The following is a 57671-nucleotide window of genomic DNA, read 5'->3' as shown; positions in this document are numbered from 1 at the left end:
GCCGAGCGGGTGGAGGTGGACGAGCCGGTCGAGGTCGATCCGCCGGTGCCGCCGGCGGCGTTCGCCGTGCCGGCCGCTGAGAAGCCGGCTGCCGGGGAGAAACCGACTGCCGGGGAGTCGGCGGCCGCGAAGGGGACGAGGGCGAAGAAGGCCGCCGTGAAGAGGACGACCGCCGCCAAGACCGGCGCGGCCAAGAAGACCGGCGCGGCGAAGAAGACCGCCGTCGCCAAGAAGGCCACGGTCAAGAAGACCGCCGCCGCGAAGCGGACGCAGGCGGACGCGCAGCCCAAGGCCCCCGCCAAGCGGACGGCGACGAAGAAGACCACCGTCCGCAAGGCCACCAGCACGAAGAAGCCCGATGCCCGAGACGAGTGAACCCGGCTCGGCGGTCGAGCCGCTCGGCGTCGAACTGCTGCCCACCGGACACCCCGGGGTGGACGCCGGGCTGGCCCGGCTGGAGGCCTTGGACGGGGTCCCGGCCGAGGCACACGTCGCGGTGTACGAAGATGTTCACCAGCGGCTCGCCGACACGCTGGCCGCGCTCGACCAGGAATGATCCGCAGGACCCGTAGGAGCTGAAGCACCAGTGGCAGTGGCACGACGCCGACTCGACGCGGAACTGGTCCGCCGCAAGCTGGCCCGATCGCGTGAGCACGCGTCCGAGCTGATCGCCGCCGGCCGGGTGACCGTCGGCGGCACCACCGCGACCAAGCCGGCCACCCAGGTGGAGACCTCGGCGGCGGTCGTGGTGGCCAAGGACGACAACGACCCCGACTACGTCTCGCGCGGCGGCCACAAGCTCGCCGGGGCGTTCGCGGCCTTCGTGCCGCAGGGCCTGGTGGTCGAGGGCCGCCGGGCGCTGGACGCGGGCGCCTCCACCGGGGGCTTCACCGACGTGCTGCTGCGAGCCGGGGCCGCCCGCGTGCTGGCGGTGGACGTCGGTTACGGGCAGCTCGCCTGGTCGCTGCAGAGCGACGAGCGGGTCACCGTGATGGACCGCACCAATGTGCGAGAGCTGACCCTGGAGACGATCGGCGGCACTCCGGTCGACCTGGTGGTCGGCGATCTGTCCTTCATCTCGCTGGGCCTGGTGCTGCCGGCGCTGGCCGCCTGCGCGGCCGAGGACGCGGACCTGGTGCTGATGGTCAAGCCGCAGTTCGAGATCGGCAAGGAGCGGCTGGGCAGCGGCGGGGTGGTGCGCAGCCCGCAGCTGCGCGCCGAGATGGTGCGGCAGGTGGCGGGGCAGGCGTGGGAGCTCGGCCTGGGCGTGCGGGCGGTCACCGCAAGCCCCCTGCCGGGGCCGTCCGGGAACGTCGAGTACTTCCTCTGGATGCGCCGGGACGCCCCGCAGCTGGACCCCGCGGAGGCGGACCGGGCCGTGGCGGAGGGGCCCCGGTAGGGTGCTCTGCGAGCGTCCGGCTCGTCATGCTGTATGGCGCGGCCGCACCGGGCCAAGGGCGACCCGGCAGGCGTAGGGAGAGGGCAGCGGCATGAGCGATGAAGAACGTACGGTCTTCCTGATCGCGCACACCGGCCGGGAGGCGGCGCTGCGCAGCGTCGAGGGCCTGGTGCACGGGCTGCTGAAGGCCGGGCTCCGGATCAGACTGCTGGAGGCCGAGGCGGTGGACCTCGACCTGCCGGACGGGGTCGAGAAGGTGGCCGAGGGGCCCGGGGCGGCGGACGGCTGCGAGCTGATCCTGGTCGCCGGCGGGGACGGGACACTGTTGCGCGGCGCGGAGCTGGCGCGCTCGCACGGGCTGCCGATGCTGGGGATCAACCTCGGCCGGGTCGGTTTCCTGGCCGAGGCCGAGCGGGACGACCTGGCCGTGGTGGTCGAGCGGGTGGTGGACGCCGACTACGAGGTCGAGGAGCGGATGACGATCGACGTGATCGTCCGCACCAACGGCGATGTGGTCCACCAGGACTGGGCGTTGAACGAGGCGTCCATCGAGAAGGCCTCCCGGGAGCGGATGCTGGAGGTGGTGACCGAGGTGGACGGCCGCCCGGTCTCCAACTTCGGGTGCGACGGGGTGGTCTGCGCGACGCCGACCGGCTCGACCGCGTACGCGTTCTCCGGCGGTGGGCCGGTGGTGTGGCCGGAGGTGGAGGCACTGCTGATGGTGCCGATCTCCGCGCACGCGCTGTTCGCCCGGCCGCTGGTGACCTCGCCGGACTCGGTGCTGGCGGTCGAGGTACAGCCCAAGACCCCGCACGGGGTGCTCTGGTGCGACGGCCGGCGCTCGGTCGAACTGCCCGCCGGGGCGCGGGTGGAGGTGCGCCGGGGGCAGACGCCGGTGCGGCTGGCCAGACTGCACCGGGCGCCGTTCACCGACCGGCTGGTGGCCAAGTTCGCGCTCCCGGTGACGGGTTGGCGCGGACGGTCGAACACCAAGCACTGAAGCGGCGGCTGACGGAACGTCAGACCGCCAGCGGCTGGGCATCGTCGGCCGAGCCGAGCCGGCCGCCCGCCGCCGCGCGGGCGGCCATCGCGGCGAGCCGCTCGACGGCGGCGGGCACCGTCGCGGCGGGCACGGTGAGCGGCAGTCGGATGTGGTGTTCGAAGGCGCCGTCAGATCCGAACCGGTTGCCGGAGGCGATCCGGATCCCGGCCCGTTCCCCGGCCTGGGCCAGCGCAGCGCCGGACAGGCCGTCGGTGGACACCCACAGCGCCAGGCCGCCGGGCGGCATCGGGAAACTCCAGCCGGGCAGGTGCTCGGGCAGCGCGGCGGCGAAGGCGTGGGCGGTGGCCCGCAGCCGGGCCAGCTGGTGGGAGCGGACGGCCCGGAGCGGTTCGTCCAACAGCTCGGCGGCGATCAGCTGGTCGAGCACCGGGGTGCCGACGTCGCTGTAGACCCGCTCGGTGGCCAGCCGGCGCACGAGCGCGGGCGCGGCCCGGACCCAGCCGATCCGCAGGCCGCCCCAGAGCAGCTTGCCGGCCGAGCCCACCGTGACCACCTGGGCGGAGCGGTCCAGCGCCGCCATCGGACGCGGCAGCGGCGTGGACTCCGGCACGCCCCAGCCGAGTTCGGCGGTGGTCTCGTCCACCAGCACCACGCTCCCGGCGGCCCGGGCGGCGGCCAGCAGCTCGCGGCGCTGCTCCTCGCCGATCAGCGTGCCGGTCGGATTGTGGAAGTCCGGGATGACGTACGCGACCCTGGGCGCGGCACCGCGCAGCACCCGCTGCCACTCCTCCAGGTCCCACAGTTGCTCGCCCGCTCGCGACTGCGGCAGGGCGTACGGCACCGGCACCAGGCGCGCCCCGGTGAGGCGCAGCGCCTGCAGGGTGTGGGCGTAGCTGGGTGCCTCGACGGCGACCCGGTCGCCGCGGCCGATCAGCACCCGCTGGACCAGGTGCAGGCCGCCCATCGCGCCGGTGGTGATGAGGATCTGGTCGGGAGTGGTGGGCAGGCCGCGCTCGGTGTAGCGGCGGGCAACGGCCTCGCGCAGCACCGGGACGCCGGTGGGGTAGTGGCCGTGCCCGGCGGCGTAGTGCGGCAGCAGCTCGACGGCCCGGGCGGCGGCCTGCCCGAGCCAGGGCTGCGGGGCGGGCAGGGCGGCGACGCCGAGGTCCAGGGTGCTGCCCTGCTCGTCCGGCGGGACGGGGTGCAGCGCGTCGCTGGGCGGCGGGGCGCCCTCGGGCAGGGCGGTCCAGCTGCCGGCTCCGCGCCGACTGAGCAGGTAGCCGTCGCCGCGCAGGGTCTCGTACGCGGTGGCGACGGTGGTGCGGCTGAGTTCCAGGGCGGAGGCGAGTTCGCGTTCGGCGGGCAGCCGGGCGCCGACCGGCAGCCGGCCCTCGGTGACCAGCAGCCGGATCTGCCCGGCCAGGGTGCGGTAGGCGGGGCGGCGGGAGGTGGCCGGTTCGGGGAGCCGGGCTGTGGCGAGCAGCCGGGCCAGTGCGGGCGGGGTGACGGTGGTGTGCCAGTCGGCCATGGCGCTCATGCGCCCACCTCGCTTCGCTCGGCAGGCGCTTCGCGCTTAACCCGCACCTCTTTGATGATGAGCTCGCTTCGCTCGCTCATGCGCCCACCTCGCTTCGCTCGGCAGGCGCTTCGCGCTTAACCCGCACCTCTTTGATGATGAGCTCGCTTCGCTCGCTCATCAGTCCACTTGCTCGGAATTGGCCCTGTCATGGGCTCGTTTGGCCTGTTCATCATGGCAGGGCGGCCGTTGCGCCGCCACCACCGGGGGCCGCCCCGGGGGTGTGGCACCACCCGCAGGAGCAGCATTGGCCACCCCGACCCCGACCCTGACCACGACCACGACCACGACCACGATCCCGTCCCCGCCCGCCTGCGAGCCGACCCGGCCGAGCCTCGCCGTCCGGATCCTCGGCGACACCCATGCGCTGGGCCGCCGGCTCCCGCAGCTCGTCGTCGGCCTGGGCCTGTACGGCGCGAGCATGGCGCTGATGCTCCGCTCCGGGCTCGGCCTGGACCCCTGGGACGTCTTCCACCAGGGTCTGCAGCGGGTGATCGGCCTCACCGTGGGCGCCTGGGTGACCATCTGCGGCGCCCTGGTGCTGCTGCTGTGGATACCGCTGCGCCAGCGCCCGGGCCTGGGCACCGTCGCCAATGTGCTGATGATCGGCGCGGCCATGGACCTCACCCTGAAGCTGGTCTCCGGCCCCGAGGGCCTGTCCGCCCGGATCGCGCTGATGGCCACCGCGATCGCGCTCAACGGCCTGGCCTCCGGCCTCTACATCGGCGCCCGCTTCGGCCCCGGCCCGCGCGACGGCCTGATGACCGGCCTGCACCGCCGCACCGGGCGCTCGCTGCGGCTGGTACGCACCGGCATCGAGGTCGTCGTGCTGGCGGCCGGCGTTCTGCTCGGCGGCACCGCCGGGATCGGCACGGTCGTGTACGCGCTGGCCATCGGCCCGCTGGTACAGCTGTTCCTACCCTGGTGCACCGCGCCGGGCCCTGGGATGAGCCCGTCGCAAACGTCCCGGAAGGGATGAACTTCCGGTCACGGAGTTGCCGCGCGCCGTTGCCGCTCGTCGCGCTCCGGGGGCGGAACCTCGTAAGGTCGTCTCCGTGTTGGACGAGATGCGGATACGGGATCTTGGGGTCATCGACGACGCGGTGGTCGAACTGGCGCCCGGCTTCACCGCCGTGACCGGTGAGACCGGCGCAGGCAAGACCATGGTCGTGACCAGCCTCGGCTTGCTGCTCGGCGGCCGCGCCGACCCGGGCCTGGTGCGCAACGGCTCCGGCCGCGCCGTCGTGGAGGGTCGGCTGGAACTGCCCGCCGACTCCCCGGTGGCGGCCCGTGCGGTCGAGGCCGGGGCGGAACTGGACGACGGCGCCCTGCTGGTCAGCCGGACCGTCTCCGCCGAGGGCCGCTCCCGGGCCTACGTCGGCGGGCGGGCCGTCCCGGTCGGGCTGCTCGCCGAGCTCGGCGAGGACCTGATCGCGGTGCACGGCCAGACCGACCAGCAGCGGCTGCTGCGCCCGGCCCGCCAACGCGGCGCGCTGGACCGCTACGCGGGCGAGGCGGTGGCCGAGCCGCTGGCCCGCTACCGGGAGACCTACCGCGCCCTGCGCGAGGTCTCGGCCACCCTGGAGGAGCTGACCACCCGGGCCCGCGAGCGCGCCCAGGAGGCCGACCTGCTGCGTTTCGGCCTGGACGAGATCGCCGCCGCCGAGCCGGTGGCCGGGGAGGACGTCGAGCTGGCCGCGGAGGCCGAGCGGCTCGGCCACGCCGACGCGCTGTCCTCCGCCGCGACCCTCGCCCACGCCGCCCTGGCCGGCGACCCGGCCGACCCGGAGGCGCTGGACGCGGGCACCCTGCTCGCCCAGTCCCGCCGCGCGCTGGACGCCGTGCGCCACCATGACGAGCGGCTGGCCGCCCTGGCCGACCGCCTGAACGAGGTCGGCTACCTGCTGGCCGATGTGGCCGGGGACCTGGCCGGCTACGCCGACGACCTGGACGCCGACCCGGTGCGCCTGGCCTCCGTCGAGGACCGGAGGGCCGTGCTGGCCCAGCTGCTGCGCAAGTACGGCGGCGAGGAGAACACCCTCGCCGAGGTGATCGCCTGGGCCGAGGTCGGGTCCGTCCGGCTCGCCGAACTCGACGGCGACGACGACCGGATCGACCAGCTCGGCGCCCAGGAGACCGAGCTGCGGGCCGAGCTGGCCGAACTCGCGGCCGAGGTGTCGGCCGCCCGGCGGGCCGCCGCCGGCCGCTTCGCCGAGGCCGTCTCCGCCGAACTCGCCGAGCTGGCCATGCCGCACGCCCGGGTGACCTTCTCGATCACCCAGGTCGACGACCTGGCCGGGATCGAGGTGGACGGCCACACCGTCGCGTACGGGCCGCACGGCGTGGACGAGGTCGAGGTGCTGCTCGCCCCGCACCCGGGCGCCCAGCCGCGCCCGATCGCCAAGGGCGCCTCGGGCGGTGAGCTGTCCCGGGTGATGCTCGCCGTCGAGGTGGTCTTCGCGGGTGCCGACCCCGTCCCCACCTACCTGTTCGACGAGGTGGACGCGGGCGTCGGCGGCAAGGCGGCGGTCGAGATCGGCCGCCGACTGGCCAAACTGGCCGAAAGCGCCCAGGTCGTGGTGGTCACCCACCTCCCGCAGGTCGCCGCCTTCGCGGACCGGCACCTGGTGGTGGAGAAGACCAACGACGGCACCGTGACCCGCTCCGGCGTCAAGGTGCTGAACGACGAGGAGCGGGTGCGCGAACTCTCCCGGATGCTGGCCGGCCTGGAGGACTCGGAGCTGGGCCGCGCCCACGCCGAGGAGCTGCTGGCCACCGCCCGGGCCCCGCGCCAGCGATAGGGCCCGCCGGTGGGTTTTGTCGGAACAGCCCCGGCAAGGACCCGCCGGACAGGCCCTGAGGCCCCTCCGCCGGGTCCGGCGGTCCTCACGGCACGACGACGCGCCCCCGTGGCGCCGACTGTCCAAGAGGGCCGCCGACCTGGCATGGTGGCGGCTGGACACTGGCTTTCCAGTCCCGAGCGCCGCCGGGCGGGCAACCCTCGCGAAGTGGCGCGCGAACCTGATCGAGTCGGATGCGAGACGACGTGGACCATTCCGCCGCCCGGGCCACCGCGGCCGCCCCGGAACCGGGGCAGCTGCACGTGGTACTCGTCCTGGCCGCCAGCACCGGCGGCATCGGTGCGCACGTGCGCTCCCTGGCCCAGGGCCTGGTCGCGCACGGGGTGACCGTCACGGTCTGCGCGCCGGCCGGCACGGACGCGCTGTTCGGCTTCTCCCGCACCGGCGCCCGGTTCCACACCGTCGACATCACCCCCACCGCGGGCGCCCGCAGCGACGCCACCGCGATCGGCGAGCTGCGCCGGGCCTTCACCGGCGCCGACGTGGTGCACGCCCACGGACTGCGCGCCGGGCTGCTCTCCGACCTCGCGCTGCGCACCGCCGGCCGCTTCCCGGGCCTGCGCCCGGAGACCCCGCTGGTGGTCACCTCGCACCACGCGCTGCTGGCCACGGGCATGGAGCGCCGCCTGCAGCGGCTGATGGAGCGCCGGGTGGCGCGCGCGGCCGACCTCGTCCTCGGCGCCTCCTCCGACCTGGTCGCCCGGGCCCGCGAACTGGGCGCCACCGACGCCCGGCTGGGCCCGGTGGCCGCCCCGCCGATGCCCGAGGGCCGGCTCGGCCGCCCCGAGGCGCGCGCCGCGCTGCTCGGCGACGGCCCGGACCGCCCGCTGGTGCTGGCGGTCGGCCGGCTCGTCCCGCAGAAGGCCTTCGGGGTGCTGCTGGACGCCACCCGTGAGCTGTCCGCGCTGGACCCGGAGCCGTTGGTGCTGCTCGCCGGGGACGGCCCGGAGGCGGGCCCGCTGCGCGAGCGGGTGGCGGCCGAGAAGCTGCCGGTGCGCCTGCTCGGCTACCGCACCGACGTGCCCGACCTGTTGGCCGCCGCCGACGTGGTGGTGCTCTCCAGCCGCTGGGAGGCCCGTTCGCTGGTGGTCCAGGAGGCGATGCGGGCCGGTGTGCCGGTGGTCGCCACCGCCGTCGGCGGCATCCCCGAACTGGTCGGCGACGCCGCCGTGCTGGTGCCCCCGGGCGATCCGGCGGCGATCGGACGGGCGGTGCGCGAACTGCTGGCCGACCCCGCCGGCCGCGAGCAGCTGGTGGCGGCCGGCCGGCAGCAGGCCGAGACCTGGCCGGACGAGGCCGCCACCGTCGCCCAGGTGCTCAGCACCTACGACGAGTTGGTGCAGCGGTCCTAGGCGTGTCCTAGACGGTCGCCTGTTCGACCCGGTCGAAGCCCCGGCCGTCCGGCTGGGCCGACAGGTAGGCGGCGCCGCAGGCGGTCAGCCGCAGCGCGGTGTCGATCAGCGGGACGTGGCTGAAGGCTTGCGGGAAGTTGCCGACCTGGCGCTTGAGTCGCGGGTCCCACTCCTCGGCGAGCAGCCCGAGGTCGTTGCGCAGCGACAGCAGCCGGTCGAACAGCTCGCGGGCCTCCTGCACCCGGCCGATCATGGCCAGGTCGTCGGCCAGCCAGAACGAGCAGGCCAGGAAGGCGCCTTCGTGGCCGGACAGGCCGTCCACGTTGTTCCCCGTCTCGTCGTGGGTCGGGTAGCGCAGCACGAAGCCGTCCTCGGTGGACAGTTCGCGCTGGATCGCCTCGATGGTGCCGATCACCCGCTTGTCGTCCGGCGGCAGGAAGCCCACCTGCGGGATGAGCAGCAGCGAGGCGTCGAGTTCCTGGCCGCCGTAGTACTGGGTGAAGGTGTTGCGCTCGGGGTCGTAGCCCTTCTCGCAGACATCCCGGTGGATGGCATCGCGCAGCTCGCGCCAGCGCTCCAGGTGGCCGTCGGAGGGGGCGTCCTCGGGGGTCTGCTCCAGCAGCTTGATGGTGCGGTCGACGGCGACCCAGGCCATCACCTTGGAGTGGACGAAGTGCCGGCGCGGGCCGCGGACCTCCCAGATGCCCTCGTCCGGCTCCTGCCAGTGCTCCTCCAGGTACTCGATCAGGCGCAGCTGGAGGTGGAGGGCGTGGTCGTTGCGGACCAGGCCGGTCATGTGGGCCAGGTGCAGTGCCTCGACGACCTCGCCGTAGACGTCGAGCTGGAGCTGTCCGGCCGCGCCGTTGCCGACCCGGACGGGCTGGGAGCCCTCGTAGCCGGGCAGCCAGTCCAGCGAGGACTCGGTCAGCTCGCGCTCGCCCGCGATGCCGTACATGATCTGCAGGTTCTCCGGGTCGCCGGCGACCGCGCGCAGCAGCCACTCGCGCCAGGCGCGGGCCTCCTCGCGGTAGCCGGTGCGCAGCAGCGAGGAGAGGGTGATCGCGGCGTCGCGCAGCCAGGTGTAGCGGTAGTCCCAGTTCCGCTCGCCGCCGATGTCCTCCGGCAGGGAGGTGGTGGGGGCGGCGACGATGCCGCCGGTGGGGGCGTAGGTGAGGCCCTTGAGGGTGATCAGCGAGCGGATCACGGCCTCGCGGTAGGGGCCCTGGTAGGTGCACTGGTCGGCCCACTCGTGCCAGAAGTCGGTGGTGGCGTCGAGCATCGCCTCGGCGTCCGGGACGGCGGGCGGGTCCAGGTGGGAGGCCTGCCAGGTGAGGGCGAAGGCGATCCGCTCGCCGGCGTTGACGGTGAAGTCGGCGTAGGTGGTGAGGTTGCGCCCGTAGGTCTCGGCCTCGCCGTCCAGCCAGACCGAGTCGGGCCCGGCGACGGCGACGGTGCGGTGGCCGCCGTCGGCCTGCTCGACCCGGTGCACCCACGGGACGATCCGGCCGTAGGAGAAGCGCATCCGCAGCGCCGAGCGCATCCGTACGGTGCCGGCCACGCCCTCGACGATCCGGATCACCTGGGGGACGGCGTCGCGGCCGGCCAGCGGGCGGGGCGGCATGAAGTCGATCACCCGGACGGTCCCGCCCTGGGCGTCCCACTCCTGCTCCAGGACCAGCGAGTCGCCCCGGTAGCGGCGCCGGTCGGCGGGCACGGCGGGGGCGGACGCGCTGGGCGGGGGGACGCGCAGGTCGGCGGTGTCGGTGAAGCGGGCCTGGTCCGCGGCCGTGGCGGGTGCGTCGTTGGGGGCCGGGGCGGGAACGGGGACCTCGGTCACGACGGCTTCGGCCGGGCCGATCCGCCAGAAGCCGTGTTCATCGGTGCCGAGCAGGCCGGCGAACACGGCCGGCGAGTCGAAGCGGGGAAGACAGAGCCAGTCCACCGCCCCGTCCCTGCTGACCAGGGCGGCGGTCTGCATGTCCCCGATGAGTGCGTAGTCCTCGATACGGCCGGCCACGTGGATCTCCAGTTCGCAATGTGGTCAGGGCATCGGCGAACGAGGGAGCGAGCGGTCTGCGGGGCCGGGGGTCCACCCCGGGACGTCCGGTCCGCCGGGGGTGGTGGCGGGCCTTGCTGGAGTGTCCGCGCGGGGCTCGGTCGAGCCCCTGAGGTGGGTGGGGAGGAGCTGGAATACGGGGAGGTCCGGTCGCGCATCGGGGACCGGGAGTGTCCTGACCTCCCACGCCCTCCGCGTGCTCGTGCTGTCGGCGATGCGTCCGTGCAGCTTACGACGGACGAAAGGGGCGAAGCACGCGGACGCAGCCTCGTGTGGCGCCGCAATTCGGCGGAAATGCCGTGCATCGCGTGGGCCCGGCGCAGGATGGTCCGGAAGGATCACCTCCGGGTGGTCGTAACGGAGGGGCCGGCATGGCCCGGGCGGAGACCGCGGGCTGGCCCGGTCCGGCCGGTGGTGCCACCGGTGCGACTCGTGCGGCGTATGGTGCGCCGGTGGTGCGCCCGGCGCACGCCCCCGGAACGCCGCGCGCGGGCCGAAGGGCGTCCCGGTCAGGTCACTGATACCCTGGTATCCCGTGGACCGGCGGGATCAAACGCCCCGGACCAGCCGAACCGACGACCCTTCGAGCGCCGAGCACCTGCCGGCCTCCCGTCGCCCGGCGGGCCGAGAGCCTCCCGCCCACGTCACCTTCGACACGCGACCCACGGGAGCCCCCTCTTGGCACAGCCCCATTCCGGCAAGGCAGCGAACGGCCGCGCCGTGACGACCAAGCACCTCTTCGTCACCGGGGGTGTCGCCTCTTCGCTCGGCAAGGGGCTCACCGCCTCCAGCCTCGGCGCGCTGCTCAAGGCCCGCGGCCTGCGCGTGACGATGCAGAAGCTCGACCCGTACCTCAACGTGGACCCGGGTACCATGAACCCGTTCCAGCACGGTGAGGTCTTCGTCACCGACGACGGCGCCGAGACGGACCTGGACATCGGCCACTACGAGCGGTTCCTGGACACCAACCTGCACGGCTCGGCGAACGTCACCACCGGCCAGGTGTACTCGACCGTCATCGCCAAGGAGCGCCGCGGCGAGTACCTGGGCGACACCGTCCAGGTCATCCCGCACATCACCAACGAGATCAAGTCCCGGATCCGCCGGATGGCGACCGAGGACGTCGACGTGGTGATCACCGAGGTCGGCGGAACCGTCGGCGACATCGAGTCGCTGCCGTTCCTGGAGGCCGTCCGCCAGGTCCGCCACGAGGTCGGCCGGGACAACGTGTTCTTCGTACACGTCTCCCTGCTGCCGTACATCGGCCCCTCGGGCGAGCTCAAGACCAAGCCCACCCAGCACTCCGTCGCCGCCCTGCGCAACATCGGCATCCAGCCGGACGCCATCGTGCTGCGCGCCGACCGCGAGGTCCCGCAGGCGATCAAGCGCAAGATCTCGATGATGTGCGACGTGGACGAGGAGGCCGTGGTCGCGGCCATCGACGCCAAGTCGATCTACGACATCCCCAAGGTGCTGCACGGCGAGGGCCTGGACGCCTACGTGGTGCGCCGCCTCGACCTGCCGTTCCGCGACGTGGACTGGAGCACCTGGGACGACCTGCTGCGCCGCGTCCACGAGCCGCAGCACATCGTCAAGGTCGCCCTGGTCGGCAAGTACATCGACCTGCCGGACGCCTACCTGTCGGTGACCGAGGCGCTGCGCGCCGGCGGCTTCGCCAACAACGCCCGGGTCGAGATCAAGTGGGTCACCTCGGACGACTGCGAGACCCCCGAGGGCGCCCAGGCGCAGCTCGGCGACGTGGACGCGATCTGCATCCCCGGCGGCTTCGGCGACCGCGGCGTCAACGGCAAGGTCGGCGCGATCACCTACGCCCGCGAGAACAAGATCCCGCTGCTGGGCCTGTGCCTGGGCCTGCAGTGCGTGGTCATCGAGGCAGCCCGCAACCTGGCCGGCCTGCCCGAGGCCAACTCCACCGAGTTCGACGCCGCCGCCAAGCACCCGGTCATCTCCACCATGGCCGAGCAGCTGGCCATCGTCGACGGCAAGGGCGACCTGGGCGGCACCATGCGCCTGGGCCTGTACCCGGCCAAGCTCGCCGAGGGCTCGATCGTCCGCGAGGTCTACGGCGGCGAGCAGTACGTCGAGGAGCGCCACCGCCACCGCTACGAGGTCAACAACGCCTACCGCGCGGACCTGGAGAAGACCGGCCTGCAGTTCTCCGGCCTCTCGCCCAAGGGCGACCTGGTCGAGTACGTCGAGTACCCGCGCGAGGTGCACCCCTACCTGGTGGCCACCCAGGCCCATCCGGAGCTGAAGTCCCGCCCGACCCGCCCGCACCCGCTGTTCGCGGGCCTGGTCAAGGCCGCCATCGACATCAAGACCGCGGCCTCCGAGTAATCCCCGGTCGTTCACCGGACGGCGGCCCCGCGATTCCCGCGGGGCCGCCGTCCGGCGTTAGATTGTGTCGTACTGACGAAAAGGGGAGAGCGATGGACGAGCAGAGCGACCAGGGGATCGCCGACGTGGCCGAGGAGTGGGAGGTCCGGGGCGGCGAGACGCCGTTCCAGGGCAAGGTCACCGGTGTGCGCAGCGAGGAGGTCCGGATGCCCGACGGCAGCTGGGCCCGCCGCGACTACCAGACCCACCCCGGCTCGGTCTCGGTGCTCGCCCTGGACGACAAGCAGCGGGTGCTGGTCCTGCGCCAGTACCGCCACCCGGTCCGCCAGCGGCTGTGGGAGCTGCCGGCCGGCCTGCTCGACGTGCCCGGCGAGAACCCGTGGCACGCCGCGCAGCGCGAGCTGTACGAGGAGGCGCACTGCAAGGCCGACACCTGGCGGATCCTCGCCGACTACTACACCTCCCCGGGCGGCACCGACGAGGCGCTGCGGATGTTCCTGGCCACCGACCTGTCGGCCGCCGAGGGCGAGCGGTACGAGGCCGAGGGCGAGGAGCAGGAGATCGAGGTCGCCTGGGTGCCGGTGCCCGAGCTGATCCGGCTGATCCACGCCGGGCAGTTGCACAACCCGACCCTGATCACCGGCACCCTCGCCGTGCACGCCGCGCTCACCGGCCCGGACGGCCTGGACGGGCTGCGCCGGCCGGACTCGCCGTGGCCGGCCCGACCCTTCGAGGCGTGAACGCGCCTCGTGAGGCGGGCGCCCTTCCGGACGTGGACGGACGACCCGGTTTGATGCCTTGGGGTGATTTGCCGGTTCGTACGACCGGATGTCACCTCGGCTGAGCCGGACGGTCGAACTACGCTTCGCAGACAGGGCGCCCGTGCCGGGCCGCCTCCGCCGAGCGCCGGACGCTGACCAGCCGGATGCCGGACGCGGGATGATGTCGGGAGTGGCACGGGTGGCGAGGAAGACGGCGACGATGGACCCCGGCCCTGACACGCCCGCGAGTGCCGTCCCCGGTCTGGAACGGCTGCCGGCCGGGCCCGCGCTGTTCGCCGGGCGGCGCGCCGAACTGGCCGCGCTGCGGGCGGCCGCCACCCGCCGGGTGAGCGGCCGCTGCCCGGTGCTGGTGCTGGCCGGGCGCCCCGGCTCCGGCCGGACCGCGCTCGCCGCCCGCTTCGCCCGGACCGTCGCCGCCGACTACCCGGACGGCGTGCTGTTCGTCCGGCTGTCCGCCCCCGACGGTGGGCGGGTGCCGCCCGGCCGGGCCGCCCGGCTGCTGCTGGAACAGCTCGACCCGCAGGCCGCCGTGCCGCTGTCGGGCACGGTCGAGGACGGGCGGGACGAGCCGGGCTGTGTCGCACTGCGGGAGGCGCTGGCGGGGCTGAGGGTCCTGCTGGTGCTGGACGACGTGCGGGACGCCGGGCAGGTGTGGCCGCTGCTGGCCGACGAGCCCGGCTGTCTGGTGCTCGCCGCCACGGCCGGGCCGCTCACCGGGATCGAGGACATCGACCCGGTGATCCTCGGCGGGCTGGACCGGGAGGCCTCCGGCGAACTGCTGGCCGACCTGGTCGGCGGCACCCGGATCTCCTGCGACCCGGTCGGCGGGGCCGACCTGGCCGAGGCCTGCGCCGCCCGGCCGGCCGCGCTGCGGCTGATGGCGGGGTGGCTGCGGGGCAACCCGAAGACCGCGGTCACGGACGCGGCGCGGGAGCTCAACCTGGTGGTGGGGGAGGAGTCGGCGGCCGCGGGTGCCAAGGGCGGCAGGACCGGCAAGACCGGGAAGGCGGCCAGGGTCGCCGCCGAGGCGGTGAAGAAGAAGGAGAGCCCGCAGCAGTCGGCGCAGGACAAGGCCGCGGAGCCGGCCGCCGTGCCGGAGCCCGCCGGCGACCCGTCGACCTGGGTCAAGCCGGAGCCGGAGCCGGCCGAGCCGGTGCCCGTCCCCGACAACGACCCGCTGATCGGGGCGTTCACCCTGATCTACCGCACCCTGTCGCCTGCCCAGGCGCGGATGCTGCGCACCCTCACCCTGGCCCCGGCGCAGACCGCCGACCCGCGCACCGCCTCCGCGCTGGTCGGCTGCCCGGCGCCGGAGGCCGCCGCGACGCTGGCCGCGCTGGCCGAACGGGAGCTGCTCGGCGAGGAGGCGCCGGCCGCCGACGGCACCCCGCGCTACCGGGTACCCGGGCGGCTCTATCCGCGGCTGGTCAAGCTGCGCGAGCAGGAGGACCGGTCCGCCGAGACCGAGCTCGCCCGGGCCCGGCTGCTGGAGCGGCTGGTCCGGCTCACCGAGTCGGCCCGCGCCCTGCTCGACCCGGCGGGCGGCCCCGGCCCCGAGCCGCTGCCCGTCGCGCTGCGGCTGCGCTCGGCCGAGCACGCCCGGGACTGGCTGCTCGGCGAGCGGGAGCTGCTGCTCGGCGCGGTGGCCGACGCGATCGGCCAGGGGGACCTGGACGGCTCGGCCGGGCGGCTGGTCACCGCGCTGCTGCGGTCGCTGCCGCTGACCGGCGTCGCCGCCCCCGCCGACCTCTACCGGCTGCACGAGCTGGTGCTCACCGTCGCCGAGCGCAACGGCCGCCCCCGCCGGGCCTCGGCCGCGCTGCTCAACCTGGGGGACCTGCAGGTCGCGGCGGGCCGCTGGGAACAGGCCGCGGCCCACTACCGGGCCGCCCTGGAGCACGCCCGTTCGGCTGCGGACGAACCGCTCTGCGCCCGGGCCCTGGAGAGTGCGGCCGGCTGCCACCGGGCGCTCGGCGACGCGGTGCGCGCCGCCGACTGGTACGGGCGGGCGCTCGGCCTGCGGCAGTCGCTGGGGGACCACGCGGCGGAGGCCCGGCTGCTGGCCCGGGTGGCCGAGGCGCACACCGCGCAGCGCCGCTTCGAGGAGGCCGACCGGGAGTACCGGGCGGCGCTCGCGGTGCTGCGCAGGATCGGCGACGAACGGGGCCGGGAGGCCGTCGGGGCGGCCCTCGCCGACCTGCGGGAACGCGTCGAGGCCGGGTGGTGAGGGTGGTTTCAGAGGTATTGTCGAAGGTGCCCGATTGCGACGCCTTTGACAGGTAAGTTCCGACGGAAGCCTACGAACCTGCCAATGTGTTCGGCGAAATTATTCGATTTGGAAGGCTGACAGGCTGCCTGGGCTTCATTACACTCGAACTCAGTCGCGCAGCGATCCCCTGCCCCGGCCTGCCCGGAGGCTTCCCCACGTGCGCGTCGCCCACCGGTCTTCTCCGGTCGGGACCCCCATGGCAAGAGGACGTGTTTAGCCGTGAAGGTCGGCATCCCCCGCGAGGTCAAGAACCACGAGTACCGCGTGGCCATCACGCCCGCCGGCGTGCATGAGCTGGTCCGCAACGGACACGAGGTCTACATCGAGGACAACGCCGGTCTCGGCTCCTCGATCCCCAACGAGGAGTACGTGGCCGCCGGCGCCACCATCCTCCCCACCGCCGACGAGGTGTGGGCCACCGCCGACCTGCTGCTGAAGGTCAAGGAGCCCATCGCCTCGGAGTACCACCGGCTGCGTAAGGGCCAGACCCTCTTCACGTACCTGCACCTGGCGGCCGACCGGGCCGGCACCGATGCGCTGATCGCCTCGGGCACCACTGCCATCGCGTACGAGACCGTGCAGATGGGCAACGGCGCGCTGCCGCTGCTCGCCCCGATGTCCGAGGTCGCGGGCCGCCTGGCCCCGCAGGTCGGCTCGTACCACCTGATGCGTCCGGCCGGCGGCCGCGGCGTGCTGCCCGGCGGCGTGCCCGGCACCCACCCGGCCAAGGCCGTCGTCATCGGCGGCGGCGTCTCCGGCTGGCACGCGGCCACCATCGCCATCGGCATGGGCTACGACGTGACCCTGCTCGACCGCGACATCAACAAGCTGCGCGAGGCCGACCGGATCTTCGGCACCAAGATCAAGGCCATCATGTCCAACTCCTTCGAGCTGGAGAAGGCCGTCCTGGACGCCGACCTGGTCATCGGCGCCGTGCTGATCCCGGGCGCCAAGGCCCCGAAGCTGGTCACCAACGAGCTGGTCTCCCGCATGAAGCCGGGCTCCGTGCTGGTCGACATCGCCATCGACCAGGGCGGCTGCTTCGAGGACTCGCACCCGACCACGCACGACGACCCGACCTTCCAGGTCCACAACTCGGTCTTCTACTGCGTGGCCAACATGCCGGGCGCCGTCCCGAACACCTCCACCTACGCGCTGACCAACGCCACCCTGCCGTACGTCATCGAGCTGGCGAACCGCGGGTGGAAGGAGGCGCTGCGTCGCGACGGGGCGCTCGCCAAGGGCCTCAACGTGCACGAGGGTCAGATCACCTTCCCGGCCGTGGCCGAGGCCTTCGGCCTGGAGTCGGTCTCGCTGGAGAGCGTGCTCGCCTGAACTCCTTGACCGCGCGGCGGTCGTTCGCCCTCGACCCGATCCGTTCGGGTCGGGGGCTTCGCCGTGCCCGTGAACACTCGGTGGACCCGGTGGGTCGCTCTGTCGTCAATTTCCGTGGGTCGTGTCACCCGCCCGCAGAAACGTTAGGGTCATAGGCCTACTCATCCCTTGACAGCAGCCCGCCCGATAGTCGACACATCATGCCTACTACCGTGGATTGTGTTGCTGCGAACGCCTTGAACGGCCTAGAGTCGCAAACCGTCGGCATGCTGCCACGCTGACGAATCGACATAGAGTCCTGGATGCCCAAGGAGGTAAGACGACTTGTGAATGAGTCGACAATTGCTCCCGGGGGTGGTCAGCCAGGACTGGCGGAGCTCACCGCCGGCCAGCCGAGTGAGGAGTCCGGGGCCCGGCAGCCCACCGTGGGCTCGGCCGAGGTCGGCTCGGTCGCACTCCGTACCTTCGAAGCACGTCAGAACACAGCACAGGTGACCACGGTGACCGATCAAGACGCCGACCTGGCGGCCTACGGCCTGGCCTACGGCGAGTTCGCCTACGGTGCCTACGACGACCCGGACGCCGAATACGAGCCGGACCCGGAGTACGCCGCCACGCTGGCCCCCGACGCCGCGCGCCAGCGCCGTGAGCGGGTCGGTCCCACCGGCCGTCCGCTGCCGTACTTCCCGATCCCCGCGCCGGTCGCCGAGCACGGCCCCGCCCAGATCATCGCCATGTGCAACCAGAAGGGCGGCGTCGGCAAGACCACGTCGACCATCAACCTGGGCGCGGCGCTGGCCGAGTACGGCCGCCGGGTGCTGCTCGTCGACTTCGACCCGCAGGGCGCGCTCTCGGTCGGACTGGGCGTCAACCCGATGGAACTCGACGTCACCGTCTACAACCTGCTCATGGAGCGGGGCCTGACGGCCGATGAGGTGCTGCTGAAGACGGCCGTGCCGGGCATGGACCTGCTGCCGTCCAACATCGACCTCTCCGCCGCCGAGGTGCAGCTGGTCAGCGAGGTGGCCCGGGAGTCCGCGCTGGCGCGCGCCCTGAAGCCGCTGCTGCCCGACTACGACTACGTCATCATCGACTGCCAGCCCTCGCTGGGCCTGCTGACGGTCAATGCGCTGACGGCCGCTCACAGCGTGATCGTCCCGCTGGAGTGCGAGTTCTTCGCGCTGCGCGGTGTCGCGCTGCTGACCGAGACCATCGAGAAGGTGTGCGAGCGGCTCAACCCGGAGCTGCGCCTGGACGGCATCCTCGCGACCATGTACGACTCGCGCACCGTGCACAGCCGTGAGGTGCTGGCGCGGGTCGTCGAGGCGTTCGGCGAGCACGTCTTCCACACCGTCATCGGGCGGACCGTGCGCTTCCCGGAGACCACCGTCGCCGGCGAGCCCATCACCACGTACGCGACCAACTCGGTCGGTGCCGCCGCCTACCGCCAGCTCGCCAGGGAGGTGCTCGACCGGTGCCGCCCCGCCGAGTGAGTCTCCCGGGTGCCGACGAGCTGTTCCGGACCACCGGCGGGATGGCGCTGTCGCCGTCCCTCGCGCCGCGTCCGGCCGCCGAGGCATCCAGACCGGAGACCGCGCGGACCGTCAACGGCACGGGCGGCGCCGAGGGTGCCCAGGACGACCGGCAGGTGTCGCAGGAGCAGCAGTCGGCCGCCGCGGTGCCGTCGCCCGCGCAGCGGCCCACCGGGGACCAGGGTGCCGCGACGGCCGGGCAGACCGTGTCCGGCGGCCGAGGCGCCGCAGCCGCCCCGGCGGCCCGTACGCACGCGGGTGCCGCCGAGGAGCAGGCCGGTGCCGCCGGGCGCGCCCGGCCGCGGGGGCGCGCGCCGCGCCGCCCGAGCGGGCGTGAGCGGCACGACGAGAAGATCACCGTGTACGTGTCCGCCGAGGAGCTCATGGACCTCGAGCACACCCGGCTGGTGCTGCGCGGCGAGCACGGCCTGGCCGTGGACCGCGGGCGGATCGTCCGGGAGGCCATCGCGGTCGTCCTGGCGGACCTGGAGCAGCGCGGTGAGGCCTCCATCCTGGTCCGGCGGCTGCGCGGCCGCTAGGGGCGGCCGCTAGGGGCCGTCCGGACGGGTGCCGAGGGCTGGTCCGACGGGCGCTGGGCGCCGTCGGCCGTCGGCCGGGGTCCCGGGCCCCGTCGGGCGGCGTGTCGGTGGCCCCGGGGCGGGGCGGCGGGCGGCGGCGGGTGAAGATGGACCCTCATGCCGAGCACCGTCGAAACACCAGCCAGCGCCGCGAACCCCGACGGGGATGAGTCCCGGGGCGGCTTCCAGGTGCGGCTGGACAACTTCGAGGGGCCCTTCGACCTGCTGCTCAGCCTGATCGCCAAGCACAAGCTGGACATCACCGAGGTGGCGCTGGCCACGGTGACCGACGAGTTCATGGCGCACATCCGGGCGATGGGGCCGGACTGGGACCTGGACGCGGCGACCGAGTTCCTGGTGGTGGCCGCCACCCTGCTGGACCTCAAGGCCGCCCGGCTGCTGCCGGTGGCCGAGGTCGAGGACGCGGAGGACCTCGCGCTGCTGGAGGCGCGGGACCTGCTGTTCGCGCGGCTGCTGCAGTACCGGGCGTACAAGCGGGCGGCGGCGCTGTTCGGTGAGCGCTGGGCGGCCGAGCTGTTGCGGCGGCCGCGGACCGTCGGGCTGGAGCCCCGGCACGCCGAGCTGCTGCCCGAGGTGGTGATCACCATCGGGCCGGAGCGGTTCGCGCAGCTGGCCGCCAAGGCGATGGAGCCCAAGCCGAAGCCGGTGGTCTACGTGGACCACATCCACACCCCGCCGGTCAGCGTGCGCGAGCAGGCCGGCCTGGTGGTCGACCTGCTCACCGGGCTGGGCGAGGCCTCCTTCCAGCAGCTGGTCGCGGACGCGCCGGACACCCTGGTGGTGGTCGCCCGCTTCCTCGCGTTGCTGGAGCTGTACCGGGAGCGGGTGCTCGCCTTCGAGCAGCCGGAGGCGCTCGGCGAGCTGCGGGTGCGCTGGGTGGCCGAGGAGGGCCGGGGCGCGGTCGAGGTCACGGACGAGTTCGACCGCCCCGCGGGCGAGGCCGCGGAAGAGGCGAAGGAGGACGGGCGGCGATGAGTGCCGGGAACGACGGCGGGCGGCCGGTGCGGCGTCCGCTCGGGCTGCCGGGGCGGGCGCGGGCCGAGGAGTGGCTGGAGCCGGCCTTCGAGCTGCTGCCCGAGCCGGTGGCGGCCCCCGTGGACACCGAGCCGTGGGTGGGGCACCGGATAGCGGACCCGTCGACGTCCGAGGTGCCGGAGGAGCCTGCCGGGCCCGGGCTGCGGGCCGAGCTGGAGGCGATCCTGATGGTCGTCGACGAGCCGGTCACCGAGGAGCGGCTGGCCGGAGTGCTGGAGCGGCCGCGGGCCGAGGTGGCCGCGGCGCTGCGCGAGCTCTCCGTCGAGTACGAGGCCGCGGGCCGCGGGTTCGACCTGCGGCTGGTGGCCGGCGGCTGGCGGTTCTACAGCCGGGACAGCTGCGCGCGGGCCGTCGACCGCTTCCTGCTGGACGGCCAGCAGGCCCGGCTGACCCAGGCCGCGTTGGAGACCCTGGCCGTGGTCGCCTACCGGCAACCGGTGTCCAGATCGCGGGTTTCCGCCGTCCGCGGTGTGAACTGTGACGGCGTGATGCGTACCCTGGTACAGCGAGGACTGGTGGAAGAGGCCGGATCCGAGCCCGAAACAGGTGCGATCCTGTATCGGACGACGAACTACTTCCTGGAACGGATGGGGCTCCGCGGCTTGGACGAGCTGCCGGAGCTCGCTCCCTTCCTGCCCGAGGTCGACGACGTGGAAGCGGAGTCCCTGGAGGGCACGATGATCGCGGAGGCGGTCGCCGCCGCTGCCGCACAGGCCGTGGACGGCAGTGGCGAGGCCGACCGGGCAGCGCCCGATCGGTAGGGGGAGGTGAGGTCGGCCGAGACGACCGCACATCCCAGACGAAACGACGTACGGACATTTTGATGCGTAGCAGTGGCAACGGCAGGAACGGCAGCGGCGGCGGCGGCGGCAGCGGTCGCGGCGGACAGGGCGGGGGCCGGGGCGGCTCCTACGGCGGGGGCAGCGGCGGCGGCCGCGGCGGACAGGGCGGGGGCCGGGGCGGCTCCTACGGCGGGGGCAGCGGCGGCGGCCGCGGCGGCTCGGGCTCGCGTGGCGGCTCGTACGGCTCCGGTTCGCGCGGCGGGTCGGGCGCGGGTTCGCGCGGCGGCTCGTACGGGCGGGACGACCGGCGCGACGACCGCCGTGACGACCGCCGCTACCCGGACCGCCCGCTGCGGCCCGAGGAGCGCAAGTACGACCGCCCCGAGTACGGCGGCGGCCCGAACGCCACCCCGGCCCGCGGCGGCTTCGCCGGCCGGCGCCCCGGCCCGGCCCCGCGTCCGCGCCGTGAGGGCCAGGGCGCCCCGGGCGACCCGCGCCGCCAGCCGCAGCGCTCGCGTGAGCTGCAGGCCAAGATCGAGGACGCCGTCCTCGCCCGGCACGACAAGCCGGCCGTCAAGCTGCCCAAGACCTTCGGCGAGCCCGAGGGCGAGCGCCTGCAGAAGGTGCTGGCCCGGGCCGGCATCGGCAGCCGCCGCGCCTGCGAGGAGCTGATCGAGCAGGGCCGGGTCGAGGTCAACGGCAAGCAGGTCACCGAGCAGGGCAAGCGGGTCGACCCGGCCAACGACGAGATCAAGGTCGACGGCCTGACCGTCGCCACCCAGTCCTACCTGTTCTTCGCGCTCAACAAGCCGGCCGGCGTGGTCTCCACCATGGAGGACCCGGAGGGCCGCCAGTGCCTCGGCGACTACGTGACCAACCGGGAGACCCGGCTGTTCCACGTGGGCCGCCTGGACACCGAGACCGAGGGCATCATCCTGCTCACCAACCACGGCGAGCTGGCCCACCGCCTCACCCACCCCAAGTACGGCGTGACCAAGACCTACCTGGCCGCCATCCAGGGCCCGATCCCGCGCGACCTGGGCAAGCAGCTGGCCCAGGGCGTCGAGCTGGAGGACGGCTACGCCCGTGCGGACAGCTTCAAGGTGATCTCCAACGTCGGCAAGAACTACCTGGTCGAGGTGACCCTGCACGAGGGCCGCAAGCACATCGTCCGCCGGATGCTGGCCGAGGTCGGCTTCCCGGTCGAGAAGCTGGTGCGCACCCACTTCGGCCCGATCGCGCTCGGCGACCAGAAGTCGGGCTGGCTGCGCCGCCTGACCAACCCGGAGGTCGGCCAGCTGATGCGCGAGGTCGGCCTGTAGGCCACCGGTTTTTCACCGGTTGTTCGTCGGAGGGTCCCCCGCCCGTGGTGGCGGGGGGCCCTCCTGCGTGTATGTGAGCCAGGACGCAACCGCTGGTCACGGCCTTGTCAGCGTCATGATCCGTGGCAGAGGATGGCCACCGGACCACCGCCCCGCCGTGTGGCGGGACTGCGCCAGGACGGGCGCCGGTGGGGGTGTTCGGGCGAACAGGGGGAGACGGCGTCGTGTCCGATGCAGTACTGGGACGATCAGCCGGACAGGCGCTCGGGCCGCTGGGGCTGGCCGAGCCGGACGGGCAGGTCTACGCGGCGCTGGTGGCCAGCCCGCAGTCCACCGCGGAGGAGCTGGCCGAGAGCTGCGGTCTGACGTTCCAGCAGAGCGTGCGCGCGCTGGACCGGCTGGCGCAGCAGGGCATGGCCACCCGCGCGCCGGTGGACCGGGAGCGCTACCTGCCGGTCGCCCCGGACGTGGCGATCGGCACCTTGATCGGCCACCGGGAGTCCGAACTGCGGCACGCCCGGGCCGAGATGCACCGGTTGATGGACGCCTTCCGGGAGGCCTCGCGCTACACCGACCCGGCGCACTCGGTGGAGGTGCTGACCGGCGGCGAGGCGATCGCCCAGCGGCTGGAGCACATCACCGGGACCAGCCAGTACCAGGTCCGCGGCTTCGACCGCCCGCCGTACATCCAGGACCCGGTGGCGCCGATACCGCTGCAGCGGCGGCGGCTGCGGGAGGGGCTGAAGTTCCGGACCATCTACGACCGGGAGGCGGTGGCCTGGCCCGGCCGGCTGGAGCGGAACATCCTGGTCGGCGTCACGGACGGCGAGGAGGCCCGGGTGCGGCCGACCCTGCCGATGAAGATGATCATCTCGGACGACCGGATGGCGATCATCCCGATCAGCGTCGGCGACAGCGTCCTGGACGCCGCGTACGTGATCCACCCCTCGGCGCTGCTGCAGGCGCTGGACACGCTGTTCGAGGCGGAGTGGGAGCGGGCCGTGCAGCTGCAGGCCGCGATCGGCACCGGGGAGGCGTCGCTGGAGCCGGAGGCCGACCACCGCAAGCTGCTGGGCCTGCTGGCGGCCGGGCTGACCGACGAGTCGATCGCCCGTTCGCTCGGCTGGAGCGCCCGGACCACCCAGCGGCGGTTGCAGAGCCTGATGCGCTCGTTGGGGGCCACCACCCGCTTCCAGGCCGGGATGGCGGCCCGGGAGCGGGGGTGGCTGTGAGCTGTCCTTGCGTGGGGCCCTTCTCGTGTGGGCTCAGCTCCAGGGGGTGAGGGCCGCCCAGCGGCCGTCCGGGCCGCGCTCGACCTTCTCCAGGCCGACCACGGCGGAGCGGTTCAGCCGGCCGTAGATGTGCGGGAACAGGATGTCGGGGGTGGCCCCGGGCGGCGGGGCGCCGTGCGGGGCCTCCCACTTGACCATCGGTTCCACCAGCGACTCCTCGATCAGCAGCACCATCAGCGGGTCGGGGGTGTCGGCGAAGAAGGCGTTGGCCACCGCGAGCGCCGTCTGCTCGTCCGCCGAGCAGTGGATGAACCCGTCGGTGAGCAGCGACGCGGCGGCGTACGGGCGGCCGGGGTCGGTCAGCCAGTCGTCCAGGGGAGCGAGGTGGAGGATCATGTTCCTTTTCTACCCGTTTCAGTCCTGAGCGGTCGTCACGATGGCCCGGGCGTCACAGCCCGGCCACCTTGGCGGACGCCGAGACCTCGTACACCAGGGTGAGGGTGCGGCGGGCGCCGGGGCCGAGCGGCACGTCCCAGCGGACGATGCCCCCGGCGTCGAAGGAGTCCGGCGGCGGGGAGCACTCCTCCTTGCGCAGCCGGACCTCGACCGCCGTCACCTCGGAGACCGGCACCCGTTCACGCACCGTGACCAGCTGCTCGCCCCGCTCCTCCGGAGCGGAGAAGCGGGACAGGTGCAGCCGGACGGTGCGCGTGGTGGTCTGGCGGCCGGTCAGGGCGGCGGTGGCCTGGCGCTCCTCGGCCTCGCGGACCACCCGGTAGCCGTCCGAGCTGCCGAAGGACAGCTCGGCGTCGGCCCCGGCGGCGGTGAAGCGCAGCTCGCCGCGGCCGGTGAAGCCGCTGCCCCGGACCAGCTCGACCGGGCCGGCCAGCAGCGGGTGCCCGGCCGTGTTGCGGAACCGGACCACCTGGGTGACCAGCGGGGACAGCTCCGGGGCGCAGGCGTACTCGCGGCCCGCCGGGCCGGTGAAGGCGCCCAGCGGGACCTTGTGGGCCCGGCCGTCGGAGGGGACGGTGGCCGGGGCGGGGGCGGGCAGCACCCGCACCTCGCCGCCGTCGTCCAGGCCCGGGACGGCCGTGGTCGGGCCGAGGGTGCTGATCGCCTCCTCGCGCAGCTCGACCTCGACCGTGCGGCGCTCCTCGTCGGTGCGCTCGCGCAGCATCAGCATGTCCTCGGTGAGCGCGGGCGGGTCGGTGGCGAGGGCGGAGCGGGCGGTGGAGAAGGTGAGCCGGGCGCCCGTCCAGTCCTCGCCGGTGCGCTGCCAGACCACCGCCTCCGACTCCAGGCGCAGGCTGCCGCCGTCCAGGGTGGCGCGGTAGGAGGGGCGCCAGAGCGCGCAGGGCACCAGGTGGCTGACGGTCAGCCCGGCCGGGCCGGACCGCGCGGCCTCGACGGTGAGCTCCAGGTGGGCCACCAGTTCGGCGGGCTCCTCCTCGGCCTCGTCCAGAGCGATCAGGGCCTGGGAGCGCTCCTGGTCCAGGCGGCGCAGCCGGGAGTGGGTGGCGCGCAGCTCCTCGCCGTAGCGCTCGCGTTCGGCGTGCACCCGGTCCAGCTCGCGGGCCCAGCGGGTGCGCTCGATCTCGCCGACGCCGGCGCCCTCGCCGACCTCGCGCAGCAGGTCGGCGGTCAGCTGGGCGAGCAGCGCCAGGCGGGCCTCCAGCCGGGCCCGGGTCTGGTCCGCGAGACGGGACTCGGCCTCCAGCCCGTGCAGCCGGTGGCGCAGCGCGGAGTCCTGCGGCCCGGGCGGCAGCGGGGCGCGCGGCGTCCAGGTGCGGACCAGCCGGGCCTCCAGCACCCGGGTGCCGGGAGTGGCGGTCTCGGCGCGCAGGGTGCGGTCCACGGCCAGGGCGGTGAGCGGGCCCAGGCGCAGCCGCTGGACGCCCTCGGCGAGCTCGACGGACACCGTGCGCTCGATCTGGGCGCGGTCCTCCAGGCAGGTGACGGCGGTGACGGGGAGGGGGGTGTCCTGAGGAGGCGTGTTGGCTCCGGTCATCTGTCAGTTCCTCCGGTTTCCGCCGACGATGGCCTTTCCGGCCGGGATCTTGATCTGGTAGCCGCCGTCCAGCTCGGCGTGGCCGCCCGGCGGCAGGTCGACCCGCCAGAGCCGGGTGCTGGGCGGGCACTCCGGCGTCGGGACGGTCGGGGCGTGCCAGTCGGCGCGCTCCTCGATCCGGATCTCGGCGTCGGAGGTGACCGGCACGCGCTCGCGGACCTCCACGGTGACGGCGCGGCCGAGCCGGTTCGCCAGCTGGACGTGCACCCGGTGGTCGAGCACGGTGCTGTTGCCCTTCAGCATGCCCGTGGCGGACTCGCGCAGCTCGGTGCGGCGCGCCACCTCGATGCTCTCGGTGACGCCGATGCCCAGGCGCCGCATGCCGCCGGGGGCGAGGGTGGGCAGGGCGGCGGTGAGCAGGAACTCCTCGTCCACGGTGACCTCGACCGGGCCGGCGAGCACCGCGCGGTCGGTGCGGTTGGCGAGCACCAGGGTCGCGTACACCTTCTCCTCGACGGCCGGGACGGTGACGTACTCCGGGCGGACGGAGAGCGGGATCTCGTCCACCGTGACGGTGTGCCAGGTGCCGTCGGACGGGATGTCGGCGGGGGCGACCGCGTCGAAGCGGTGGTCGAAGGAGCCGGCCGACTTGCGGGGCGGGACGGCGTGGCGGGGGAGGGCGAGGTCGCGGACGCGGCTGCCCTGGCGGCCGCCGGGGAGGAACCGCTGCAGTTCCTCGCGCTCGACCCGCGCGGGGTTCGGGCGCAGGGTGCCGCGCCGGTCGGCGGGGGCGTCGGGGCCGGCCAGGACGAGGTCGGGGTAGTCGAGCAGGGTGGTGTCGGGGGTGAAGCCGGTGCTCGGCGGCGGGGTGGCGCGTCGGCGAAGGTGGTTTCGGCGGGCCTCCTCCGGCGGGGCGCCGCCCGGGGCCTGCGGCATCGGTGCGGCGGTGGGGGCCGGCGCGGGGGCGGAGAGCGCGGGCGGGGCGCCGTAGCCGGCGAAGCCGGGCGGTGGGGGCGCGGGCATCGACCGGACGGGCTCCTGGGCCGGCTCCTGGACGCTCAGCGAGCCGCCGCCGTACGGGCCGGCGGGCGGTGCTTCGTCCGCGAGGAACTCGGGGCGGGGGCCGGTGGGAGGGGCGCCGCCGGGGCGGCTGAGGCGGCCGGGGTGGCCGGGGCGGCCGGCCATCCGCGCGGCCTTGGCCGGCACGGGGGCCGACACCGGGAGCGGGACGTCGCGCTCGGCGGTGGGGCGGGTGGCGTCGGCCGCGTCGTAGCCGGTGAAGAGGTCGGACAGGCCGGCCGGGGGCTCGCGCCAGCCGGAGGGCGGCGGGGCGGGCTGGCTGCGGCCGATCCGCAGCGAGCTGAGCTTGGGCAGGTCGGTGCGGCGGTCGAGGTCGGCGGTGGACAGGGCGAGCCGGACGCCGCTCCAGTCCTCGCCGGTGTACTGGGCGACGGCGGCGCGCAGGACCAGGCGGCCGGCGTCGGAGCCGGTGCGGTAGGAGAGGCGGTAGGCGGGCACCCAGCGGGCGGTGGGGACGCCGTACTCCAGCTCCAGCTCCAGCTCCAGCTCCAGGTCCAGGTCCGGGTCGGGCTGTCGGGCGTCGGTTCGGTCCTCGGTGTGCTCGGGCGGGTGCCCGGTGTGCAGGGTGAGCAGGACGGTGGCGGTGGTCCCGACCGGCTCGGTCCGGTCGGCGGTGGACGTCCGCTCCAGTCGGTCGGCGGCCAACCGGCGCTCGTGGTCGGCGAGTTCGATCTCCCGGGTGAGCTGCTCGGCGCGCTCCTGGAGTCGGGCCAGCCGCTCGTCGACGAAGTCGGCGAGCTCCAGCCACGCCTCGGCGGGGGTGCGGCGCAGTGGCTCGTCGGGGCGGCGCTGCGGCGGGACGGCGCGCAGCGCGGCGGTCTCGGCGATCGCGGCCTGGACCAGTCGGTGGCGCTCGTTCAGCGCGCTCTGGCGCTCCATGGTCTCGTCCAACTCGCGCCGCAGGGCGGGGAGTTCGTCCGACTCGCGGAGCTCGGCGAGCTGTTCGAGGCGAGCCTCGGTGACCACCGCGCCGGCCGGTCCGGAGAGCACCCGGGCACGCAGCGAGTTGCCGTCCAGGGAGTCGGGCAGTCCGGTCAGCCGCAGCCGTCCGTCGGGCGGGACCGGGACGGTGGCCCGGCGGCGGCACACCGCACCCTCGGCGTACACCACGACGGAGTCCAGTACCGACGGGTGGGCCGGTACGGCGGGCGGTTTCGACGGCCTGGTGTGACTGTTGTGCTGATCGTCCATGCGTAACCCCTTCGTTCGCGTCCGGTGTGCCGCATCGCCTCGCGCCGACTTGCCGCGTCGTCCCCCGGGCGGCCAGTCTGCCCCGGTTCGGGGTGGGCGTCGCCGGATTTCCCGGGGCGCGGCGTGTGCACTGTGGGGGACGGGGGCGGGGGCGGTGCGGTTGCCGTCGTTGGTGCTGGTGCTGGTGCTGGTGCTGGTGCTGGTGCTGGTGCTGGTGCTGGTGGCGGTGTCGGTGTCGGGTGCCGTCGCCGGTGAGGCGGGGTCGGGGCGGTTGTCGGGGGCCGGCGGGTGGGAGGATGGGCGCGGGTGCTCCCGGCCGGTCCCGGCACCTGGCGAGAATCGTCGGAGCATCGTCGAACCGTCGAGTCGAGAACCGTGATCGAGGAGAGCCACCCGTCATGCGCACTGCCGTCGTCGTCGGCACCGGACTCATCGGCACCTCCGCCGCCCTGGCCCTGGCCGCGCGCGGGCTGACCGTCCATCTGGAGGACGCCGACCCGGACGCCGCCCGCACCGCCGAGTCGCTCGGCGCGGGCACCACCGAACCGGCCGAGGGCCCGGTGGACCTGGCGATCATCGCCGTTCCGCCCGCGCTGGTCGGCAAGGTGCTGGCCGACTGTCAGCGCCGCAACCTGGCGCACTGGTACACCGACGTGGCCAGCGTGAAGGCCGGTCCGGGCAGTGAGGTGGCGGCGCTCGGTTGCGACACGGTCCACTACATCGGCAGTCACCCGATGGCCGGCCGCGAGCGCTCCGGCCCGCTGGCCGCCCGCGCCGACCTGTTCGAGGGCCGTCCCTGGGTGCTGACCCCGACCGCCGACACCGACACCGACACGCTCAACGCCGCGCTGGAGCTGGTCGCGCTCTGCGGTGCGATGCCGATCGTGATGGACGCGGCCCAGCACGACCGGGCCGTCGCTCTGGTCTCGCACGCCCCACAGCTGGTGTCCTCGCTGGTCGCGGCCCGGCTGGAGCACGCCGACGAGACGGCGATAAGGCTCTCCGGCCAGGGCGTGCGCGACGTGACCCGGATCGCCGCCTCCAACCCCGGGATGTGGGTCGACATCCTGTCGGCCAACGCCGACGCGGTCGCGGACGTGCTGGAGCTGGTCGCCTCGGACCTTGGCGAGACCGTCACCGCGCTGCGCGCCCTGGCGGCGGTCGAGGAGGGCGAGCGCCGGGCCGGCGCCCAGGGCATCGAGGCGGTCATGCGGCGAGGCAACTCCGGGCAGGCCCGCATTCCCGGCAAGCACGGCGCGCCGCCCACCCGGTACGAGACGGTCGCGGTGGTGCTCGGCGACCAGCCGGGCGAGCTGGGCCGGCTGTTCGGGGAGGTCGGCGAGGCCGGGGTCAACATCGAGGACGTCGCCATCGAGCACTCGGACGGAAAGCAGGTCGGTTTCGTCCAGCTGTCGGTGGCGCCGTCGGCGGTCAAGCGGCTCGCGGCGGCGCTGCGGGCGGGCGGGTGGAGCGTTCGCGACTGACGGTCGGCGGGGGATCGAAGCCGGCCCGGGGGTCGGCGGGCGAACAAGTACGGGGGTTGGTGTGATCATCGATATTCCGCTCGGGGACGGGCAGGAGCCGGGCGACGCGGCGGGGTTGGAGGTCGTGGGGAACGACGGCTTCCTGGCGGCGGTGGTCGGCGGGGAGTTCGCCGTCCTCCACCGCAGCACGGGGACGCTGCTGGCGGCCGAGGGAGCGCCGGAGCTGCCGGAGGGCGCGCCCGAGCCGACCTGGAGCCTGCTGCTGCGCGCCGCCCACCAGGCGTTCTGCGGACACCTGCCGCTGAGCCTGTCGCCGGACGTGCTCTGGTACGCGGTGGTGCACGAGGTCGCGGTGCATGTACGGCTGAACGCCGGGGCGTACGAGGGACTGTTCACCTCGACCCCGGGGGAGAAGCGGACCATCGTGGTCCGGGACGACAGCCTGCTGGACGCCGATCCGGACTGGGCGCGGTCGATCCGGCTGGTGCGGGAGCCGCTGGCGGCGGCGATCGGGCCGGAGCTGGTGGAGCTGTTCCAGCCGACCTTCTCCACCACGACGCCGGACGACGTCTCGGCGGCGCTGGTGGCCCTGATGGACGTGGTCAGTCCGTACTACGAGTTCCTCTGGATCTCGCTGTGCGGCATCCCGAGGATCCGGCTGGAGGGCACCGCCGAGGACTGGGCGCTGCTGGCACGGCGGGTCGGGGAGCTGGCGCAGTGGTTCGAGCCGCTCGGGCCGTGGCTCGCGGAACTGCGGCCGGTCGTGGCGGAGATCGCGGCGACGGCGGCGGGCGGGCCGGTGGACCAGGAGTTCTGGGGCTCGTTCTACAAATGGCGCTCGGAGTCCGGGGGCCCCTATGTGTCCGGGTGGCTCACCGCCTTCTTCGCGCACACCCAGACCATGTCCGGGCCGGAGGCGCGGACGGACTTCCGCTGGCGGGGCGGGCGGACGCGGTTCACCGAGAACGCCTTCCCGTCGCACGTGTCGAAGGTGCCCTTCGACTGGCAGACGCCGGCCGGGACCTCGACGATGGCCTTCGTCGGCGGGGTGCTCGGCATCGAGCGCGACGGGGAGTACGTACGGCCCAGGCTCGGGAACGCGGTGCTGCGGATCCTGCGGGCGGCGCCGGACCCGGCGGCCGAGCAGGCCCGGCTGGCCGCGGAGCAGCTGCCAGAGGGGTGGACGGTCGAGCGGGTGCGGGAGGTGACCGGGGTCGACTGCGCCCGGCTGCTGGAGACGGACCTGGAGGTGGAGCGGCGGCCCGGGGACGGCGGCCGGGCCACACTGCGGGCGGTGATCGAGCTCCATCCGCCGCTCTCCCTGATCAGGCTGGACGAGGAGTGGTGGACGGCACTGCTGATCCGCCGCCGCGGTGAGGTCTGCCCGGAGTTGCGGCAGGGCCCCGATCTGGAGGCCGCGCTTCGGAGGCTGCACCGCTGGTGAGCGGGGTGGGGGCGCGGTGCTGGTCGGGGTGGGACGGGGCTGGGACCGGGGTGGTGATCGCGGGGGATCGGGGTGTGGCGGCGGTCCATTAACCTTGAGGGAGACAAATCCCCGGCCGTCCGCCCGCGCAGGCGTCGGCTTCCATGCTCAGAGAGAGGTTCGCCCCCCGTGGATACTGCCGACCGAGCGCACGCCCCGGTCGTCGTCGCCATCGACGGACCCTCCGGCTCCGGTAAGTCGACCGTCTCGCGGGCGGTCGCCGCCCGGTTGGGCCTGAGCTTCCTGGACACCGGCGCCATGTACCGGGCGATGACCTGGTGGATGCTGGCCAACGACGTCGACGTCGACGACGCGGAGGCGGTGGCCGTCGCGTGCGGCAAGCCGGTGATCGTGTCGGGGACCGACGCCGACGGCCCCACCATCACGGTGGACGGCCGGGACGTCTCCGGCCCGATCCGGGGCCCCGAGGTGACGGCGCAGGTCAGCGCCGTGGCCGCGGTGCCGGCGGTGCGGGCCCGGCTGGTGGAGCTGCAGCGCGGCTGCGCCGAGGTCGCCGAGCGCGGCATCGTCGCCGAGGGCCGGGACATGGGGACCGTGGTGTTCCCGGACGCCACCGTCAAGGTCTTCCTGACCGCCTCCGAGCGGGCCCGGGCCGAGCGCCGGGCGGCCGAGCTGCGCGCCAAGGGCGTGGACGAGGCGACCATCACCGCGATGGCCGCCGACCTCGCCCGCCGCGACGCCGCCGACTCCTCGCGCGAGACGGCTCCACTGACCCAGGCCGCCGACGCGGTGCTGGTGGACACCAGCGAGCTCACCCTGGAGCAGGTGATCGACCGGATCACCGCGCTGGTGGAGGAGCGGGCCGGGCTGTCGTCGGTCTGACCGGTGGTCGAGCCGACCACCGGCTGACCACCGAATGGCGATCCGACCACTGTGACGATCTGACCACTGAATGAACCGCGGGCCGTCGAGGTGCCGCGGAGGAAACCATCGCGCTGCCCCGAGCGGGGCAGGTACGCACGGCACGCCCCTGGGAAGGGCCGGGCCGGGAAACGGAACAGACGAACATGACCGCAGAGCACTCCGCCACCGGGCACGGTGAGCTGGACGCCGCCGAGTACGCCGAGTTCATGGCCCTCGCCGCCGAGGAAGGCTTCGACCTCGACGGCTTCGACGGCGTGGACGGCGCCGAGCACGTCCGGCTGCCGGTGCTGGCCGTCGTGGGCCGCCCGAATGTCGGCAAGTCGACCCTGGTGAACCGCATCATCGGCCGCCGTGAGGCCGTCGTCGAGGACAAGCCGGGCGTCACCCGCGACCGGGTCACCTACGAGGCCAGCTGGAACGGCCGCCGCTTCAAGGTGGTCGACACCGGCGGCTGGGAGATCGACGTCCTCGGCATCGACGCCATGGTGGCCGCGCAGGCCGAGCTGGGCATCGAGCAGGCCGACGCGGTGCTGTTCGTCGTGGACGCCACCGTCGGCGCCACCGACACCGACGAGGCCCTGATCAAGATCATCCGCCGGGCGGGCAAGCCGACCGTCCTGTGCGCCAACAAGGTCGACGGCCCGTCCACCGAGGCCGAGGCCGCCTACCTGTGGTCGCTGGGCCTCGGCGAGCCCTACCCCGTGTCGGCCCTCCACGGCCGCGGATCCGGCGACCTGCTGGACGCCGTCATGAGCGCGCTGCCCGAGGCCCCGCCGCAGTCCTTCGGCGACGCCGCCCCCGGCGGCCCGCGCCGGATCGCGCTGATCGGCCGGCCCAACGTCGGCAAGTCCAGCCTGCTGAACAAGGTCGCCGGCGAGGAGCGCGTCGTCGTCAACGAGCTGGCCGGCACCACCCGTGACCCGGTCGACGAGATGATCGAACTCGGCGGCAAGACCTGGAAGTTCGTGGACACCGCCGGTATCCGCCGCCGGGTCCACCTGACCGCCGGCGCCGACTTCTACGCCTCGCTGCGCACCGCCGCCGCGCTGGAGAAGGCCGAGGTCGCGGTCGTCCTGATCGACGCCAGCGAGACCCTCGCCGAGCAGGACACCCGGATCATCTCGATGGCCGTCGAGGCCGGGCGCGCCGTCGTCATCGCCTACAACAAGTGGGACCAGCTCGACGAGGAGCGCCGCTACTACCTGGAGCGCGAGATCGAGCGCGACCTCGTCCAGGTGCAGTGGGCCCCGCGCGTCAACGTCTCGGCCAAGACCGGCCGGCACATGGAGAAGCTCGTCCCGGCGATCGAGACCGCGCTGGAGGGCTGGGAGACCCGTATCCCGACCGCGCGCCTGAACGCCTTCCTCGGCGAGCTGGTGGCCGCCCACCCGCACCCGATCCGGGGCGGCAAGCAGCCGCGCATCCTGTTCGGCACCCAGGCGGGCATCCGTCCGCCGCGGTTCGTGCTGTTCGCCTCGGGCTTCCTGGAGGCGGGCTACCGGCGCTTCATCGAGCGCCGGCTGCGCGAGGAGTTCGGCTTCGTGGGGACGCCGATCTCGATCTCGGTGCGGGTGCGGGAGAAGCGCAAGAAGAAGTAGTGGCGCGACGTAGGACGTAGGACGTCGTTGCCGTAGGGCCGTGGGGCTCCGTCACCGTGGTGGCGGGGCCCTTTCGGTTTTCCGGGTGTCAGTGGTGTTCGCCGGCTCTTCCGCTGTCAGTGGTGTTCCCCGGCGCGGCCAGGGGGGAGGGAGAGCATCTGGCGGTGGCGGCCGCCGGTGGACGACGGGGTGGCGACGAGGCCGGCGGCCGTACCGAGCGTCGGGGACGGGGCCGGGGGCGGCGCGGGCACGGCGTGCGCGACCGCTCCGAGGTAGCCGGCCGCTACCCAGCCCTGGCCGTCGGTGAACTGGACGCCGGGCGGCGCGGCCGGGGCCGCCTGGCCGAGACCGTCGCCGGTGGGGGCGATGGGCTCCTGGCTGTTCCCCGGGTGGGGGTGCTGCTGCTGGGACGGCACGAAATGGGGGAGGCCGGGCGGCTGGCCCGCGTAGGTGTGGAAGGACTGCTGCTGGGGCGGGTACGCGCGCTGCTCGCCGAGCTGCGGGTAGCGGTCGCGGACCGCGAAGCCGGTGAACTTCAGATCCTCCTCGCCCGTGCGGTCGCCCGGCAGGGCACGGAACAGCCGTCGGTACTCGGAGTACAGCTCGTCGTAGATCGGGGTTGTCGAGTGCGGGTGCTCCGCGTCGTACGACGGGCGCATGCCCGGGATCGAGCGGGGGGCGGTGGTAGACCGGCCGGCGGGTGCGGAGACGTCGTAGCTGTACACGTAGGGGCCAACGAGTGAGAGGCGGTGGGGATGCGGGGGCGTTCGGTGGAGGGGGAGGCCGGTGGGGGCGGGCGCGTGGGGGTCCGCCGTACCGGGGGCGTCAGGTACGGGCCGGGCCCCGGACGGTGGCCGCTGCCGACCTTTGGCAGTAGCCACCGTCCGGCGCGCCGGAGCGGCCGATCAGGTGCCGGCGAGCGGGAGGGAGGCGGCGACCACCTGGCCCAGCGCCACCGCCCGCTCCAGGGCCTGGCGCAACAGGTCCTCGCGGGGCTGGCGACCGACCATGCCGGCCGGGACGGCGTACATGGTCACCTCGGACAGCTGGCTGGCCGCCATCCGCCAGGCGTCGGTCACCTGGAGCGGCTGGTGGGCCTGCCACCAGCCGGTGCTGCCGCCGGCCGCGGCGGGCTGCAGGATCGCGTGCAGCTTGCCCATGGCGACCAGGACCGACCAGCCGGGCAGCTGGTCCGGGGTCTCGTCGAGGTCGCTGACCCGCTGGAAGCCGGCGTCCTGGAGGAGGTCGAGGAACTCGTCCTCGCCGGAGGCGCTGCCGGGGCGGCCCACCGGGCCGGTCGGCTCGACCACCAGCGAGGCGTGGCCCACCTTGCCGTGCAGGACGAGCCCGCAGGTGATGCCGAGGATGGCGGCCTGGCCGGGGGCGGTCGGCTGGGTCGGGGAATCGGCCGGTCCGACCAGAGCGGCCGGGGCAGCCGGGGCGGGCACGGTGAGGTTCGGGGCGGCGGCGGGCTGGGTCTGGCTGATGCTGCGGACGGCGCCGGCCAGCTGCTCCTCGGAGACCGGGACCACCTGGGAGGGGACGCAGCGGGCGTGGGCGAAGGCGAGGACGGCCGTCTCGTCGCCGACGAACAGCACCGTGCTGGTGGGCTCCGCGTGGGTGTCGCCGGGGGTGCGGCAGGAGGTGCATTCGTAGCTGTCCGGGGCGCGGTCGCCGCCGAGCAGGCGGTCGGCCTCGTCGTCGCCGATCTCGGACCGGACCTCGTCGCTGACGTCGAGCATGCGCGGCACAGGGTCTCCTCGGATGGGTGCGGATGGGGTTCGGGGGTGGACACGGGGAGGTCGCCATGCCCAACGGGCCCTTGTGTCAGGCGTCACGGGTGCCTGACGAGGCTGACGGGAATTGCCCCGGATCCGACCGCGCCGCGTGTTCTCCTGGTCGCAATCTGTCGATGTCGATGTCAGGGCTGCCGGAATGAAGCCGTGAGGTGAGTCACGCCGCCGCACGGTTTGGTCTAGGAATCAATGGCCAAATCGGACATTTCGGGCAAGAATGCGTGGCTATTACTGCCGGTAACCCTTCGCTGAGCTGGGCAGACCGGTCGAGTTTTGGTTTCCCCGCCGAGCGGCTCGTAGCTTCTTGGGCGGCGCAACGAGCGCCACCCGGGTTCACCCCCGACGCATAGCCCCCGGTTCCCGCCGGGCAGGCAGGTGCCCGCCGACGCGATCGCTCGAACAGGTCGCCGGTGAGCGGGTGGGTGGCCAGGGCGGCAGCGGCACGTCCGACACGTGCACGGCCGTCCGACGGACGCGGCAAGCAATCGCGGCCCTCTCCAGGGCCTGGTTCCGCATGCCCGCCCGGGGCTGTCGAGAGGAACCCCATGACTTTCCGTAACGAGAATGCCGCTGCCACCACCTCCACCGCCACCAAGCGCAACCGCGTTCGGATGGCTGTCGTGGCGGGCGCCGCTGTCGCGGCCCTGCCGGTGGCCGGCCTCGTCACGGCCACCTCGGCCTCCGCCGCCCCGGTCTCCACCTGGGACGCTGTCGCCCAGTGCGAGAGCGGCGGCAACTGGGCCATCAACACCGGCAACGGTTACTACGGCGGTCTGCAGTTCACCTCCAGCACCTGGGCCGCCTACGGCGGCACCGCCTACGCCGCGCAGGCCAACCAGGCCACCAAGGCGCAGCAGATCGCCGTCGCCGAGAAGGTCCTCGCCTCGCAGGGCCCCGGCGCCTGGCCGGTGTGCTCCGTCAAGGCGGGTCTGACCAAGGGCGGCGCCCCGGCCGCCGTCGACACCTCGGCGGGTTCCGGTGCCGCTGCCGCCAAGCCGGCGCAGACCCCGGCGCCGAAGGCCGCTGCTCCCAAGGCCGCTGCTCCCAAGGCCGCTGCTCCCAAGGCCGAGGCCGCGCCGAAGGCCGCCGCCCCCAAGGCTGACGCTGCGCCGCAGAAGGATGCCGCCAAGTCCTGGACCGGCTTCAACGACGCCAAGCCGGCCAAGGGCAGCTACACCGTCAAGTCCGGTGACACCCTGAGCGCCATCGCCGCCGCGCAGGGCCTGGACTGGCACGACCTGTACAAGAACAACGCCAAGGTCATCGGTGGCAACCCCGACCTGATCCTCCCGGGCCAGACCCTGAGCATCTGAGGTTCTCAGCCTCTCGGGCTTCTCGGCGACTGGGCCGCTTGAGCTCCGCCGCCCGGGCTGTGACGGCCGCTCCTCCGCTGTGCGGGGGAGCGGCCGTCGGCGTTCTCGGCGCGTCGGAGCCGGTGGGGGTGGGGGCTGTCGAGGGTCGGCTGTCATGCCGGATCCGGGTGACGATCGCATTGGCCGTGTCGGGGTCGGGGTCGGGTCGCGGGTGAGGTCCGGGTGGCGGGGCCGGGTGGCGGGGCCGGGTGGTGCGGGAGGATGGTGGGGTGATCCAGGGCGAGCTGTTCGGTGACCTACCTGCGGGCTCCACCGCCCGGGAGCGTTCGGAGCCCGCGCCCGGGGCCGTCCTGCTGCCCGGCTGGCTGGGCCTCGACGAGCAGCTGCGCCTGATCGCCGCCTGCCGGGAGTGGGCACGTCCGCCGGCCGGGCTGCACACCGTGCGGATGCCGACGGGCGGGGTGATGTCGGTGCGGATGGTCAGCCTCGGCTGGCACTGGTATCCGTACGGGTACGCGCGGGTCGCCGAGGACGGCGCGCCGGTCAAGGCGTTCCCGCCGTTGCTCGTGGACCTGGCCCGGCGGGCGGTGGCGGACGCGTACGGGGAGCGGGTCGCGGAGATCGCGGGCGCGGCGGCCTACGAGCCGGACATCGCGATCGTCAACCACTACCCGTACGGTGCGAAGATGGGCCTCCACCAGGACCGCGACGAGCGGACGGACGCGCCGGTGGTCTCGCTGTCGCTCGGTGACAGCTGCGTGTTCCGGCTCGGGAACACCGAGACCAGGACCCGGCCGTGGACGGACCTGGAGCTGCGCAGCGGGGACCTGCTCGTGTTCGGCGGCCCGAGCCGGTTCGCGTACCACGGGGTGGTGCGGACGGTGCCGGGGTCGGCGGATCCGGCGCTGGGACTGGTGGGGCGGCTCAACATCACCGTGCGGGAGTCGGGATTGGCGGGGTAGGCGGCGCGTGGGCGGGGCCGGTGGTTCGGCGGCTCCGGTGCGGTTGCGGCTCCGTGGTGGCTCCGTTGTGGCTTCGTTGCGGCTCCGGGGACGCGCCAGCCGTGCGCTTGATCGATTGCTCGTTCGAGTGAATTGGTGGCTCGAGCCCGGTGAGCGGGAATGACCCGGGTCGCCGGAGAATTCGAGTGAGCTGAAGAATCAATCGAAGCCCTGAGAGGGAGCGTGCGCGTGGGTACCCCCGTCGACGACCTTGTCGATCTGCTCGACCTGGAGCAGATCGAGCTGAACATCTTCCGTGGGCGCAGCCCCGAGGAGGCGCTGCAGCGCACCTTCGGCGGCCAGGTCGCCGGCCAGGCGCTGGTCGCGGCGGGGCGGACGGTGGAGGGTGAGCGCCCCGTCCACTCGCTGCACGCGTACTTCCTGCGCCCCGGGGTGCCCGGCGTGCCGATCGTCTACCAGGTCGACCGGATCCGCGACGGCCGATCCTTCACCACCCGCCGGGTACTCGCGATCCAGGGCGGCCGGTCGATCTTCGCGCTCACCGCCGACTTCCACAGACCCGAGGAGGGCGGCATCGAGCACCAGTACCCGATGCCGGAGGTCCCCGCCCCCGAGGAACTGCCCAGCGCCCTGGAGGAGGTCGGCTCCCGGCTCGGCGAACTGCCCCCCTTCATCAGCCGCCGCCAGCCCTTCGACATCCGCTACGTCGACCGGCTGCGCTGGAGCAAGGACGAGCTGGAGGGCGTCGAGGCGCGCAGCGGCGTGTGGCTGCGCACCAACGGCCCGCTGCCGGACGACCCGCTGATCCACGTCTGCGCCCTCACCTACGCCAGCGACATGACGTTGCTGGACGCCGTCCGCGCCCCCGTCGAGCCGCTGTGGGGCACCCGGCACTTCGACATGGCCTCGCTCGACCACGCGATGTGGTTCCACCAGCCGTTCCGGGCCGACGAGTGGCTGCTCTACCAGCAGGAGTCCCCGATAGCCCACGGCGCCCGTGGCCTCGCGCGCGGGCAGATATACGACCGGAACGGGCAGCTGGTGGTATCGGTGGTGCAAGAGGGCCTGTTCCGGCCGCTGAAGGGCTGAGCTGCTCGTGTGTTGCCGCCGTACCGCCGTCGCATCGCCGTCCCTTTCGACGTCCTTGCAGTCTCCTTGCGGTACCGGCGGCTGCCCCGGAACGGGGAATGATCCGTCCGGGCGGGCAGTGTTGTGGAGGATGACCGAAACGGACGGCCCGAACGGCGGGCCGTCCACGGACCGGACCGGGAGGGTTGACCGATGACTGCGACGGCGGCGGAGGACTGGAAGCACTGGAGCGACAGGCGGGCGGCATCGGTGAGCGCGCTCCACGGCCAGCTCGCACTCACCGGCACGCACTGGCTGGAGCCCGAGCCGACCGAGGTCCCGGGCCTGCCCGGACGCTGGTGGGCCGACACCGGGGGAGTCCGGGTACGGGCCGCAGCGGCCGACGGCATCACCGTCGCGGGCGCCGACGGGCCGGTGGACGGCGAGGTGCTGCTGCGCCCGGACACCGACCCGGTCGCCGACACCGCCGTCCTCGGTGACCTGCTGCTGGTCCCGATCGAGCGCGAGGGCGAACTCGCCCTGCGGGTCTTCGACCCGGCCGCGCCCGGCCGGGCCGCCTTCATGGGCATCTCCGCCTACCCCTACGCGCCCGAATGGGCCGTACCCGCCGTCTACACCCCCTTCGACGACGCGGCGCAGTCGGTCGTGGTCCCGAACGCGGACGGCAAAGACCGCCCGTTGGCCGTCACCGGGAAGATCGAGTTCACGGTGGCCGGGGAGCACCGCACGCTGACCGTCAGCCTCGCCGGCGAGCGCCTCAGCGGCGTCATCGCGGACGCCACCAGCGGCGTCGACACCTACCGCTTCCGCTTCATCACCCTGCCGGCGCCGGACGACCAGGGCCGTACCGTCCTGGACTTCAACCGGGCCTACTTGCCGCCCTGCGCCTTCGCGGACCACTTCATCTGCCCGTTCCCCCCGCCGGGCAACCGGCTGGACTTCGCGGTGGAGGCCGGGGAGAAGCAGGTGCTGACGGGGTAGTCCGGCAGGGCGGCGGGGCCGGTCGTGGTGTCGGCCCCGGTGCGGAGCGCGTGAGGGGCGGGGCGGAGCATGGAGGCTGTGTCGACCAATCATCCTGCCAATTCAGCCGCCGATCCCGCCCCGCCGTCAGCCCCGGTGCAGGCCGATGAGCCGTCCGCCCCAGGACTGACGGCGGAGCCCCGTCCCTGGTACCGGCGGGCCTTCGCCGATGTCAGTCCACTGCGCGAGCACCCCGACTACCGCCGGGTCTGGTTCGGGCAGGTGGTCTCTTCCATAGGCCAGCAGATGACGGCCGTGGCCGTCTCCGTCCAGGTCTACGACCTGACCGGCTCCGCCTTCGCGACCGGCCTGGTAGGCCTGTTCTCGTTCGTCCCGCTGGTCGCCTTCGGCCTCTACGGCGGCGCGATCGCCGACACCGTCGACCGGCGCAAGCTGGGCCTGATCGGTTCGGCCGGCCTCGCCGCCGTCTCCGCCGCCCTCGCGGCACAGGCCATCGCCGGGCTCGGCCTGGTCGCCGTCCTCTACGCAGCCGTCGCCGTCCAGGCCGGGTTCTTCGCGCTCAGCTCACCCGCCCGGTCCGCGATGATCCCCCGGCTGGTCCCCAGTCACCAGCTCCCGGCCGCGAACGCCCTGGCCACCGTCAGCATGAACCTCGGCCTCACCGTCGGCCCGATGCTCGGCGGCGTCCTGATCGGCGCCTACGGAGCCCAGGCCGCCTACCTGATCGACACCGTCGCCTTCACCGGCACCCTCTACGCGATGTGGCGCCTGCCCGCCATGCGGCCGCTCGGCGAACGCAAGGGCCGCGCCTCCGTCCTCGACGGGCTGCGCTTCCTGCGCGAGCAGCCCAACCTGCGCACCAGCTTCCTCGCCGACCTGGCCGCGATGATCTTCGGCCTGCCGCGCGCCCTCTTCCCGGCGATCGCCGTCACCTTCTACGGCGGCGACGCCCGCACCGTCGGCCTGCTGGTGGCCGCCCCCGCCGTCGGCGCCCTCATCGGCGCGCTGTTCTCCGGCTGGATCAGCCGGGTCCACCGCCAGGGCGCCGCCGTCCTCGCCGCCGTCTCTGCCTGGGGTCTCGCCATCGCCGCCTTCGGCGCGCTCCACAACCTCTGGCTCGGCCTCCTGCTGCTCGCGGTGGCCGGCTGCGCGGACACCGTCAGCATGATCTTCCGCAACACGATGATGCAGGTCGCCGCGCCCGACGAGATGCGCGGCCGCCTCCAGGGCATCTTCACCGTCGTCGTCGCCGGCGGCCCCCGCCTCGGCGACTTCGAGTCCGGCGCCGTCGCCGCCCTCACCAGCCCCGCCACCTCCGTGATCACCGGCGGCCTCGCCTGCGTTGCCGCCGCCCTCCTCCTCGCCGCCCGCCGCCCCGCCTTCCTCACCTACGACGCCCGCCACCCGACCCCCTGACCACCCCACCCCCGAACCTGGCAGCGAGCACCCCCCGACGTGCTGTATTGTTTTCCACGTCGCCGGGACAACCGGAGACAAGGTCGAAAAGCCAACCGGCAGAGCCCCCCAGGCCCAGCCGCACGGCACGAGACCACGGGACGTGGCGCAGCTTGGTAGCGCACTTGACTGGGGGTCAAGGGGTCGCAGGTTCAAATCCTGTCGTCCCGACTTGCAAAACTGCAGGTCGTAGGCCGTTTCCGCCTGATGGCGGGAGCGGCCTTGACGCGTTTTCGGGGCCTTGTGAGTGCATTGTGATATCGGTGATCTGAGATGGATCTTCTCGACCTCCGGGCGTGAGCGTCAACTTGCCTTCTGGTTTGGATTCTTGGCCGTGGTGAGTTGTCTGGGGCTTCGGCGTGCCTGAGTGTCCGGTGTTCTCGGGTGGGGGAGCTGGATAGGGGCGGGAACCGGTTGGTCGGCGGTGGTGAGGGCGTGGTCGATGGTGTCGACGGCGTCACGGGCGGCCTGGGTGGTCAGATGGCCGTAGATGTTCGCGGTGATGGACAGGGTGGCGTGCCGCAGGGTCTTGGAGACGACGGTGAGGGGCACCCCGGCGGTGATCGAGATGGTCGCCGCGAGGTGGCGTAGGTCGTGGATGGTGGTCCGGGGGACGCCGAACTCACGGCAGAGGTAGTGGAAGTGGTTGAGGACGTATTCGGGGTGGAGAGGGCGTCCGTCGGGGCGGTGGAAGACGAAGCCGCCGCGGATCGATCGGGCGGGTGAGGGGCTCTTTGCCTCGGCCCGGTGACGCAGGGCGACGGCGACGCGCTGGGAGATGGCGACCCAGGCCTTGCTGCTGCGGGTCTTCGGCGAGGTGATGATCAGGTGGTTGTTGTCGACGGCGGAGAGCGTGTAGCGGACGTAGAGGACACGCTCGGGCAGGTGCACGTCGTTCCAGTGCAGTCCGAGAGCTTCGCCCTTGCGAATGCCGGTGCCGATGAGGACCTCGATGAGGTCGGCGAAGGCGGGATCGGCGGCGCGGCAACAGTGCAGGAAGTGGATGGCGTCCTCGACGGTCCAGATCTGGCGTTCGGCTGCGGCGGGCCGCGGGATGACGGTCGGGCGTGCCGGGTTGTAGGGGAGCCGGTGGTGTCGGACGGCGTCGCCGAGGGCGCTGGAGAGCGTGGCGAGGCAGCGGTGGACGGTCACTTCGCCGCGTCCGGCGTCGAGTTGGGTGTGAACGAAGGCGGCGATGTGTGAGTGGCCGAGATCGTCGAGCCTGACCTGACCGAAGGCGGGGATCAGGTCGTTGGTGACGTAATCGCGGTAGCGGACGTAGGTAGTGGGCTTGAGGGTGAGCTTCTTGTCCTTGAGCCAGGAGGTGAGGTAGTCGGTGATGGTCTGGTTGGGGTCGGCGTTGAAGCCGCCGGCCCGCCCTTCGATCATCCGGCGCAGGGCGGTTCGGGCGGCTTCGGCGGTGGGGTAGCCGCCGCGGCGGACGATGTTGCGGTGCCGGCCGGGGGAGGGGAGGTCGAGAGAGAAGGTCCAGGTGCCGTGATCGGGCTCGGTGGCGAGCTTGGGGCAGCTGGCCCCGAGCTGCCTGCCGTTGTGGTCGCGGCAGCCGCACCGGCGGAAGACGTGCCCGGTGTGGGCTGCGGAGCGCATGGTGATCGCCCCCAAAGGAGGTTCGTGTGAAATTGCCACGCTCATGCTCCCGCGCTGCGGATCGAAGGTCGAGCAACGCCGCACTCACCCCGCTCTCACAGGGGCACCAAAACCTGCTCTGACCTGGGACGATCCCTTGTCGTGGCGACAAGTGCGCAAAGCGCAGGTCGTGATTCCGCGGGTGAGTTTGCGCTTGCCGTGACCGTGCACCGGCAAGTCGCGGTGTCGGCTCGTTTTCCGTGATCACTGTGCAGCCCCGCCCTGGATCCCCAGGGCCCGGGGGTGCCCTTGGAACGCGAGGGCCTCGTCCACGTTGGCCACTGCGGTGTCCGCGCCCTTGTGCTCCCAGACCAGCAGGGGGAGCCACCCCAGTTGGACGAGGTGCACGTCGGTGTCCTCGTTCGACGGACGTTGTTCTGGAGCTTGTCCCACCACTGAGGCGGCCGCACAGCGCGCTGGTCCTGCTGGTCGTCAGAGGCGGGAGCCGAGCCCCGGGCGGGCCGTCGCGTTTGGTATCCCTACAAGGCGGGCAGGCGGCGGCAAGGGCGGCTGTCGCATCGAGTTACCGATGCGACAGCCGCCCTTCGCCGTTAGTCAGGCCGCGCCGAACGCCTGCTGGATCAGCGGCCCCCATCGGGTGTCCCACGCGAGGCGCGATACGTCCCCGGGGCTGGGCGTTCGCAGGAGCGGCCGGGACCGGCGACGGCTCCTGGCCGGACGCTCGGGCACGCCCAACCGTACGTCGTCCGCCGACTCTTGCTGGCAGACGACGTACGGTGGGCGTGTCCCGCCTACTTCTTCGTGCCGTCCTGGGCACGCAGCCAGTCGATTCACGGTTGCACCTTGTCGCCGCGTTTTGAGACCGAGTATCGCTGTGAGTACTACGAGCGGTTCATCGGCCAACCCTCGTGCGGAGCATGCCTATCAGGCCGTCGACTTCCCTGACCTTCATCGTCCGTGCGAGGGCGAGGTAGGTACCCAGGAGCGCGAGGTCGCCCAGGGCCAGGGCGGAGAAGGAACCCAGAACACCGTTGCCGAGGCTCTTGAGGAGGATGAACGCGAGTGCGCCACTGATGGCTGCCGCTGGAGCGGCGGCGCCGACGAGCCGGGTGTAGGTGCGCATGACCCGTGCGCCGTCCAGGTCCCCGCCCAGACGTCGGCGCAGGCGTCGCCAGGCGATTCCAACGCCGACCGCGTAGGCCAGGCCGTATGCCGCGGCCATGCCCGCGACGGCCCAGCGCGCCGGCAGGACGGCGAAGGCGATTCCGGATCCGACGGCGTTCACCAGGGCCACGACGACGGTGTTGTAGAAGGGCGTGCGGGTGTCCTCGTAGGCGTAGAAGCCGCGCAGGACCACGTACTGCACCGAGTAGGGGATGAGGCCGAGGCCGAAGGCCATGAGGATGTAGCCGATGTTCTGTGCACCGGGACCTGCGCCCGCATACAGGAAGGTCGCCGTCGGCACGCCGAGGGCCAGGAAGGCGAAGGCACACGGCACGATGGCGACAGCCGACGTCCGGAGGCCGTGGGAGATGTCGTCGCGCACGGCGCCTACGTCCCCGTCGTTGGCCGAGCGGGCGATCCGCGGCAGGATCGCCGTCATGACCGACACGGTGACGATGGCCTGGGGCATCTGCCACAGCTGCAGCGCGAAGTTGTAGGCGGTGATGCCGGTTCCGGGATGGCCCTGCTTCTCGGCGACCGGTCCAGCCCAGGTGGCCAGCTGGGTGACAACGAGGAGACCGGCATGGTTGGCGAGGACGAACAGGACGGTCCACTTCGCCAGGCCGATGGCCTTGCCGAGGCCGTGTCCTCGCCAGTCGAAGCGCGGGCGGAGCCTGAAGCCGGTCGCGCGGAGGTACGGCGCCATGGCGAGGGCCTGCACGACCAGGCCTAGCAGGGTACCTGCGCCCAGCAGCCGGACGCCTTCGGGAGTGATGGTGTCGGCGGTGACGCCGGAGTGCGAGAAGCCGCCGAAGGCCCAGACGAAACCGCCGAAGGCCGCGGTGATCACGATGTTGTTCAGGACCGGGGTCCACATCATCGCGCCGAAGCGGCCCCGGGCGTTGAGGACCTGTCCGAGCAGTACGTGTGCGCCCATGAAGAACATGGTCGGCAGGCAGTAGCGGGCGAAGGTCGTGGCGACCGCCAGCCGCTGTGGGTCGTCGCCGATGGACGGTGACATCATCTGGACGAGGTACGGGGCCGCCAGCACGGAGCCGACGGTGATGCAGCCCAGGAGCACCAGGACCAGGGTCACGAGGCGGTTGGCGTAGGCCTCTCCGCCGTCCTCGTCCTCCTTCATCGCGCGGACCAACTGGGGGATAAAGACGGAGTTCAGCGCGCCTCCGGCGACCAGAATGTAGATCATCGTCGGGAGGACGTTGGCGACCTGGTACGTGTCGTTCAGCGTACCGACCCCGATGGCCGCCGCCATCGCGAGCGTGCGGAGGAAGCCGGTCAACCGGGACACGATGGTGCCGGCCGCCATCAGAGCGCTGGATTTCAGGAGGCCGGAGCTGCGTTTCGCGGCCTGGTCGGAGCCCGTGTCCTCGGCGGGAGCGTGACCACTCCCAGCTTCGCGGGAGCTCGGCGCGGCATGTCGGCCCGCCGGCCGGTCCGGCCTCGGGATGGCGAGATCGATCGTGGGGGACGGGTCGTAGCTCTCCCCCACGTAGGACTGCAGGTGCCCGTCCGGCGGACCGGCTGCGTACCAGGTCGGCGCCGTCTCGTCAGTGCGCTGTTCGTAGTCGTCGTTGTACGGCATGTTCATGGATACCCACCCTTGTGCATCCCGTGGCACCTCGGCCCGCTTGCGTCTGGCACCTCACGCCCGCCGGGGATCATCCGCAACGGCCCATGACATGGACGGTGAGCGACAGGGTCGGGAGCCAACGCGTCTGACGACCCGGCCGCTGCTCCGCACGAGGCTCAGACGGTGTTCAACGCCAGGGGACGGTGAGCGCAGCCTTTCCTCAGCAATGATGATCTGTCGAGCCTACCTGCAACGCGCCCTGCTCATGCCGGGTTTGAGCCGCCGTGGTCTCAGCAACCCTAGTCGATCTCCCGGGGCCTCCCCGGCTCTCGCTGCACGCGGTGCGCGGTCGGGCCGTCAGGCGGTCGGGACCTGACGGAGCCTTCGATGGACAGCTCTGGTGAGCCGGAGCTCTGCCTCCGGGTCCACTCCGAACAGGCGGTTGCAGTGCATGTGGACGAGGCTCTCGTTGATCCTCGCCAGGCGCGTCGGGCTAGGCTCCTGCGACTCCCGGAGGTCGCACCGAGCAAAGGGGCCCGAAGCACACCCACAGCGCACGACACGGTGCTCACCCCAATCCGACTCGGAGCCAGGTTTGACCCAGCGGCGCTTGGTGCGCGCTCTGCCAATCTCGTGGGCGTAGCCGCGAGAGGGGACGCATCTGGGCACGTCGGGGTCGGGGGCAGCTGCCGCTCGGGCTCGTTGGCGCCCTCTCCGGCTGACGTGGTGCTCGCGCGGACCGGGTGGGCGACGGACTTCGGGCCGGGGATCTCGTGACGGGGGTCGCGGGGGCATGCAGCCCGGCGTGGCCACCGAACGCCTACCGCCGCAGGACCGCCTACACGGTGTCACCGAATGGCGGGGGGCAGCTGGGCTGGCCGTAGTGGAGTGCGCGGCGCCAGGGTGAGGTGTGTTGTCGTGCCGACGACGGAGCAACGGTGTGTGGATGCCGACTGGCCCTCGTTTGGAAGGTGCGGGGGAATATGGACACGGGTGGGCGCGACCGGTCGACGGTCGGGCAGATGGTCAGACGAGCCGGTCGTGGTGGACGGTGGCGGTTTCGCGGACGAGCTGGGCGAAATGGCTTCGGCTGTGGTCCTGGTGCGCTTCGGCGTGCTCGTCGTCCCAGCCCTCCTCGTCGTCGAGTTCGTCGTATTCCTCGTGGAGGAGCCAGCAGCCGTGGATGCCGGCGAGGAGGTCTTCGAGGAGGTCGCGGGCGGGGCGTTTGGGGTCGAGCGGGGTCAGGCGCAGGCGGTGTCCTCGGGGTCGGCGTCCGGGCCGACGTGATCGGCGAGTTCGTCGTCGAGGCCTTCGAGTTGTTCGCGCAGCCCGGCGAGGTCGGGGAGGAGGCCGTTGGCGATGTGGAGGGCGTGGCGTACCAGGCCGGTAATCGCGTCGTAGGGGGAGGTGCCGGCTTCGAGGAGCCCGAGGACGAGGGCGGGGGTTTCGTGGGGGAGGGCTTCGATGTTGTCGGCTTCGAGGAGCACGGTGGTGGGGGACTGGCCGGAGGCTTCGGCGGTGACCTGGGCGGCCGCTGCAAGCCAGTGTGCCTCGGCGACGGCCGCGGCGGTGGGGTCGATCTCGGAGAACAGCGCCGCAGGGCCGAAGGGGTTTTGTTCGAGCAGGTGGTCGGCGGCGGCGATCTGGACGGGGGAAGCGCTTTCCCGGCTGAGGAGGACGGCCTGGCGGGCGCGGTCGGTGAGATCGCCGAGTTCGGCGCTTTCCACGGCGGCGAGTTCGGTGATGGCTTCCGCGAGGACAGCCGCAGTGAGGTTCGAATTGTCGAGGGCGTGCAGGGCGCGGCCGGTGCGGTGGGCGGATTCGACCAGGGGGCTGTAGGAGACGTCGAGCATGCCGCCCTGCGGGAGGTTCGGCTGGGTAATGGCCTCGGCGACCTCGTCGAAGCTCTTGCGTTCCTGCTCGCGGCGCCAGCCCTCGGTGTTCGGCGCCAGGGAACCGGCGGCGCTGGCGGGGTGGGTGTAGGTGCGCCACGCGGCTTCTGACAGGTGGGTGAGCGCGCGGGTCAGGCCCAGAAGCGTCGAGGTATCTGCGTCGGCGGGGAGAGCCGTGATCCTGGTGGCGAGATCACCCTCGCCCGCTCCCCAGGTCGCGATCAGCTCGTGTCGTTCACGGTCGATGCTGTAACGGGTCATTGAAGGCATACCTCCAGAGTCTGCTGATAGCAGTGATGGCGCTATTCTGACGCTGCGCCAGCGTATTGGGACGCGGCAGAAGAGGTACTGGAGCTGGTCGAAGACCTGGGGCACGATGACGACCGGGGTGAGGCGGGCGACTGCGAACTCCACCACGGCGCCGGGCGTATCGTGGCCTTTCGCAGGTGTTCGTCGAGGCCGATCGGCGCAGTCGCGGTCTTGTCGTACAGGTCGCGGGCGAGGACGCCCAACGTCCGGTCCAGGAGATCGCGACGTTCAGCAGGCAGTGCCGTCGTCGGCAGCCGAGATCCGGGCTGATCCTCCGGCCGGAGCAGTTAGGGGCTCTGCCCCCTCCCCCGCGACCGTCGCCCTTGGGACGCGGCGTCAGGTCGCCTCGGCCCGGCCAACGCGAGGAGATCGGTGCGGAGGCAGGCGCGGTACCGAGGAGGTCATCCATGCTGTCGCCCCAGGTGGCCGAGAGGCTGAGCAGGTGGCCATCTACCAGGTGGACGCAGCACGTGGAGATCACCTTGCAGTGCGACTTGACTCGACTGATGCTCACCGTCATTGTTCGAACAGCGCGTGATATCCGTCAATTTGTCGGTGTGGCACCGTAGTTGCGTAAGCTATGCGACATGCGATCCATCAAGGTCACGCACTCATACATGTGGCTGGAGCACAGTCGCAGCTGGGTCCTTGTCACTAACCCCGGAATCTGGAGCGAATCACGGGGCTTGGCTGGAGCCAGCGGCGTCATGGCTACGTACGTGCCCTGGTCGAAGAGTGTGGAGGCGATCGACTTTGCCCGGGTGGCGGCTCCGGAGTGCGCCTTCCGTCTCCACGGCGTGCAGATCACTGAGCGCGGTCTGATCGGCAACAATGGCGAGCCCGGGGAGGAGTCGAGAGACGCGTATCACCGACCGGCTCCCGACACCGAAGCCTGATGGACCGGGACGCCGCGGCAGCCGAGCTGACCGGCTGGCTGGCCCAAAATGCTCTGCCGTTGAACAGCCTTGTCGCAGGAGCCCCCACAGCTGACCTTCAGCCGCTGAAGGAGGTTCTCGCTGGCGTACGGATCGTGGGATTGGGGGAAGCCACGCACGGCACGCGTGAATTCTTCCAGCTCAAGCATCGCCTGCTGGAGTTCCTGGTGACGGAGCTGGGCTTCCGAACCCTGGCCATGGAAGCGAGCGCGTCGGCGGGTCCGGCAGTTGACGCCTATGTGCGCCATGGTGCCGGGGAGGCTGGCAAGGTGCTTGCCGGGTTGGGGTTCTGGACTTGGCGGACTCATGAGGTGCTCGCGGTGATCGAGTGGATGCGCGCCTACAACCGCGGCCGACCCGAGGATGAGAAGGTGCGCTTCGCAGGCATCGATCCGCAGCGGTGCGGGGGCTCGCTCGCAGTACTGGACTCATTTCTTCGCGAAGTGGCACCGGAGCGCTTGACCACCCTCCACTCTGCCCTCGGCGTGCTCTCTATGGCGAATCCGGGATCGTTCCCGGGTGCCCGGCGACTGGTGCGTGATGCGCACGAACTCCTCCACGCTCTCGATGAGTTCGGCCCTGAAGCGGCCGATGCGATCGAACATGCCCGAATCCTGGTGCGAGCCGCCGACGTGGCGACACACGCTCGTCGGCACACGGATCCGTTGCAGACCGCCTTCGCCGCACGCGATCGCCACATGGCCGATGCCATGGGGGAACTGCTTGAGGACCCGTCCGCCAAGGTCGTGTTGTGGGCCCACAACTGCCATGTCATGAAGGGCCGCCAGGGTGGCGCGGTTCCGGTGCTGGGTTGGCACTTGAACGCACGGATCGGTGCGGCCTACTACGCGCTCGGTTTGCTGTTCGGCAGTGGCGCCTTTCGCGCGCGGCGGGTGTGGCCCGGACATCGGCGATGGACGGGCGTCCCGCCCGCCGTCGGCAACCGGATCGGCCCACCCCGCCCCGCTGCCGTGGAGTCGCGACTCGCCGCCGCCTGCCCTGGGGACCATCTGGTGGATCTACGGGCCAGCGCCGATGCTCCGGCGGGCGCACAGCACTGGCTCCATGAAAGCCAGGTCATGCGAAGCTTCGGTGCGTTGGTGCCGCGTTGGACCTACCGGTTGAGCCTGACGCCGACCGTGCCGGCCGAGGAGTACGACGGGCTGGCCTATGTCGCGGTGTCGTCCTGCTCCCGCCTTCTGCCGTAAACCACCTCGTGCGGCACGATTGGCAAGGGGCCGCAGGACGGTTCGGAGAGCCGATCCGTCCTGCGGCCCCACCCTCCTGCCCGGGAGGGAGTGCCTTTAGGACATCCCGTTCGGGTAGGGGATGCTCATGAACTCCTGATCCAACTGCTGCTGATCCATCCTCAGCCACTTGTGGGCCAGTCGGTGCACCACATCGTGCGGGAGTCCGGGGTTGGGCGTGGCCACCGACGGTTTCGCGGCGGTCTGGAGCGCCCAGGCGAATCCGACGAGCGGGTTGATCTGGTTCCATCGGTCGGCATCGATCCCCGTTTCGGCCATGGCGCGAATGAAGGCGTGCCAGATGTGGTATCCGAGTGGTGCCGAGCCGTTCGGGCCGTAGTTCATGGTGTGGACCTGGTTTCCCTGTTCTTCTCGCGGATCGAAGAGAGTTCCCTGTCCGAATGTCGAGAAGGCACGGGTGAGGCCCTTGAAGTCTTCGCCAAAAAATCTGTCGAAGACTGCGAGCTCGGTTTGCGAGATGGCTGAGAGCTGATCCTTGAAATCTTTCATCCGGGCCGCGAAGCTCTGCGGGTAAGTGCCTGCGCGCATGTGGTAGCGCCAGGATGTGAGAAACGCCCCCTCTACTTGATCGCCGAGTTTCTGGTGGAGTTCATCCATCGCCTTGGCGAAAGCGGGGACCGGGCGGTGGTAGGTGTCCTGGTCGAACGCGTGCCACAGCTCCATGGCGCGGGCGTCGTCGCGGGCGTTGGGCCCTCGCGACCGGCCTGCTGCTTGGGCGTTGGCCGGGATCGATGCGATAACTGCTCCTGCGGCGAGGCCGAGCGAAACCCGCGCCACTCCTCGCCGGCTGAGCCGGTCATTCATGGTGCCCCCTGCTTGGTCGGAAGTTGGCCCGCAGCGACCCTAGCAAGGGTGTCTATATTGCATCTATATTTCCCGCAGCAGCGTTCGTGATGCCTCGATAAATGCTCTCACGGGCTCTTTGGTAGGTGCCCTAGGGGAGGAGTGTGAGGGCTCGAAAATATAGACGACGCGGCATCGTTCGGGCGTTGACGGTGCGGTGTCCGTGTGTTTCTGTGGATGGGCCTGAGCGGATATCGATGCTCGGGTGCCAGTGTGTAGATCTAGGTCACACCGAAAGGAGAAAGATATGCCGCAGGCCCTTGCTGAAATGGTCGGAGAGCTCGACCTGTCGATCGACCAGGAGGTGTTCTCTGCCCCCGGAGGCGGCGACCTCGGTGCCAGCATGGCGGTCGAGGGTGACTGGACCACGTCCACCACCTGCTGGAGCTGCAAGTGGACGTGCGACTGCCCTCCGGGTTCCACCTGCACCTGCTGACAACGGCGTGACGGGTAGTCGCCCCCCGGGTGCGATCCCGCTGCCGTGATTGCTGCCGGCCATGCGAGGCGCACCGCGCCGGTCGTCCTCGCATGGCCGGTCCGGGTTGGGGAAAGGGATGAGGGAGTTGGCGTGAAACAGGACAGTCGCCGGCAGGCGCCGCAATCACGGACACTGGTCCAGAACATCGCAGGCTCTCTGCGGCTCAGCTACCAGGCGGACCGCCGGCTCTTCGTACTCGCCGTGGGCCTGCCGGCCGTGGCGGCGCTGTTCGGCGTCGGCCAGCTGTTCGTCATCCGCGGAGCCGCCCAGGCGTTCGTCGGGCGCGGCCCCGCGCCCGACGCCAAGGTTGCCGTCGAAGCGATGCTCCCCTGGCTCGGTGCCGCGGTGGGCTTGACCATCGTCAGTGCCTCGATCGACAACATCCGCGAGGTCATCCGCGAGTTGCTGTCCGAGCACGTGAAGCGGCTGACCGCCACCCGCATGCACCGGGCGATCGCCGCACTCGACCTGATCGATTTCGACCGGCCCGAGATCCACGACCGGATGACCAGGGCCGAGGCGACGGCGGACTACCGGCCCACCCAGGTGGTGCGCAGTTCCACCTCGTTGCTCGCAGCGGCCCTGCGGGCCACCGCCCTGGTCGGCTGGCTCTTCCTCCTGGAGCCCCTGCTGGTGCCCGCCGTGCTGCTGACCGTGGTCCCCATCTTCTTCGTGTCGACCAGGCTGGCCGGCCAGCGCTTCCAGTTCATCGGCCGGGTGACCCCGCTGGAACGCCGGCGCCGGTATCTGGGCCAACTGATGTCCACCCGCCAACCCGCCCCTGAAGTACGCTCGTTCGGCCTGATGGCACACCTGTCCGAGCGGTACGATCGGCTGTCGCGCGAGCGGCTGGACGAACTCAGGGCACTGCTAGGGAAGCAGCGGCGGAGCCTCCTGGGCGGGCAGCTCGCCCTCGGGCTGCTGCTGACCTCCAGCATCGCCGTCCTCGGCTGGTTCTACTACTCGGGACGGCTCGGCACGCCGGAAGTGATCGCGGCGGCGATGGCACTGTCGCAACTCGGGGCCCAGCTCGGAAGTCTCGGCTGGCCCTTGAGTGAACTCGCGGAAGCTGGTTTGTTCCTGAGTGACCAGCAGGAGTTCTATCGGTACGCGCAGGGGACGAGTGGCGCGGACCGTGCGGGCCCGCAGCCCGAGCCGCTCGACGAGCTCCGCGTCGAGAACCTCAGCTTCCGTTACCCCGCAGCCGACCGCGACGCCCTGAAGGACGTCACGATGACCATCCGGGCCGGCGAACTGGTGGCCTTCGTCGGCCCCAACGGCTCCGGAAAGACGACCCTGGCCAAGATCCTGGCCTTCCTCTACGAGCCGACCTCAGGGGAAGTGCGCTGGAACGGCCTGGATTCGGCGGCCTATGACCAGGAGGCCCTGCGGGACCAGGTCACCACGGTCTTCCAGGACCACGTCACCTACCAGTTCACGGTCGCCGAGAACGTGTCCATCGGTGATGTCCGGCGCGCACCGGATCGCGCCGGGATCGACCGCGCGATCGACGACGCGGGAGCGGGGGACATCATCGGACGCCTTCCCAACGGTGTCGACACCCAGCTCGGCCCGGAGTTCGCGGATGGGACCTCGCTGTCGGGCGGAGAGGCCCAGCGGATCGCGATCGCCCGCTCCTTCTACCGCTCCCGCGAACTCGTCATCCTCGACGAGCCGACCTCGGCGCTCGACGCGCAGTCCGACCACGCTCTGCTGAACGACATCAAGGCCCACCTGAACGGCAGGACCGCGATCGTCGTCTCCCACCGGTTCTCCAACGTCCGCAACGCCGACCGGATCTTCGTCCTCGACAAGGGCGAGGTGGTGGAGAGCGGAACGCACGAGAGCCTCATGGCCCTTCAGGGCCTCTACTCCGAGATGTACACCCTGCAAGCGAGCGTCTTCACGGAGGTCCGGTGATCCCCGACAGGACGGACGGCCCCACCCGGCAGGCCGGCGAGCACCCACTGCCGCCGCGACTCGGACTCATCGAGTACTTCGACTTCGCGCCGGACCGGTCACGTCAGGAGAAACAGCAGTACGCGACGGAGGCCGCGCTGCTGGCCGACGAGGTCGGATACTCCCGGATCTGGCTCCCGGAACACCACGGACCGGCCAGCGCGTGTGCCAACCCGCTACTGCTCGCCGCGATGCTCGGCACCCACGTCCGCCGCGCCCGCGTGGCCTCGGCGGTCACCCTGCTGCGCGTACGCGACCCCTACCTCACCGCCGTCGAGGTGGGGGACGCGGTCGGACTCAGCCCCAACGGCTTCGACCTGGGCATCGGGCGCGGTGACTTCGGCGGTCCGGGCTCCGAGATCCTCGACCACCTCCGCAAGAGCGACCGGCAGTTCACGGCCGCACTGGACCAACTGCTGGAACTGCTCGACACCGGGTCGCCGGCCATCGCGCCACTGGACCTGCCCCACGAGCGCTGGATGCACGGCGCGGGCGGCGGATCCGCTGAGGTAGCCGGGAAGCTCGGGCTGAACTACTCCCACGGCCTCTTCCTCAACCCGAATCTGGACGCCTGCCTGCAGCAGTTCGAGACGTACCGCTCGTTGCGCCCGGACTCGGGCACGACCGCGGTGGCGATGACGGTGCTGACCAGCGACCGGTCCGCCGCCACGATCACCGATGCGCACCGCCGGCCCGTGGTCGTCAACTGCGCCGGCAGCGTCGAGGAATGCGCCCAGGCGGTCGTCCGGGTACAGCGGATGACCGGTGCGGACGAGGTCGTCATCGCCGAGGTGTCGCAGGACCCCGTCGCGCACAGCCGAGCGGTCAAGGACATCTACGAAGCGGTCGCAGGGCTTTGCGGCTGAGAGGGAAGGACACCGAGTGCCAGCCGACATAGGACTGTTGCGCGTCGCCGCATTGAGCGTGGAGGAGACCTGGGGAAGGCCTGCCGCCGAAGTGCTCCGGGACCCGAGGGTGGTCACGGCCGTGGCCCTGGCCGCGGGTGCCGAGTTGGTCACGCTGGCCGGGGACCACCCGCGTGCGCAGAGCACCATCGGCCGGTACGCCAGCAGGATGGGAGGCCGCGCGACCCCCTACGGCCTGTTCGCCGGCACTGCGATCGCCGGGATCGGCGCCGTCCAACGCCTGGTCCTGGGTGACCGGGGGGGCGACCGGGCCCGGATCAGGGTGGACATCGAGGCGCTGGAAGTGGCCATCAAAGAGGCCCTGGACGAAACCGGTCCGGCCAACTGGCCGCTGCGGGTGAATCCCACCGCGCGCCGCAGCGGCCCCGACTTGCGGTACGCGAAACAGGGCGATGCCAGCGCCGACGTCGTCCGGCTGCGGGCGACCCCCGCGATCGAGGAGGTCCGGCGGATCTGCGGCGCCGGTACGGTGTTCGGCGCCGATATCATCGACGCGCTCACGGCCCGCAGGAGAGTCTGCGGCGGCTGCGCACGGCGCGGCACGCCGCCGACGGGGCGGCGCTGGTCGCGCTGCTGTCGGGGCCGCCGTTCGAGGAGGTTCTGCAGCAGGTCGGGGATGCGGTCGGCGGCGCGGTGACCGCGCGGGTGCCGGGGGCGGCGGACCTGGCCGAGCGGTGCATCGCCGCACTCGGTGAGCGCGACTGGGAGGGGGATGCGGAGCTGGCGCGGCAGCTTGGGGTTGCCCTGGGGCGCGGCCAGGTGCCACCGCTCGGGCCGTTGCCGGTGGATCTGGAGGAGTTGTCCGGGCTGCTGGAAGGCGACCCGGTCCTCGGCGGTGGCCGGATCGACCTGACCACCGGTGACTGCTGGCCGCAGCAGGCCGACTCCGACGAGCAGACGGAGGACAACGAGGACCCTGAGCGGTGGCTGCCGGTGTGGTGCGAGGGTTCCCGGGACGGCTACCGGGACATGGAGCTGTTCATCGCCACGATCGGTGACGCCGATTTCGCGGATCGCCTGAAGATCGCGATCTCCGGCCGCGGGGCGTTCCGCCGCTTCAAGGACGTCCTGGCCCGCCGTGAGGACGAGCTGCGCCGGTTCCACCTGTTCGCCGAGGAGCGGCAGCGCGGCCGGGCGCGGGCCTGGCTCGCCGGGAACGGCTACCGCCCGGTCGCGCGCCCGTGACCGCGGCTGGACGAAGCAGACTGGTTGATACGAGCGGGGCGACCCATGACAGGAAGCCGGACCTGGAACGCCTCAGCGTACCGCCACCGCCAGGGCGGCGGAGGCGGTTTGGGGCATGCGCCAGCCGTTCGGGTTGAACGACCAGGGGTGGGCGCTCCGGTGTCCGGGGTTGATGGACAATGCCCGGGTGATGGAGAGCGACGATGTCCTGGCCAGGGTCTTGGAACTGCGGGCAGCCGGGAGCGGGCCGAAGCAGATCGCGAGGGCCCTGGGCATGCGCCCCGCGCAGGCGAGTGCGCTGCTGCGACAGGCGGCCGAGAGCCTGGCGGAAGGGAGGGCCCCGGCCGATCGGCCGGTGATCGGGTGCTGGGTGAACGCGGGCTGGAGCGCCGGCCTGGGACTGGCCGCCGCGCCCGCGTGGGCGGCGGCCGACCCGCACGCCGCCGAGAATTCGGAGACGGCAGGTTTCGCCCAGGTACTGGTGGCCCGCCAGGAGCGGGCCAGCAGAGTAACGGTGTGCGGATTCCTGGTGGACGTCCACTGCCTGGGCGTCAAGAACACCATTGAGCCGGAGGTCATCGGAGCCGGCTCACTCCCTGCGTACCTGCGTCGGTACTACTCGGCATTCGACCGGCCGCCGCTGAGCATCGAGCTCGACCAGGCTCGCACGATCGTGCACGGCGCGGTCGCGTACGCGCGTTCCCTCGGCTTCTCGCCCGCAACCGGCTTCGCGGACACCGCCCCTTATCTCGGGCCTGTGCGGGGCGACGAGCCTACGATCGACTTCGGCCGCGAGGGCAAGCCGTTCTACGTCTCCGGCCCGCACGACGACGCCCGGAACATCGTCCGCACCCTGGAGCGGTCCTGCGGCCCGGACGGCTTTCACTACACTGTCGCGATGGGGCAGTTGTGAGCATCGATCACCAGCTCGATGACGAGCAGGAGAAAGAGCGCCGGATCCGCGCCACCGAACACGAGGCGCAGGCCAACCTGGCCGCTTTGCTCCAGCTGTGCGCCACGGGCAAGCTCCGCTGCAGCGAGAAGACCCGCAGGCCCAGCGCGGCCACCGTCGCCGCGATCACCGAAGTCCTCGACGACAACGACTTCTACGAACACGAGGCCATCGCCGCCTTCGCCTGGCCGCTGCTCCTCCAGGCCGGAGGCCTGGCAACCCTGGCCTCCGGCAGGCTCACGCTGACCCCGCGCGGCCGAACCGCCCTGGCCAAGCCCGCACACGAGACCATTGCCGCCCTGTGGCAGCGCTGGCTGAAGAACACCCTGCTGGACGAGTTCTCCAGGATCGAGGAAATCAAAGGCCAGCGCGCCGCCAATGTCCTCACCGCCGCCCGACCGCGCCGCGAGCTTGTCGGCCAGGCACTCACCACCCGCACCACCGGCCAATGGATCACCGTGGACGACCTGTTCGTCCAGATGCGCCGAGCCGGCCAGGACCCCCTCATCGCCCGAACCGAACGCGCCCTGTGGAAGCTGTACCTGGAAGACCCCCAGTACGGAAGCCTCGGCTACGACGGCCACCACGACTGGCCGCTGCTCCAGGGCCGCTACACCCTCGCCGTGCTCTTCGAATACGCAGCAGTCCTCGGCCTGATCGACATCGACTACATCCCGCCCGCCGGAGCCCGCACCGACTACCAGCACAACTGGGGCGGCGACTACCTCGACCAACTCAGCCGGTACGACGGCCTGCTCGCCATACGCCTCAACCCACTCGGCGCCTACACCACCGGCCAGAGCGCCACCTACACCCCCAGCCCCAAGCCCCGACCGGCAACCCCGTCCGGCCAGATCACCGTTCTGCCCAACCACGACATCGCCGCCCTCGACGGACTCGCCCCCGCCGACGCCCTGCTCCTGGACGCCTTCGCCGACAAGACCGGCGACCGCGTCTGGAGCCTCACCCACCGCTCCCTGCTCCGAGCCATAGACGCCGGGCGTGACCTCGCCGAGCTGCGCCGCTACCTGGAGGCGGCAAGCCGGCATCCGCTGCCGCAGACCGTCACGACGCTGCTGGATGATGCGGCTCGCCGCCTCGGCCAGGTCCGTGACACCGGCCCGGTCCACCTGATCGAATGCGCGGACCCTGCGGTGGCGGCTCTCCTGGCCGGGGACCGGCGCCTGCGTACCGTCGCGACGAGGCTGGGGGAGCGCCACTTCGCCGTCCCCGCCGGCCGACTCGCCGCCTTCCGCACGGCTGCCCTCGCCCAGGGGTACCCGCTGGACCAGGTCCGATGACTACCGGACACCGAGGGCCGCTCGTCGAAGCAACGGATCTGGCCCGGCGTCTGGCGATGAGGGGGAACCCGGCTCAGAACGGGGTGAGCCGCAGAGAGGAGACTCACTGCGGCCACCGGCCTCTCACGTGCCTCTCACGGACTGGGTGTCACTGGACCGCAAAAAGCAGCACGAGGCCTGGACGAGACAGACCCTGACCTGCGGGTTCTGGGCTGAATGGACGGCTGGGGGTCAAGGGGTCGCAGGTTCAAATCCTGTCGTCCCGACCAGCGTTTTCGCAGGTCGGAGGCCGTTTCCATCGAGAGATGGAAACGGCCTTGATGCGTTTTCGGGGCCTTGTGAGTCCGGAGTTCCGCAGCAGAGGTAGCGGCATAGTCGGTGAAAACGTGGCTTGAGCTGCGGAAACGCGGCATGGCCCGGTGACGGGGCGTGTCACTAG

General features: G+C 72.3%; 50 protein-coding genes and 1 tRNA gene (1 of these 51 running past the window's edge). 38 read left to right on the top strand and 13 right to left on the bottom strand.

The genetic code is table 11. From position 1 onward, the window contains the following. From ACH4E7_RS37185 to ACH4E7_RS37170, 4 genes are all read left to right on the top strand, one after another. On the top strand, nt 1–375 hold the final stretch of the coding sequence (locus ACH4E7_RS37185; protein WP_396253606.1) for a hypothetical protein. 468 nt of this gene lie to the left of the window's left edge; only the last 375 of its 843 coding nucleotides appear in the window; its start codon lies off the left edge, out of view; it ends in the stop codon at nt 373–375. Then, nucleotides 359–556, top strand: a complete 198-nt coding sequence (locus ACH4E7_RS37180) for a hypothetical protein (protein ID WP_396253605.1) — start codon at nt 359–361, stop codon at nt 554–556. Before ACH4E7_RS37185 ends, ACH4E7_RS37180 begins: the two co-directional genes overlap by 17 nt. 36 nt (nt 557–592) lie before the next feature. After that, nucleotides 593–1399, top strand: coding sequence for a TlyA family RNA methyltransferase (locus ACH4E7_RS37175; RefSeq protein ID WP_355672833.1), 807 nt, complete (start codon nt 593–595; stop codon nt 1397–1399). Between the two features lie 91 nt (nt 1400–1490). After that, on the top strand, nt 1491–2399 hold the full coding sequence (locus tag ACH4E7_RS37170; protein WP_396253604.1) for an NAD kinase: 909 nt from the start codon (nt 1491–1493) through the stop codon (nt 2397–2399). Between the two features lie 19 nt (nt 2400–2418). On the opposite strand, the gene ACH4E7_RS37165 is transcribed toward ACH4E7_RS37170, so the two are convergent. Beyond that, nucleotides 2419–3930: a PLP-dependent aminotransferase family protein gene (locus tag ACH4E7_RS37165; protein ID WP_396253616.1), complete on the bottom strand. Its 1512-nt coding sequence runs from the start codon at nt 3928–3930 to the stop codon at nt 2419–2421. A 394-nt stretch (nt 3931–4324) separates the two neighbouring features. On the opposite strand from ACH4E7_RS37165, the gene ACH4E7_RS37160 reads away from it, so the two are divergent. The 3 genes from ACH4E7_RS37160 to ACH4E7_RS37150 all read left to right on the top strand — a co-directional run bounded on the left by ACH4E7_RS37160 (nt 4325) and on the right by ACH4E7_RS37150 (nt 8191). After that, nucleotides 4325–4957: a YitT family protein gene (locus ACH4E7_RS37160; protein ID WP_396253615.1), complete on the top strand. Its 633-nt coding sequence runs from the start codon at nt 4325–4327 to the stop codon at nt 4955–4957. 88 nt (nt 4958–5045) lie between these two features. Continuing rightward, complete coding sequence (gene recN, locus ACH4E7_RS37155) at nt 5046–6779, top strand: DNA repair protein RecN (RefSeq protein ID WP_396253614.1); 1734 nt, start codon at nt 5046–5048, stop codon at nt 6777–6779. Between the two features lie 233 nt (nt 6780–7012). Continuing rightward, entirely contained in the window at nt 7013–8191 is a 1179-nt protein-coding gene (locus tag ACH4E7_RS37150) for a glycosyltransferase family 4 protein (protein WP_396253603.1), read from the top strand. A 7-nt stretch (nt 8192–8198) separates the two neighbouring features. On the opposite strand, the gene ACH4E7_RS37145 is transcribed toward ACH4E7_RS37150, so the two are convergent. Further along, entirely contained in the window at nt 8199–10208 is a 2010-nt protein-coding gene (locus tag ACH4E7_RS37145; RefSeq protein ID WP_396253602.1) for a glycoside hydrolase family 15 protein, read from the bottom strand. A gap of 717 nt (nt 10209–10925) precedes the next feature. Between ACH4E7_RS37145 and ACH4E7_RS37140 the strand changes: the two genes are divergently transcribed. From ACH4E7_RS37140 to ACH4E7_RS37095, 10 genes are all read left to right on the top strand, one after another. Further along, the gene (locus ACH4E7_RS37140; RefSeq protein ID WP_396253601.1) at nt 10926–12605 is read left to right on the top strand and encodes a CTP synthase; all 1680 of its coding nucleotides are present in this window, start codon (nt 10926–10928) and stop codon (nt 12603–12605) included. A 92-nt stretch (nt 12606–12697) separates the two neighbouring features. Then, entirely contained in the window at nt 12698–13345 is a 648-nt protein-coding gene (locus ACH4E7_RS37135) for an NUDIX domain-containing protein (protein WP_396253600.1), read from the top strand. 241 nt (nt 13346–13586) lie between these two features. Further along, on the top strand, nt 13587–15614 hold the full coding sequence (locus tag ACH4E7_RS37130) for a tetratricopeptide repeat protein (protein ID WP_396253599.1): 2028 nt from the start codon (nt 13587–13589) through the stop codon (nt 15612–15614). Between the two features lie 261 nt (nt 15615–15875). Beyond that, entirely contained in the window at nt 15876–16991 is a 1116-nt protein-coding gene (ald, locus tag ACH4E7_RS37125) for an alanine dehydrogenase (RefSeq protein WP_396253598.1), read from the top strand. A gap of 425 nt (nt 16992–17416) precedes the next feature. After that, the gene (locus ACH4E7_RS37120; RefSeq protein WP_396253613.1) at nt 17417–18484 is read left to right on the top strand and encodes a ParA family protein; all 1068 of its coding nucleotides are present in this window, start codon (nt 17417–17419) and stop codon (nt 18482–18484) included. Beyond that, nucleotides 18481–19062, top strand: coding sequence for a hypothetical protein (locus ACH4E7_RS37115; RefSeq protein ID WP_396253597.1), 582 nt, complete (start codon nt 18481–18483; stop codon nt 19060–19062). Before ACH4E7_RS37120 ends, ACH4E7_RS37115 begins: the two co-directional genes overlap by 4 nt. A 156-nt stretch (nt 19063–19218) precedes the next feature. Then, nucleotides 19219–20097: a segregation and condensation protein A gene (locus ACH4E7_RS37110; protein ID WP_396253596.1), complete on the top strand. Its 879-nt coding sequence runs from the start codon at nt 19219–19221 to the stop codon at nt 20095–20097. Then, complete coding sequence (gene scpB / locus ACH4E7_RS37105) at nt 20094–20918, top strand: SMC-Scp complex subunit ScpB (protein WP_396253595.1); 825 nt, start codon at nt 20094–20096, stop codon at nt 20916–20918. Before ACH4E7_RS37110 ends, scpB begins: the two co-directional genes overlap by 4 nt. Before the next feature lie 62 nt (nt 20919–20980). After that, the gene (locus tag ACH4E7_RS37100) at nt 20981–22261 is read left to right on the top strand and encodes a pseudouridine synthase (protein WP_396253594.1); all 1281 of its coding nucleotides are present in this window, start codon (nt 20981–20983) and stop codon (nt 22259–22261) included. A gap of 224 nt (nt 22262–22485) precedes the next feature. Continuing rightward, nucleotides 22486–23493 (top strand): helix-turn-helix domain-containing protein, encoded by a 1008-nt coding sequence (locus tag ACH4E7_RS37095; protein WP_396253593.1) that lies wholly within the window; start codon nt 22486–22488, stop codon nt 23491–23493. Between the two features lie 33 nt (nt 23494–23526). Here the strand turns inward: ACH4E7_RS37095 and ACH4E7_RS37090 are convergent, their stop codons facing one another. Genes ACH4E7_RS37090 through ACH4E7_RS37080 form a run of 3 tightly spaced genes read right to left on the bottom strand, consistent with a single transcriptional unit; the run spans nt 23527 to nt 27775 of the window. Then, nucleotides 23527–23889 (bottom strand): DUF952 domain-containing protein, encoded by a 363-nt coding sequence (locus ACH4E7_RS37090; RefSeq protein ID WP_396253592.1) that lies wholly within the window; start codon nt 23887–23889, stop codon nt 23527–23529. A gap of 52 nt (nt 23890–23941) precedes the next feature. After that, a complete protein-coding gene (locus ACH4E7_RS37085; protein WP_396253591.1) occupies nt 23942–25504 on the bottom strand; it encodes a mucoidy inhibitor MuiA family protein in 1563 nt (520 codons plus the stop codon). 3 nt (nt 25505–25507) lie between these two features. Further along, nucleotides 25508–27775 (bottom strand): DUF4139 domain-containing protein, encoded by a 2268-nt coding sequence (locus ACH4E7_RS37080; protein ID WP_396253590.1) that lies wholly within the window; start codon nt 27773–27775, stop codon nt 25508–25510. A gap of 169 nt (nt 27776–27944) precedes the next feature. Here ACH4E7_RS37080 and ACH4E7_RS37075 point away from each other — a divergent pair, with 169 nt between their 5' ends. From ACH4E7_RS37075 to der, 5 genes are all read left to right on the top strand, one after another. Continuing rightward, a complete protein-coding gene (locus ACH4E7_RS37075; RefSeq protein ID WP_396253589.1) occupies nt 27945–28154 on the top strand; it encodes a hypothetical protein in 210 nt (69 codons plus the stop codon). A gap of 19 nt (nt 28155–28173) precedes the next feature. Next, the gene (locus ACH4E7_RS37070) at nt 28174–29259 is read left to right on the top strand and encodes a prephenate dehydrogenase (protein WP_396253588.1); all 1086 of its coding nucleotides are present in this window, start codon (nt 28174–28176) and stop codon (nt 29257–29259) included. Nucleotides 29260–29320: 61 nt separating this feature from the next. After that, nucleotides 29321–30703, top strand: coding sequence for a DUF4419 domain-containing protein (locus tag ACH4E7_RS37065; RefSeq protein ID WP_396253587.1), 1383 nt, complete (start codon nt 29321–29323; stop codon nt 30701–30703). Between the two features lie 168 nt (nt 30704–30871). Beyond that, nucleotides 30872–31585, top strand: a complete 714-nt coding sequence (gene cmk / locus ACH4E7_RS37060) for a (d)CMP kinase (protein WP_355672802.1) — start codon at nt 30872–30874, stop codon at nt 31583–31585. Nucleotides 31586–31770: 185 nt separating this feature from the next. After that, a complete protein-coding gene (gene der / locus ACH4E7_RS37055; protein ID WP_396253586.1) occupies nt 31771–33225 on the top strand; it encodes a ribosome biogenesis GTPase Der in 1455 nt (484 codons plus the stop codon). Nucleotides 33226–33341: 116 nt separating this feature from the next. On the opposite strand, the gene ACH4E7_RS37050 is transcribed toward der, so the two are convergent. Both ACH4E7_RS37050 and ACH4E7_RS37045 read right to left on the bottom strand, forming a co-directional pair. Beyond that, nucleotides 33342–33884 (bottom strand): hypothetical protein, encoded by a 543-nt coding sequence (locus ACH4E7_RS37050; protein WP_396253585.1) that lies wholly within the window; start codon nt 33882–33884, stop codon nt 33342–33344. Nucleotides 33885–34130: 246 nt separating this feature from the next. Beyond that, the gene (locus tag ACH4E7_RS37045) at nt 34131–34976 is read right to left on the bottom strand and encodes a hypothetical protein (protein ID WP_396253584.1); all 846 of its coding nucleotides are present in this window, start codon (nt 34974–34976) and stop codon (nt 34131–34133) included. Nucleotides 34977–35566: 590 nt separating this feature from the next. On the opposite strand from ACH4E7_RS37045, the gene ACH4E7_RS37040 reads away from it, so the two are divergent. The 6 genes from ACH4E7_RS37040 to ACH4E7_RS37015 all read left to right on the top strand — a co-directional run bounded on the left by ACH4E7_RS37040 (nt 35567) and on the right by ACH4E7_RS37015 (nt 40992). Beyond that, nucleotides 35567–36334 carry a transglycosylase family protein gene (locus ACH4E7_RS37040; RefSeq protein WP_396253583.1) on the top strand — a complete coding sequence of 256 codons (768 nt, stop codon included), beginning with the start codon at nt 35567–35569 and terminating at the stop codon, nt 36332–36334. Between the two features lie 272 nt (nt 36335–36606). Then, on the top strand, nt 36607–37296 hold the full coding sequence (locus tag ACH4E7_RS37035; RefSeq protein WP_396253612.1) for an alpha-ketoglutarate-dependent dioxygenase AlkB family protein: 690 nt from the start codon (nt 36607–36609) through the stop codon (nt 37294–37296). Nucleotides 37297–37524: 228 nt separating this feature from the next. Next, nucleotides 37525–38385, top strand: coding sequence for an acyl-CoA thioesterase II (locus tag ACH4E7_RS37030; protein ID WP_355672797.1), 861 nt, complete (start codon nt 37525–37527; stop codon nt 38383–38385). A gap of 192 nt (nt 38386–38577) precedes the next feature. Further along, on the top strand, nt 38578–39366 hold the full coding sequence (locus ACH4E7_RS37025) for a DUF1684 domain-containing protein (protein WP_396253582.1): 789 nt from the start codon (nt 38578–38580) through the stop codon (nt 39364–39366). 165 nt (nt 39367–39531) lie between these two features. After that, complete coding sequence (locus ACH4E7_RS37020; protein ID WP_396253611.1) at nt 39532–40782, top strand: MFS transporter; 1251 nt, start codon at nt 39532–39534, stop codon at nt 40780–40782. A 136-nt stretch (nt 40783–40918) separates the two neighbouring features. Continuing rightward, nucleotides 40919–40992: transfer RNA gene (locus tag ACH4E7_RS37015), tRNA-Pro, on the top strand. A gap of 132 nt (nt 40993–41124) precedes the next feature. Here the strand turns inward: ACH4E7_RS37015 and ACH4E7_RS37010 are convergent. The 4 genes from ACH4E7_RS37010 to ACH4E7_RS36995 all read right to left on the bottom strand — a co-directional run bounded on the left by ACH4E7_RS37010 (nt 41125) and on the right by ACH4E7_RS36995 (nt 45979). Further along, a complete protein-coding gene (locus tag ACH4E7_RS37010; RefSeq protein ID WP_396253581.1) occupies nt 41125–42429 on the bottom strand; it encodes a tyrosine-type recombinase/integrase in 1305 nt (434 codons plus the stop codon). Between the two features lie 243 nt (nt 42430–42672). Further along, nucleotides 42673–42816, bottom strand: coding sequence for a hypothetical protein (locus ACH4E7_RS37005; RefSeq protein ID WP_391606200.1), 144 nt, complete (start codon nt 42814–42816; stop codon nt 42673–42675). Nucleotides 42817–43321: 505 nt separating this feature from the next. Beyond that, nucleotides 43322–45202, bottom strand: coding sequence for a murein biosynthesis integral membrane protein MurJ (murJ, locus tag ACH4E7_RS37000; RefSeq protein WP_396253580.1), 1881 nt, complete (start codon nt 45200–45202; stop codon nt 43322–43324). A 339-nt stretch (nt 45203–45541) separates the two neighbouring features. Next, on the bottom strand, nt 45542–45979 hold the full coding sequence (locus tag ACH4E7_RS36995; RefSeq protein WP_396253579.1) for a lantibiotic dehydratase C-terminal domain-containing protein: 438 nt from the start codon (nt 45977–45979) through the stop codon (nt 45542–45544). Between the two features lie 123 nt (nt 45980–46102). Between ACH4E7_RS36995 and ACH4E7_RS36990 the strand changes: the two genes are divergently transcribed. Then, nucleotides 46103–46471 carry a hypothetical protein gene (locus ACH4E7_RS36990; protein WP_396253578.1) on the top strand — a complete coding sequence of 123 codons (369 nt, stop codon included), beginning with the start codon at nt 46103–46105 and terminating at the stop codon, nt 46469–46471. Here ACH4E7_RS36990 and ACH4E7_RS36985 read toward each other — a convergent pair. Further along, nucleotides 46426–47493: a hypothetical protein gene (locus ACH4E7_RS36985; protein WP_396253577.1), complete on the bottom strand. Its 1068-nt coding sequence runs from the start codon at nt 47491–47493 to the stop codon at nt 46426–46428. The genes ACH4E7_RS36990 and ACH4E7_RS36985 overlap by 46 nt on opposite strands. Before the next feature lie 479 nt (nt 47494–47972). Between ACH4E7_RS36985 and ACH4E7_RS36980 the strand changes: the two genes are divergently transcribed. Then, a complete protein-coding gene (locus ACH4E7_RS36980) occupies nt 47973–48281 on the top strand; it encodes a hypothetical protein (protein WP_396253576.1) in 309 nt (102 codons plus the stop codon). Further along, entirely contained in the window at nt 48281–49528 is a 1248-nt protein-coding gene (locus ACH4E7_RS36975; protein WP_396253575.1) for an erythromycin esterase family protein, read from the top strand. Before ACH4E7_RS36980 ends, ACH4E7_RS36975 begins: the two co-directional genes overlap by 1 nt. Before the next feature lie 96 nt (nt 49529–49624). Here ACH4E7_RS36975 and ACH4E7_RS36970 read toward each other — a convergent pair whose 3' ends face one another. Then, nucleotides 49625–50392, bottom strand: coding sequence for a hypothetical protein (locus ACH4E7_RS36970; RefSeq protein WP_396253574.1), 768 nt, complete (start codon nt 50390–50392; stop codon nt 49625–49627). 286 nt (nt 50393–50678) lie between these two features. Here ACH4E7_RS36970 and ACH4E7_RS36965 point away from each other — a divergent pair, with 286 nt between their 5' ends. From ACH4E7_RS36965 to ACH4E7_RS36935, 7 genes are all read left to right on the top strand, one after another. Continuing rightward, nucleotides 50679–50867, top strand: a complete 189-nt coding sequence (locus ACH4E7_RS36965) for a hypothetical protein (protein WP_396253573.1) — start codon at nt 50679–50681, stop codon at nt 50865–50867. Nucleotides 50868–50999: 132 nt separating this feature from the next. Further along, entirely contained in the window at nt 51000–52829 is a 1830-nt protein-coding gene (locus ACH4E7_RS36960; protein WP_396253572.1) for an ABC transporter ATP-binding protein, read from the top strand. Next, a complete protein-coding gene (locus ACH4E7_RS36955; protein ID WP_396253571.1) occupies nt 52826–53734 on the top strand; it encodes an LLM class flavin-dependent oxidoreductase in 909 nt (302 codons plus the stop codon). The genes ACH4E7_RS36960 and ACH4E7_RS36955 overlap by 4 nt, the downstream gene beginning before the upstream one ends. Nucleotides 53735–53750: 16 nt before the next feature. After that, the gene (locus ACH4E7_RS36950) at nt 53751–54431 is read left to right on the top strand and encodes a lantibiotic dehydratase (RefSeq protein ID WP_396253570.1); all 681 of its coding nucleotides are present in this window, start codon (nt 53751–53753) and stop codon (nt 54429–54431) included. Then, entirely contained in the window at nt 54428–54979 is a 552-nt protein-coding gene (locus tag ACH4E7_RS36945) for a UPF0158 family protein (protein ID WP_396253569.1), read from the top strand. The genes ACH4E7_RS36950 and ACH4E7_RS36945 overlap by 4 nt, the downstream gene beginning before the upstream one ends. Nucleotides 54980–55094: 115 nt before the next feature. Further along, complete coding sequence (locus ACH4E7_RS36940; protein WP_396253568.1) at nt 55095–55892, top strand: hypothetical protein; 798 nt, start codon at nt 55095–55097, stop codon at nt 55890–55892. Continuing rightward, nucleotides 55889–57232, top strand: a complete 1344-nt coding sequence (locus ACH4E7_RS36935) for a helicase-associated domain-containing protein (protein WP_396253567.1) — start codon at nt 55889–55891, stop codon at nt 57230–57232. The genes ACH4E7_RS36940 and ACH4E7_RS36935 overlap by 4 nt, the downstream gene beginning before the upstream one ends. Nucleotides 57233–57671 lie beyond the last annotated feature (439 nt).

Source organism: Kitasatospora sp. NPDC018058, from assembly GCF_044327205.1.
Classification (GTDB): Bacteria; Actinomycetota; Actinomycetes; order Streptomycetales; family Streptomycetaceae; genus Kitasatospora.
The sequence above is the reverse complement of the archived record's forward strand: the minus strand, read 5'-3'. Positions and strand labels throughout refer to the sequence as shown.

Bases quoted from the DNA above. Each gene is read 5' to 3' on its own strand.
- ACH4E7_RS37180 (WP_396253605.1), top strand. From the start codon at position 359: ATGCCCGAGACGAGTGAACCCGGCTCGGCGGTCGAGCCGCTCGGCGTC.
- ACH4E7_RS37170 (WP_396253604.1), top strand. From the start codon at position 1,491: ATGAGCGATGAAGAACGTACGGTCTTCCTGATCGCGCACACCGGCCGG.
- ACH4E7_RS37165 (WP_396253616.1), bottom strand. From the start codon at position 3,930: ATGGCCGACTGGCACACCACCGTCACCCCGCCCGCACTGGCCCGGCTG.
- recN (WP_396253614.1), top strand. From the start codon at position 5,046: ATGCGGATACGGGATCTTGGGGTCATCGACGACGCGGTGGTCGAACTG.
- ACH4E7_RS37150 (WP_396253603.1), top strand. From the start codon at position 7,013: ATGCGAGACGACGTGGACCATTCCGCCGCCCGGGCCACCGCGGCCGCC.
- ACH4E7_RS37135 (WP_396253600.1), top strand. From the start codon at position 12,698: ATGGACGAGCAGAGCGACCAGGGGATCGCCGACGTGGCCGAGGAGTGG.
- ACH4E7_RS37130 (WP_396253599.1), top strand. From the start codon at position 13,587: ATGGACCCCGGCCCTGACACGCCCGCGAGTGCCGTCCCCGGTCTGGAA.
- ACH4E7_RS37110 (WP_396253596.1), top strand. From the start codon at position 19,219: ATGCCGAGCACCGTCGAAACACCAGCCAGCGCCGCGAACCCCGACGGG.
- scpB (WP_396253595.1), top strand. From the start codon at position 20,094: ATGAGTGCCGGGAACGACGGCGGGCGGCCGGTGCGGCGTCCGCTCGGG.
- ACH4E7_RS37100 (WP_396253594.1), top strand. From the start codon at position 20,981: ATGCGTAGCAGTGGCAACGGCAGGAACGGCAGCGGCGGCGGCGGCGGC.
- ACH4E7_RS37090 (WP_396253592.1), bottom strand. From the start codon at position 23,889: ATGATCCTCCACCTCGCTCCCCTGGACGACTGGCTGACCGACCCCGGC.
- ACH4E7_RS37085 (WP_396253591.1), bottom strand. From the start codon at position 25,504: ATGACCGGAGCCAACACGCCTCCTCAGGACACCCCCCTCCCCGTCACC.
- ACH4E7_RS37080 (WP_396253590.1), bottom strand. From the start codon at position 27,775: ATGGACGATCAGCACAACAGTCACACCAGGCCGTCGAAACCGCCCGCC.
- ACH4E7_RS37070 (WP_396253588.1), top strand. From the start codon at position 28,174: ATGCGCACTGCCGTCGTCGTCGGCACCGGACTCATCGGCACCTCCGCC.
- der (WP_396253586.1), top strand. From the start codon at position 31,771: ATGACCGCAGAGCACTCCGCCACCGGGCACGGTGAGCTGGACGCCGCC.
- ACH4E7_RS37050 (WP_396253585.1), bottom strand. From the start codon at position 33,884: ATGCGCCCGTCGTACGACGCGGAGCACCCGCACTCGACAACCCCGATC.
- ACH4E7_RS37040 (WP_396253583.1), top strand. From the start codon at position 35,567: ATGACTTTCCGTAACGAGAATGCCGCTGCCACCACCTCCACCGCCACC.
- ACH4E7_RS37025 (WP_396253582.1), top strand. From the start codon at position 38,578: ATGACTGCGACGGCGGCGGAGGACTGGAAGCACTGGAGCGACAGGCGG.
- ACH4E7_RS37010 (WP_396253581.1), bottom strand. From the start codon at position 42,429: ATGCGCTCCGCAGCCCACACCGGGCACGTCTTCCGCCGGTGCGGCTGC.
- murJ (WP_396253580.1), bottom strand. From the start codon at position 45,202: ATGAACATGCCGTACAACGACGACTACGAACAGCGCACTGACGAGACG.
- ACH4E7_RS36995 (WP_396253579.1), bottom strand. From the start codon at position 45,979: ATGCCCCCGCGACCCCCGTCACGAGATCCCCGGCCCGAAGTCCGTCGC.
- ACH4E7_RS36980 (WP_396253576.1), top strand. From the start codon at position 47,973: ATGCGATCCATCAAGGTCACGCACTCATACATGTGGCTGGAGCACAGT.
- ACH4E7_RS36975 (WP_396253575.1), top strand. From the start codon at position 48,281: ATGGACCGGGACGCCGCGGCAGCCGAGCTGACCGGCTGGCTGGCCCAA.
- ACH4E7_RS36970 (WP_396253574.1), bottom strand. From the start codon at position 50,392: ATGAATGACCGGCTCAGCCGGCGAGGAGTGGCGCGGGTTTCGCTCGGC.
- ACH4E7_RS36965 (WP_396253573.1), top strand. From the start codon at position 50,679: ATGCCGCAGGCCCTTGCTGAAATGGTCGGAGAGCTCGACCTGTCGATC.
- ACH4E7_RS36940 (WP_396253568.1), top strand. From the start codon at position 55,095: ATGCGCCAGCCGTTCGGGTTGAACGACCAGGGGTGGGCGCTCCGGTGT.